The following is a 57,671-nucleotide window of genomic DNA, read 5'->3' as shown; positions in this document are numbered from 1 at the left end:
ACGCGGGGGACGGCCCGCCGTCTTGGGACGACGTCCGCATGTCGTGACGCAGGCGGTCACCGGCGCCCCGGGGCTCAGCGCAGCTTGGCGTCGATGTCTATGACGTAGGCGCGGGCGGGGACGGCCGTGCCGTTGGCGTCGGTTCCGGCGGCCTGAACCATCACCACGCGAGAGCCCACCGGGACCCCGACGAGGCCGGTCAGATTGGGGGCCGCCGACACGGTGATCCGGCTGGGCGCGCCGATGTCCCAGGTGGACTCGAAAACGGAATTGTCCCAGGTGGTCCTGGCGATATTGGCGCCCACGGTGTCCTGGGCCGTGATCGGCTCTCCCGCGCCCCGGGCCAGGACGACGATCTTGTCCTCGGTGGGCTCCGCCGTGCCCGGGTTCACCGAGACCGTGGCGGGGGCGCCCAGTTCGCCGGAGACCGTCACGCCCAGGGCCGCCACATCGGCCTCCCCCTCCATGGTGGCGCCGGCGGTGGTGGGCACGTCCACAATGTCCATGACGAAGACGAGCGGGCCCGCCGGGGCCCCGTTGCTCGGATTGTCCCCGTAGGCGAGCTCGGACGGGATGGCCATGACGAGCCGGTCGCCCACGTGGTGCCCGATCAGGCCGCAGCGCCAGCCGTCGATGAAGTCGGCGGCCGCCAGGGTCAGCGGCTCCCCCCTGGCGTAGGAGGAGTCGAAGACCGTCTGCTCCCCCCACCGCCAGCCCGCGTAGTTGGACACGACATAGCTCGCGGGCGTCACCTCGGCGCCCTGGCCCGCGGTGAGGGTCTTGACGGTCAGGTTCGCGGGCGCCCCCTGGCCGCTCCAGGTCAGCGAGGGGGCCGCGGCGTCGCCGCCGACCTGCGGCAGCGCGGCCGAGTCGGTGTCAATGGTCAGACTCGAGCAGTCGAGGCGCGCCGGGGCAGTCGGCGTCGCCGAGGCCTGAGACTTCGAGTCTCCGGAGCATCCCGTCAGGGCGAGGACGGTGGACAGGACCAGGGCGGTCAGGACGAGATGCGCGCGACGCACGTGGTCTCCTTGCGACAACGGGTGCGGGTTGACGGGGATGCGGGTGGCGGCGGGTGCGGACCTGCGGGCCGGCTCAGTGGAAGGACTCGCCGCAGGCGCAGGTGCCCACCGCGTTCGGGTTGTCGATCGTGAAGCCCTGCTTCTCGATCGTGTCCGCGAAGTCGATGGTGGCGCCCGACAGGTAGGGCACGCTCATGCGGTCGACGACGACCTCGACCTCGGCGAGCTCGCCGTCGCCGGTCGGGAAGGCGCGCACGGCGTCGCCGTCGAGCAGGCGCTCGTCGAAGTAGAGCTGGTAGACCAGGCCGGAGCAGCCGCCGGGCTGCACCGCCACGCGCAGGCGCAGGTCGTCGCGCCCCTCCTGGATCAGGAGGCCGGCGACCTTGGCGGCGGCGGCCTCGGTGAGCAGGACCTCGTGCTCGGGGACCTCGGGGGCGACGTCGGCGGACGCGTCGGTCACAGTGGTCTGTGCCATGTCTTTCTCCTTGAGTCATGTGCGGACCTCGTGGTCCCGGCGAGCCGAACACCCGCGGGGGACGACTTGCTCCCACCCTACGTCGTCGCACGGCGGGCCCAGGCGTGACGGCACTCACCGCCCGCGCGCCTCCCCCGCGGGGAGGGCCCGCCGGGCACTGCCGACGCCTTCGACTGCGAAGCGGGGCGCCTCCCCCGCGGAAGGGGCGCCGCCCCGCCCGACAGGTCGAGCCGGGCGGCCGGCCCGCGAGACGTCAAGCGGGCGGCCGGCCCGCGCCGCCGGGCGGGGCCGTCAGGCCAGGGTGACGAGCTCGAGGTAGTCCTCGCTCCACAGGTCCTCGTCGCCGTCGGGCAGGAGCAGGACCCGGTCGGGGCCCAGGGCCTCGACGGCCCCCTCGTCGTGGGTGACGAGCACGACGGCGCCGGCGAAGGTCCCCAGCGCCCGAAGGATCTCCTCGCGGCTGGCCGGGTCGAGGTTGTTGGTGGGCTCGTCCAGCAGCAGGACGTTGGCGCTGGAGACGACCAGCAGCGCCAGCGCCAGGCGGGTCTTCTCGCCGCCGGACAGGACCCGGGCGGGCTTGTCGGCATCGGCGCCGGAGAACAGGAAGGAGCCGAGCACGCTGCGCACCTGCGTGTCGTCCAGGCCCGGGGCGGCGCCGCGCAGGTTCTCCACGACGGTCCGGGAGGTGTCGATCGTCTCGTGCTCCTGGGCGTAGTAGCCGATCTTGAGGCCGTGGCCCGCGATGACCTCGCCCGAGTCGGGCTCCTCCACCCCGCCCAGCAGGCGCAGCAGGGTCGTCTTGCCAGCGCCGTTGAGGCCCAGGACGACGACGCGGCTGCCGCGGTCGATGGCCAGGTCCACGCCCGCGAAGACCTCCAGGGAGCCGTAGGCCTTGGACAGGCCGCTCGCGCGCAGCGGGGTCCTGCCGCAGGGGGCGGGGTCGGGGAAGCGCAGGTGGGCGACCTTCTCCGCGGCCCGCTCCTCCTCCAGCCCCTCCAGGAGCCGGTCGGCCCGCTTGAGCATCTGCTGGGCGGCGACGGCCTTCGTGGCCTTGGCCCGCATCTTCTCGCCCTGGGCGCGCAGCGCGGCCGCCTTCTTCTCGGCGTTGGCCCGCTCGCGCCGACGGCGGTGCTCGTCGTCGGCCCGCTGCTTGAGATAGGCGTCCCAGCCCAGGTGGTAGACGTCGAGGACGCCGCGGCTGGCGTCGAGGTGCATGACCTGGTTGACGGTGTCGCGCAGCAGCTCGACGTCGTGGGAGATGACGATGAAGCCGCCCGAGTAGGAGCGCAGGTGATCGCGCAGCCACAGGACTGAGTCGTGGTCCAGGTGGTTGGTGGGCTCGTCGAGCAGGAGCGTGTCCGGCCGCTGGAACAGGACCCGGGCCAGTTCGACGCGCCGGCGCTGCCCGCCCGAAAGGGTCCCGATGGGCTGGTCGAGGACGCGGTCGGGCAGGCCCAGGGCGGCGGCGATGCGGGCGGCCTCGGACGCGGCCGCGTAGCCGCCCGCCATGGTGAACTCGTGGTCGAGACGGGCGTAGCGGTCCAGGGCCTTGGCCATGGCGTCGCCCTCGGTGGTGGCGATGCGCTCCTCCGCCTTGCGGATGCGGGCCAGCAGGGAGTCGATGCCGCGGGCGGACAGGATCCGGTCGCGGGCGGACTCGTCGAGGTCCCCGACCTTGGTGTCCTGGGGCAGGTAGCCGACGGAGCCGTTGCAGGTGATGGTGCCCTCGAACTCGACCGCCTCCAGTCCGTGGCGCTCGTCGGCGTCGGCCACGGCCCGGCTCGTGCCCTGGACCACGGACTGGGCGGCGAGCAGCTTGGTGGTCGTGGTCTTGCCGGCGCCGTTGCGCCCCACGAGACCGATCCGCATGCCCTTGTCGACGCGGAAGGTGGCGCCGCCGATGAGCCGGCGGGCGCCAATGCGCACGGAGAGGTCCTGGACGTTGATCACGGCCGTCATGCTACGGGGCCCGCGCCCGTCCACCCGGCGCGGGAGGGTTTGCCGGGCGGCGGGCATCGGTCACACCCGCGCGCCCGCCCGGCGCCGGCTGACGGGGCCCGGTCGTCAGCGGGCTCGCGCCCGTTCGCATGCCCCGACGTCGGGTCGCCGGTGCGGCCGCCCGCCCGCGTTCAGTCCCACCACAGCCAGGTGCCGACCTGGCCGTGCGTCCACTGGCGGCGCATGGGGCGCATCTCGTCCGGCAGGGCCCGGGCGTCGAGCCCGTAGCGCTCGCGCACGGTGTCCCACAGGACGCGGCAGCAGCAGCCCTCGTCGTGCTCGTCGTGGACCTCCATGTCGAGCAGGTCGGGGTCGGCGATCCACAGCGCCTCCACCGTCACTCGCTCGTCGGGGCGGCGCGGGCCGATCGCGTACCCCGACAGGCGCACCCGCCCGTCGGCGCGCGCGCAGGCCCGCAGCAGCGACCCCAGGGTGGGGGCGAGGTTCTGGCGGTCCGCCAGCTGCGCCTCGGGCAGGATCTGGAGCAGCCGGGCCGCCGCCTGCGGGCCCAGGTCGTGGAAGGGCGTGTAATCGTCAAAGGGCGCGTCGTCCCCGGGCTCGTCGAGAACGGGGCCCTCGGCGTCGCCTCCGAGGTCCTCGGCGTCGCCCCCGAGATCCTCGTCATCGCCCCAGAAGCCCGCGTCGAAATCGGGGCCCTCCGGCTCCGGGCCGGGGCGGGCGGGGGCGGGCGGCCCGACGGAGCGCAGATCGTCGCGGCAGGCGGCGAGCAGGGGCCGCACCCCCGCGCGCACGCTCCAGCCCCGCGGCCCGTACAGGCCCTCTCGCCGGGGCGGGGCGACGCCGTCGGGCCCGGACGCCCGACGACCGGGGGTCGTCGCGGCGGGGTCCGCTGCGATGGGGTTCATCGCGACCGGGGCCGCGGCCGGGTCGGCCGTAGCGGGACTCGCGACGGGCTCCGTCGCGGCGAGGCTCATCGGCGCAGGACTCGCAGGACTGCAGGTGGCGGTGGAGCGGGGTGTCATGGGGTCCTCCCGGGTTTGGTCGGCCCGCTGCGGGCCGGGATGATCGGGCGGCGGGACCGCCGCCCGGCACCACTGTCCGCCGTCGGCGGGGCCGCCCGCCGGGCCCCTGTGGAGGGCGCCCCGGGACCATGTCGAGAACGGGGGCTGTGGGGCCCGGCGGGGCCCGCGGGCGCGATCCGGCAAGACGCGGCCCCGTTTCGACACACTGTCGCGTTCTCTCGGCTATCCTGAGACATCGCCCGAACCCCCGGGCGGTACTTCGAGAGCGTCGGGCGCCTCTGCCCCAGGCACCCGACCGGGAGATCCTTGAAAGGTGCTCCATGGCGACAACAACGTCCACACCCGAGGCGATCCTGGAAGCCGTCGGCGGCCCCGGGAACATCGTCAGCTTCACCCACTGCGCGACCAGACTCCGCTTCGAGCTGCACGACGCCTCCGTCATCGACAAGGCGACGGTCGAGAAGATCCCGGGCGTCATGGGCGCGGTCCCCCAGGGCGGGGACCGCTACCAGATCGTCATCGGCGGCGCGGTCGCCAGCGTCTACGAGCAGATCAACAGCCTGCCGGCCATGAAAGCGGCGGGAGGCGGCGCCTCCGGCTCCGGAGGACAGACGGACGCCGACGTCAAGGCTGCGGCCCGGGCCAAGGCGCGCGGCAAGAACGCTCTCATCGACGCCTTCTTCGAATACCTGTCCGACTCCTTCCGCCCGCTGCTGCCGGTCCTGCTGGGCGCCTCCCTCATTATCGCGGGCGAGGCCATCTGCGCAACCTTCCACATCATTGAGGCTCACTATGAGAGCAACATGGATAAGCCGGCGGCACTGCTGTTTGTCGACGCCATGTACCGCAGCGTGTTCTACTTCCTGCCGATCATGGTGGCCTACAACGCCTCCAAGAAGCTCAAGATCGACCCTTGGGTCGGCACGGCCGTCATGACGGCGCTGCTCACGCCAGAGTTCCTCGACCTGAGCAAACATCCGAGCACCATCTGCGTTCACAATGACACCCTCAACTCCGATCTGTGCACCGCTCACATCCTCGGCCTGCCCATGCAACTCAATGCCTACGGCGGCCAGGTCTTCGTCCCTCTACTCATGGTCGCGGTGCTCGCCCTGGTCTACAAGGGACTGGTCAAGATCATTCCGAACAATGTCCAGATGGTCTTCGTGTCCTTCCTGTCCTTCATTATCATGATGCCGGTGACGGCCTTCCTCATCGGCCCCCTGGGCGTGTGGATCGGCACCGGTCTGGGCACGGCCCTGTTCTGGCTCAACTCCCATGCCCCGATCGTTTTCGCGATCATTATCCCCATGGTCTATCCCTTCCTGGTGCCGCTGGGCCTGCACTGGCCGCTCAATGCCCTTATGTTGGCGAACATCGATCCCAACAACTCGGCCACGAAGGGAGTCGACTTCATCCAGGGACCCATGGGCGCTTGGAACTTCGCCTGCTTCGGCGCCACTGCCGCCGTCCTCGTGTGGTCCATCCGCGACAGGGACAAGGAGATGCGTCAGACCGCCACCGGCGCCCTCTTCGCGGGACTCTTCGGCGGTATCTCGGAGCCGAGCCTGTATGGTATCCACCTGCGTTTCAAGCGCATCTACCCGCTCATGCTCGTCGGCTGCGCCGTCGGCGGCATTATCGAGGGCATTGGCGGTGGCGTCCAAATTAGGACCTTCGTCTTCACTTCGCTGCTGACCATTCCGGTCTTCGACCCCATGTTCCTCTACGGAATCGCCGTTGCCGCGGCCTTCGCCACATCCTTCTTCCTCATCGTCACCTTCGGCTACCGCACCAAGGAGGAGCGGGCCGAGGCGCTCGCCGCGGCGGGCGTCGTCGAGGCCGACGCGACTGCGGCCCCCGCTGTTACCGCTCCTGCTACGACCGACGATGACGAGCCCGCTGACAAGCCCGCCGAGGAGCCCAAGCCGGCCCTCGCGCCCGGCGCCGTCACCGAGATCGTCGCCCCCCTGGCGGGCACCGTCATGCCCCTGGACAAGGTCGAGGACCCGGTGTTCTCCACCGGCGTCGTCGGCCAGGGCGCCGGGATCTCGCCCGCCGACGGCAAGACCATTGTCGTGACCGCCCCGGCCGCCGGCACGCTCGCCGTCGCCCCCGCCTCGGGCCACGCCTACGGCATCACCCTGGACAGCGGCGTGGAGGTTCTCATCCACGTCGGCCTGGACACCGTCAACCTCGGGGGCAAGGGATTCGACGTCAAGGTCAAGCAGGGCGACCGGGTCACCGCCGGTCAGGAGCTGGTCCGCGTCGACCGCAAGACCATTGAGGACGCCGGTTACTCGTTGACCACCCCGGTGCTCATCACCAACACGGACAAGTTCGCCTCGGTGGAGGTCATCGCCGAGGGCGAGATCTCCCCCAACGCCCCGCTCATCCGCGTCACCGCCCCCGAGGGCTGATCCCCGCGGGGTTGGGCACGGACGCCGCTCGTGCCCGACCCCGCCTCCCGGTTCCGCCCGACGACGGCGGAACCGCCGTATACGCCGGTTTCCCCGGCCGCCAGTGCTGACAGTGAGCCGGCGGCCGGGGAAACCTTTTATCCGGCTGGGAGAATCCCGGTGAGCGCCCCGGCCCTCAGTCCTCCACCCGTCCCTTTCATCTGCGCTACAGGAAGGTTATTGAGTCGTTCTCGCCGACAGGTTCTCGGGGCGGGGCCAGCCCCCCTTCTCGCCCTCCTCGCCGAGATGTGCATTTTGCACTCGAGAACGACGGTTGGAACTGCACTCTCGAATGCAAAATGCACGTCTCGGCGCCTGGGGCGTGACGGCGTCGGGCGCCGCGGTCCGCGACATCGCCGGGTAATCGCCGAGCACGTCACTTAACCCGCGAGCACGTCTGCTAGAGTGACGTGCTCGCGGGTTAAGTGACGTGCTCGTGGGTTAAGGTACGATCTCGCGGGTTAAGTGACGTGCTCGCGGACCGGCCGCGTCACGATATTCGAGACGCCGTCCCACCATGCGGAACGACCGGCGAGGGTGGGGCAACGGAACCATTCCGGCCCGCCTCATGCGCCTCACGAGGCCCACCGCGCTCCGCTCCCGTGGGGCGCCGCGGCTGGCCGGGAGCGGCTGACCGACTGGGCGCAGAACCAGCGCGGCCAGCCGCAGAGACACCACGACCGGGCCGACCGGAAGCCGGGAGCCGGTGGCCGGGAGCCGGTGGCCGGGAGCCGGGAGCCGGGAGCCGGGAGCAGTCTCAGTCGCTGTCCTCGACGCCCTCGTCCTCGACGTCCACGTAGCGGTCGGGCGCCTTGCCGGCGCTCAGCGTGGCCGCGTAGTCGGGGACCTCGGACTGGAGGGTGCGGTCGGTGCGCCGGTAGCCCGTGGACGAGGGCTTCTTGGGGAACTTCATGGGGGGCCGCTCGACGTGGTGGTAGGGGATGGACTTCAGCAGGTGGTGGATCATATTGATGCGCGCCTTGCGCTTGTCCTCCGACTCCACGACGTGCCAGCGCGCCGAGTCGATGTCGGTGTGCACGAACATCTCGTCCTTGGCGCGCGAGTAGTCCTCCCACCGGGGGATGGACTCCAGGTCCGTGGGCGAGAGCTTCCAGCGCCGCATGGGGTCGGTCTGCCTCGACTTGAACCGCTTGTACTGCTCCTTCTCGGACACGGAGAACCAGTACTTGCGCAGCAGGATGCCGTCGTCGACGAGCATCCGCTCGAAGACCGGGCACTGCTGGAGGAACCGCCGGTGCTCCTCGGGGGTGCAGTAGCCCATGACGTGCTCGACGCCGCCCCGGTTGTACCAGGAGCGGTCGAACAGGCGGATCTCCCCGGCCGCGGGCAGGTGCTCGATGTAGCGCTGGAAGTACCACTGGGTGCTCTCGCGCTCGGTGGGCGCGGGCAGCGCGACCACCCGGGCGATGCGCGGGTTGAGGTACTCGGTGATCCGCTTGATCGCCCCGCCCTTGCCGGCGGCGTCGCGGCCCTCGAAGATCACCACGACCCGGGCGCCGGTCGACTTGACCCACTCCTGCATCTCGACCAACTCGGCCTGCAGCCGCAGTAGCTCCGCCTCGTACAGGGAACGATCCATCTTGGAATGCTTCTTTGCCATACCTGAGTTTTACACAGATCCCGCCCGCGTGCGCGACCTTCGCGCCATCCGCCCGGCCGGGGCCGCGCCCGCTCACTCGCTCACTCGCGCGCCCGCAGCGCCCAGAAGGCGACGGCGGCCGCGGCGGCGACGTTGAGGGAGTCCACTCCCCCGGCCATGGGGATGCGCACGACGGCGTCGGCGGCGGCGATGGTGCGCGCGGCGAGCCCGTCCCCCTCGGTGCCCAGCACGACGGCGACCCGCGAGTCCGGGGCCGTGCAGGCCGGCGAGGCGGCGAAGTCGTCCAGGTCCACCGCGTCCTCGCTCAGGGCCAGGGCCGCCACGGTGAAGCCCGCGCGGCGGAGCTCGCCCGGGTCCGGCCAGGCGTTGATCCGCGTCCAGGGGACCTGGAAGACGGTGCCCATGGACACGCGCACGCTGCGGCGGTAGAGCGGGTCGGCGCACCGGGGCGCAACCAGGACGGCGTCCACCCCCAGGGCCGCGGCGGACCGGAAGGCGGCGCCGACGTTCGTGTGGTCCACCAGGTCCTCCAGCACGGCGATGCGCCTGGCGCCCGCTCCCCCGCGCGCCGAGGCCAGCAGCTCGGCCACGGCCGCGAGCCGGGGCCGGTGCATGGCGGCCAGGGCCCCGCGGTGCAGGTGGAACCCGGTGATGGCGCGCAGGAGGTCCTCCTCGGCCAGGAAGACGGGCACGTCCCCGCCGTCGTCCCTGCCCCCGCAGCCGGCGGCGGCGGCGATGACCGGGCGCATGGACGCGTACCAGCGCCGCGCCATGAGGAAGGACCGGGGGGCGTGGCCCGCCTCGACGGCCCGGGCGATGACCTTGGTCGACTCGGCCATGTACAGGCCGCGCTCGGTCTCCAGGCGCCGCCGCAGGGCGACGTCGGTCAGGCGGGTGTAGTCGGCCAGGCGCTCGTCGGCCGCGTCGTCGAGCTCGATGATCACGACGGGCGCCGGTTGCGCGGATGGCGGGACTTGAGCCCGAGCTCGCCGAGCAGCGGGTCGCGCTCGACGGCGGGCTCCTCGGACACGGGGCCGGCGAACTGGCTCCGGTAGAGCTCGTAGTAGGCGCCCCGGCGGGCGATGAGCTCGTCGTGGCCGCCCTGCTCGACGATGTCGCCGTGCTCCATGACCAGGATGACGTCCGCGTCGCGGATGGTGGACAGGCGGTGGGCGATGACGAAGGACGTGCGGCCCGCGCGCAGTCCGACCATGGCCTGCTGGACCAGCAGCTCGGTGCGGGTGTCCACCGAGCTGGTGGCCTCGTCCAGGACGAGGATCTGGCGGTCGGCGAGGAAGGCGCGGGCGATGGTGATCAGCTGCTTCTCGCCGGCGGACACGCCCGCGCCGGAGTCGTCGATGACCGTGTCGTAGCCCTTGGGCAGGGCGGAGACGATGTGGTCGACGCTGGCGGCCCGGGCGGCGGCCAGGACCTGCTCGTCGGTGGCCCGCGCCGCCCCGAAGGCGATGTTCTCGCGGATCGTCCCCTCGAAGAGCCAGGTGTCCTGGAGCACCATGCCGATCTGCTCGCGCAGCTCGTCGCGGGTCAGCCGGGTGGTGTCGACGCCGTCGAGGCTGATGGTGCCGGCCTGGGGGTCGTAGAAGCGCAGGAGCAGGTTGACCAGGGTGGTCTTGCCCGCGCCCGTCGGGCCGACGATCGCCACCGTCTGGCCGGGTTCGACGACCAGGTTGAGGTCGGTGATGAGGGTGGTGTCCGGGCTGTAGGAGAAGCGGACGTGGTCGAAGACCACGCGGCCGGCCGCCCGCTCGGGCAGGTGCTCGGGCCGGGCGGGCTCGGTCTCCTCGGGGGCGTCCATGATCTCGAAGACGCGCTCGGCGCTGGCCGCCCCCGACTGGAGCAGGTTCGCCATGGAGGCGAGCTGGGTGATGGGCTGGGTGAACTGCTGGGAGTACTGGAGGAAGGCCTGGACGTCGCCCAGGGTCATGGTGCCGCCGGCGACCCTGACGCCGCCGAGCACGGCGATCATGACGAAGTTGAGGTTGGAGACCACGCGCATGGCGGGCTGGATGGCGCCCGAGATCCACTGGGCCCTGTGGGAGCCGTCGTACAGGCGGGCGTTCTCCTTGTCGAAGAGGCGGTTGAACTCCTCCTCGGAGTTGAACAGGACCACCGCCTCGTGGCCGGTGAAGGCCTCCTCGACGATGCCCGACACCTCGCCGGTGGCGTCCCACTGCTCGGCGAAGTGGGGCTGGGCCCGGCGGGCGATGAGGACGGTGACGACGGCGGCCACCGGGATGGCCACCAGCGAGATGAGGGACAGCTGGAGGGAGATGGTGAGCATCATGACGAACACGCCCAGGACCGTCATGAGGGAGTTGAGCGCCTGCGACAGGGTCTGCTGGAGGGTCTGGGTGACGTTGTCGACGTCGTTGGTCACGCGCGAGAGCATGTCGCCGCGCGAGCCGCGGTCGATGTAGGACAGCGGGACGCGGTCGAGCTTGGCCTCGACCTCGGCCCGCAGCCGCCGCCCGGTGCGCTGGACGACGCTGGCCAGGACGCGCCCCTGGATCCACAGCAGGACGGCGGACAGGAGGTACACGCCCAGGGTCTGGAGGAGGACGACCATGAGGGCGCGGCCGTCCAGCCCCCGGCCCACGACGACGTCGTAGGCGGAGACCATGTCCGCGTAGTCGTCCCGGCCGCCGGCGCGCAGCATCCGGGCGAGCCGGTCGCCGGTGGTCCCCTCCGGGACGCCGGCCCGGGCCAGCATGGAGCCCATGACGCCCTCGAACAGGATGTTGGTGGCGCGGGCCAGGATCTTGGGGGCGGCGACGCTCAGGACGACGGCGATGACCGTCAGCGCGACGACCAGGGCGATGCGCCGCATCTCCGGGCGCAGCTCGGAGATCAGTCGCCGCCAGGTGCCGGTGAAGTTCCTGGCCCTCTCGGTGGGCGCGCCGCCGCGCGGCCCGGGTCCTGAGCTCATGCCGCCTCCTGCGCGCTGATCTGGGACAGGACGATCTCGGCGTAGGTCGGGCAGTTCTCCATGAGCTCGCCGTGCGTCCCGATGCCGACGACGCGCCCCTCGTCGAGGACGACGATCTGCTCGGCGCTGCGGATGGAGGCGACGCGCTGGGCGACCACGACGAGCGTGGCGCCGCCGGCGGCCCGCGCGAGCCCGGCGCGCAGGCGCGCGTCGGTGGCGTAGTCCAGCGCGGAGAAGGAGTCGTCGAAGATGTACACGCCCGCCTCGCGCACGAGCGCGCGGGCGATGGCCAGGCGCTGGCGCTGGCCGCCGGAGAAGTTCACGCCGCCCTGGTCGACCTCGTGGTCCAGGCCGTCGTCGAGGTCCTGGACGAAGTCGGCGGCCTGGGCGGCCCGCAGCGCCTCCCACAGCTCGTCGTCGCGGGCGCCGGGCCTGCCGTGCTGGAGCGTGGTGCGGATGGTGCCGGAGAACAGGAAGGCCCTCTGGGGGACGCAGGCCACGTTCTCCCGCAGCTCGCGGGGGTCGACGTCGCGCACGTCCACGCCGTCCACGCTCACCCTCCCCTCGGTGACGTCGAGCAGACGCGGGATGAGGTTGACCAGGGTGGTCTTGCCCGAGCCCGTCGAGCCGATGAAGGCGGTGGTCCGGCCGGGGCGCAGGACGAGGTCGATGTCCTCCAGCACCGGGGCCTCGGCCCCCGGGTAGCGGAAGGTGACGTGCTCGAAGCGGATCTCGCGCCCGCGCCCTCCCCCGGCCGCCCCCGAGGGCTCGGGCAGGCCCAGCGGGCGGGCGGGCGCCTTGATGGCGGGGTCCACCGCCATGACCTCCTGGAAGCGCGCGGCGGCGACCTGGGCGCGCGGCAGGATGGTCACGAGCATGACGGCGATCATGACGGAGAAGAGGATGTGCATCATGTAGTTGAGGAAGGCCGTCAGGTCGCCGATGGCCATGTCCCCGCCGTCGATGCGCCGCCCGCCGAACCAGTACACGCCGATGCCGGCCAGGTTCATGATGACGGTCACCGAGGGCATGAGCACGGCGAAGAGGCGGCCGATCGACAGCGACGTGGCCGTCAGCTCGTCGTTGGCCGCCTCGAACACGCCCCGGCGCTGCCCCTGGCGCACGAAGGCGCGGATGACGCGCACGCCCTGGATCTGCTCGCGCATGACGAGGCCGACGCGGTCGACCCGCTCCTGCATGACCCTGAAGTGGGGCAGGAGGCGGCCCAGGAGGACGCCGACGACGATGAGCAGGAGCGGGATGAGGACCAGGATGAGGCCGGACAGGGGCACGTCCACGCGCAGCGCCATGAAGGTCCCGCCCATGAGCATGATGGGGGCCATGAGCATCATGGCGCAGACCATGAAGACGACCATCTGGATCTGCTGGATGTCGTTGGTCGAGCGGATGACGAGGGAGGGGGCCCCGAACCGGGAGACCTCCTCGGGGTTGAAGCGCTGGACGTGGGTGAAGATGTCCCGGCGCATGCGCCGGCCCAGGCCCATCGCGGCCCTGGCGCTCAGGCGGGTCCCGATGATCGCGACCGCGCCCTGCACGGCGGTGATGGCGAGCATGAGGCCGCCCAGGCTCCAGATCCTGCCGGTGTCGCCGGCGACGACGCCGTCGTTGATGATGTCCGCGTTGAGGGTGGGCAGCGACAGGACCGCGATGGTCTCCACGATCTTGAGCACGAGGACCGCCAGCAGCGAGCCCCGGTAGGGGCCCAGGTAGTGACGCAGGGTCGTGAACAGCACAGCGGGGAGACTATGACCGCCGGGGCGGCCTTGTCACGGCCCGCCCGCCGTGCGCGAACTTCGGGACGCGTCTCACTTCCGGGAGGCGTCCGGGGCCGCTCGCTCAGCCGCGGCGGAAGGGCGGCACCGAGGGCGGGATGCCGCCCTCGTCCGACCGGTAGCCGTAGCGGCCGTAGGTGCTCGTGGTGGGCAGCGACGTCGTATCGGTCGACGAGTCGGCCGGGGAGGCGGCCGGGGCGCGGTGGTCCGCGCGGCGGTCGGGGGCGGCCCGGTGATCCGCGCGGCGGTCGGAGGCGGCCCGGTGGTCGGAGGAGGGCCGGTCGTCGGAGGCCTCCTGGGAGGCGGACTCGACCTCGCCGCGGGCCTGGGCCAGGGCCTCCTCGGGGTTCTGGAGGTTGGTGGCCGCCAGGTCGGAGGCGATGTCGAGGCCGGACTTCATGCCCGACAGGTCGACCCGGACGTCGTCCGAGCCGGAGCCGAAGGGGTTCGAGCCGGGCGACGGGGGCTTGCCGCCCAGCGCGCCGGCGATCCCGTCCAGGGCCGCGGTGAACTCGGTGGGCACGATCCACATCTTCGAGCTGGTGCCGTTGGCGATCTTGGGCAGGGTCTGCAGGTACTGGTAGGCCAGCAGCTTGGGGTCGGCGTTGCCGCGGTGAATGGCGTCGAAGACCTGGAGGATCGCGCGCGACTCGCCCTGGGCCTTGAGGATGGCGGACTGGGCCTGGCCCTCGGCCCGCAGGATCGCCGACTGCTTGTCGCCCTCGGCGGTGAGGATCTGGGACTGCTTGACGCCCTCGGCGGTGAGGATGGCGGCGCGGCGGTCGCGCTCGGCGCGCATCTGCTGCTCCATGGCGCCCTGGATGGAGGCGGGCGGGTCGATGGACTTCAGCTCCACATTGGCCACGCGGATGCCCCAGCGGCCGGTGGCCTGGTCCAGGACGCCGCGCAGCTGGGCGTTGATCTGGTCGCGGCTGGTCAGGGTCTGCTCCAGCTCCATGGCGCCGATGACATTGCGCAGCGTGGTGACGGTCAGCTGCTCGATGGCCTGGAGGTAGTTGGAGATCTCGTAGGTCGCCCGCTTGGGGTCGGTGACCTGGTAGTAGATGACCGAGTCGATGTTCACCTGGACGTTGTCGGAGGTGATGACGGGCTGCGGGGGGAAGGAGACGACCTGCTCGCGCAGGTCGACCGTGGTGCGCACGCGGTCGATGAAGGGCATCAGCAGGTGCAGGCCGGCGAAGTACTCGGCCTGGAACTTGCCCAGCCGCTCGACGATGATCGCGTAGGACTGCGGCACGATCCGCACGGCCCGGAGCATCGCCACGACGACGAACAGGACGACGAGACCGATGACGACGAGGAGTATCGTCTCGACATTGGGCATGGGGCTGCCTCTCCTTGAATTTGAGTGTGCTTGCGGTTCACAGGGGGGCGACGACGGCGATGGCGCCGTCGATGGCGGTCACCCGCACATCCGCCCCCGGCTCGATGCGCGTGGGGCCGGGCAGTGCGGACGCGGCATAGCCCCTGTGGGCGGGCGGGGCGGCGGGGCGCGCCTCGTCGACGAGCCGGGCGCTCCACTCCTCCCCGCCCAGGCGCACGCGCCCGCCCCGCCCGTCGATCACCGTCAGGGCGGTGGCCTCGCGGCCGATGAGGGCCGAGGCGTTGGTGCGCATATCGGGCGTCGTCGACAGCAGCTGCCACTTCGCCCAGGGGCGCACCGCCGCCAGCAGCAGCGTGGACACCACGGCGAAGACGATGGCCTGCGCCAGGAAGGACGCGCCCAGGGCGGCGGCGATCGCGCCGCCCACGGCCCCCCCGGCGAACATGAGGAAGGTCAGGTCCACGGTGAGGGTCTCGATCACGCCCAGGACGAGAGCCGCCCCGATCCACCACAGCCATGCCATGAGAGCCTCCTTCCGCTCGCGGGCCCGGACGGCGTCCGGACGGGTACGAGCCTACCGCCTGCCGCGCGCCACGTGCGCGCCCTTGAAGACCGGGCCCCGGCCCCGGGCGGTGTAGCGGCCCCTGTCCGCGCCGACCTCCAGGGGCAGGCCGAAGGTATCGGACATGACCTCGTCGGTGAGGACCCCGCCCAGGGGACCGGTCCCCCTCACCATCCCCTCGCGCAGCGCCAGGGCGTGGGTGAACCCCACCGGGATCTCCTCCAGGTGGTGGGTGACCAGCAGCATCGAGGGCGCGCCGGGGGCGGCGATGATCTCGCTCAGGGCCGCCAGGAGCAGCTCGCGGCCGGCCACGTCCAGGCCCGCGGCGGGCTCGTCGAGGACGAGCAGCTCGGGGTCGGGCATGAGGGCGCGGGCGATCTCCACGCGCTTGCGCTCGCCCGACGACAGCGACCCCCAGGGCCGCCGGGCCAGGGGCGCGGCGCCCAGGGCGTCCAGCAGCGCGCGGGCGCGCTCGACGTCGAGGTCCTCGTACTCCTCGCGCCACACCCCGACCTTGCCGTAGGAGGCGGACAGGACCACGGACAGCACGCTCTCCCCGCCCATGACGGTGCGCGCCAGCGCCGAGGAGCACAGGCCGATGCGCGGGTGCAGCTCGGAGATGTCGACGCGCCCCAGGCGCTCGCCCAGGACCTCGACGGTGCCCGCGGAGGGGAACAGGCGGGCGGCGGCGATGCGCGCGATGGTGGTCTTGCCCGCGCCGTTGGGCCCCAGCAGGACCCAGTACTGCCCCTCGTCGACGCTCCAGGTGACATGGGTCAGGATCCGGGTGGTCCCGCGGTGGAGCGAGACGTCATCGAGGCGGAGCACGCTGGTCATGGCGCTACCATAGCGCGCCGACGTGACCCGAATCGCACCCGCGCGCGGGGGGCGGGGCCCGCCGGGTTAGGGTTCCGGCGTGGACCCTTCGCGCCCCGCCGTGAGCATCCTCCTGGCCCTGTGGGCGCCCCTGCCCTCCTCCCACGGCCTGGCCGTCGTCCAGGGGCCCGACGCCGTCCACGAGGTGCTCGACGACGCCGGGGCCGGCCCGCCGGACCTGGGGGCGTGGCTGTCCGCGGCCCGGCCCCTGGCCCGCTGCGCCGCGGTCCTGCCCGGCCCGGAGCTGGCCCTGCCCGCCGCGGCCGGGGTGCGCGAGGCGGGCCAGGGGGTCCTCGTCGAGTGCGGCGCGACGGCGGCCATGGCGGGGCGGCGCCTCCTGCTGGCCCCCGAGCCGGCGGGGGCGGGGGTGCGCTGGCGCGTCGAGGAGCTCGCCGTCGCGCCGGAGCCCTTCGACCCCGTCCAGGCGCGCCGTGACGTCCACGCCGCGACCGAGCGCGCCATCGGGGCGCTGACCGAGCTGGACCTGGCCCGCGAGCGCCCCGAACTGGCCGATGCCCTCACCGACCTGGTCGCGGCGGTGCTCGACCCGCGGCTCGTGCCGCCGTCGATGCCGCCGCGGCGGCGCGATCTGCTGGAGCGCTCGCTGCGGCTGGGGGCGATCTGCGAGCTGGCGCTGGCCGACGACGGCGCCGCGGTCACGGCCGGTCAGGCGGCCCAGCGCCGTCGGGCCCTGGAGCCCCTGGCGGGCGCGGCGAGGCGCGGGGTGTGCGCCGCCACGCAGACCTGGGCCCGCTGAGGGGCCGGGTCGGTCCCGGCCAGTGCGGCGGTCCCGGCGGCGCGGCCGGCCGGAGGGCCCGGCGCGGTCGGATCGGAGTGCGCGGCCCGCACCGCGCCGAGCGGCGCGACGGCGCCGTCACCGGGAGGGTGGCGGCGCCGTCGGCGCTGCGGGCGGTGCGAGCGCGTCAGTCCCGCGGGTTGGCCAGGGCCCACTCGTAGACCTTCATGGTCCGCTCGGCGATGGCGGTCCAGGCGAAGTGGTCCTCCACCCGCTTGCGGGCGGCGATGCCCATCTTCTTGGCCGTGTCGGCGTCCATGACCAGGCGGGTCAGGCGCTCGGCGAGGTCGGCGACGAAGCGGTCGGGGTCGATCGGCGTGCCGGTGCCGTCCTGCAGCTGCTCGATGGGCACCAGCAGGCCGGTCTCGCCGTCGACGATGACGTCGGGGATGCCGCCGGTGGCCGAGCCGACCACCGGCAGGCTCATGGCCATGGCCTCCAGGTTGACGATGCCCAGGGGCTCGTAGACCGACGGGCACACGAAGACGTCGGAGGCTCCCAGGACGGCCTGGAGCTCGCGGCGCGGGAGCATCTCCTCGATGAGGATGACGCCGGTGCGCTTGGCCTGGAGGCCGGACACGAGGCCGTCGACCTCGGCCTTGATCTCGGCGGTGTCGGGGGCGCCGGCGCACAGGATGACCTGGACCTCGGCGGGCAGGTGCTCGACGGCCCGCAGCAGGTGGGGCAGGCCCTTCTGGCGGGTGATGCGCCCGACGAAGACCACCGTGGGCCGGGAGGTGTCGATGCCGTAGCGCTTCAGGACCTCGGCGCTGTCGGCCTCCCAGTCGGCGTCGGTCGGGCGGGCCCAGGCGTCCAGGTCGATGCCGTTGTGGACGACCTTGACCCGTTCGGGGTCGACCTGGGGGTAGGCGCGCAGGATGTCCTTGCGCATGCCGTGGGAGACGGCGATGACGGCGGTGGCGCCCTCGTAGGCCTGGCGCTCCGCCCAGGAGGACAGGGCGTAGCCGCCGCCGAGCTGCTCGGCCTTCCACGGGCGCATGGGCTCCAGGGAGTGGGCGGACAGGATGTGGGGGATGCCGTAGAGCATGCCGGACAGGTGCCCGGCCAGGTTGGCGTACCAGGTGTGGGAGTGGACGATGTCGGCGCCCTCGACGCCGGGGACCATCTCCAGGTCCACCCCGAAGGTCTTCAGGGCGGCGTTGGCGCCCTCGAGCTCGGCGACCTCCGGGTAGCCGGTCACGCCCGGGTCGGCGCCCTCGGTGCCGGGTTCGCGCGGTCCGCCGAAGGCGTGCACGCGCACGTCGGCCAGGGGCCGAAGCACCTTGGCCAGTTCGTTGACGTGGACTCCGGCCCCGCCGTAGATGAAGGGCGGGTACTCCTTGGTCAGCAGGTCGACTCTCATGGGTTGCGTCTCCTCGCTCGCGCCCCTGCGCGCGTTGAATGCTGTTGGTATCGGGCGGCTGGTCCGATGGGCGGCTCGGGGCGTGAGCCGCCACACGTCCGACGGTATCGGTTTTGCGGCGGCGGCGGGGCGATTTTCGCCCTCCGCTGGCCGGATCGGGCCGGATCGGCCGCTGCGCCCGGACCCGCGGGGGGCGGACGGCGACCCCCGACCAGCCCTGCCGGGCCCTCGTCGCTCCGCCCCGGCCCCGCGGGGGCGGACGGGGCCGGGCTCGGGGCGGGGCCGGGGCGGACACGCCGCGAACACCCGCGCGAATCGCCCCCCGAGGTGGCTCGGGTCACGTATGGTGGCCCCATGGCTTCTCCCCGTGTTCTCGCAATCATTCTCGCCGGCGGTGAGGGCAAGCGCCTCATGCCCCTGACCGTCGACCGGGCCAAGCCCGCGGTGCCCTTCGGCGGCATCTACCGGCTCATCGATTTCTCGCTGTCCAACATGATCAACTCGGGCTTCCTCAAAGTGGTCGTCCTCACCCAGTACAAGTCCCACTCGCTGGACCGCCACATCTCCAAGACGTGGCGGATGTCGGACATGCTGGGCAACTACATCGCGCCCGTGCCCGCCCAGCAGCGCGTGGGCAAGCACTGGTTCCTGGGGAGCGCGGACGCGATCTACCAGTCCCTCAACCTGCTCGACGACGAGCGGCCCGACTACGTGGTCATCACCGGCGCGGACAACATCTACCGCATGGACTTCTCCCAGATGCTCGACCACCACATCGCCTCGGGCCTGCCGCTGACCGTGGCCGGCATCCGCCAGCCCAAGTCGCTGGCGGACCAGTTCGGCGTCATCGAGACCGACCCTGACGACCGCGGCCACATCAAGGCCTTCGTCGAGAAGCCCAAGGACACCCCCGGGCTGCCCGACTCCCCCGACGAGGTCCTGGCCTCCATGGGCAACTACATCATGAACGCCGACGCCCTGACCCAGGCGGTCACCGTCGACGCCGACGACGAGTCCTCCAAGCACGACATGGGCGGCAACATCGTACCCTGGTTCGTGAACCAGGGCGCCGCCGGCGTCTACGACTTCAAGGACAACGACGTGCCCGGCGCCACCGAGCGCGACCGCGACTACTGGCGCGACGTCGGCACGGTCGACGCCTTCTACGAGGCCCACCAGGATCTGATCTCGGTCTCCCCGGTGTTCAACCTCTACAACGCGCACTGGCCCCTGTTCGCCGGCTACATGAACTCCATGCCCCCGGCCAAGTTCGTCTACGGGCACCACGAGCGCCTGGGCCACGCCGTCGACTCGATCGTGTCCCCCGGCGTCATCGTGTCGGGCGGGGAGGTCATCTCCTCGGTGCTCTCCCCCGAGGTGAGGGTCAACTCCTGGTCCTCGGTGCGCGAGTCCGTCCTCATGGACGGAGTGATCGTGGGTCGCAACACGGTGGTCAACCGGGCCATCCTCGACAAGTACGTCGTCGTCGAGGAGGGCGCCATGGTCGGCATCGACCCCGAGCACGACCGCGAGCGCGGCTTCACCGTCACCGAGTCGGGCATCACCGTGGTCGCCAAGGGGCAGAAGGTCGCGCGCTGACCGGCCCGCTCCCCTCCGCGAGCGCCCCGGGGCCCGTCGCCCCGGGGCGCTCCGGCGCGTGCGGCCCCGCCGGCGCCGCGCGCGGCCGCGCGCCCCGGGCGCCGCGGCGTGCGGCCCGCTAGCATCGGGCTATGAGCGCAACGACTCCCCCGCCGCGCGTGAGCGGCCGGAGGGCCGCCGGGGCCCTGGCGCGGCTGGGCCCCGGGCTGCTGGTCATGGACGCCGACTCCACGCTCATCGAGCAGGAGGTCATCGAGCTCATCGCCGAGCGCGCCGGCACGCGCGAGCGGGTGGCCGCCGTCACCGCCCGGGCGATGCGCGGCGAGCTCGACTTCGCCGACTCGCTGCGCGAGCGGGTCGCCACCCTGCGGGGGGTGCCGGAGTCGGTCTTCGCTCAGGTGCTGGACGAGGTGCGCCCCACCCCCGGCGCCGTCGAGCTCATCGGGGCGCTGCACGCCCGCGGCTGCCGCGTGGGGGTGGTCTCCGGCGGCTTCGAGGAGGTCGTGGTGCCCTTGGCGCGGCGCCTGGGCCTGGATCACGTGGCCGCCAACCGCCTGGAGGTGGAGGGGGGCGTGCTCACCGGCCGGGTGCGGGGGCGGATCGTGGACGGCCAGGAGAAGGTGCGCCGCCTGCGCCAGTGGGCGCGCTCCGACGGCGTGCCGCTGGAGCGGACCGTGGTGGTGGGCGACGGCGCCAACGACCTGGGGATGATCGCCGCGGCGGGCCTGGGCGTGGCCTTCTGCGCCAAGCCCGCCGTCGTGGCGGCCGCGCCGGCGGCCATTCACGTGCGGGACCTGCGGGCCGTGCTCGAGCTGCTCGGGGATGCGCCCGCCGGGGATCGGCCCGGCTGAGGTCCGGCCGCCCCCGGAGCGGGCCGGTGCGCACCGGTCTTGCCGGGCCGGCCCGGCCGTTTCGCCCTGACCGCCATCGCCGCCCGCCGCGCACCGGCCCGGCCCGGCGCGGGTTCAGCGCGGAATGCTGAGCATGTCGCCCAGGTGCGCCGCGCCGGGTCCGAGCCCGTTCCAGGGCCCGGGCACGTCGAGGACGAGGGCGGTCGCCGTGGGCACGCCGACGGAGACCTGGCTGGCGAGGTCGTCGTCGGCGTCGTGCAGGACGTGGGCCATGATGGAGATGGTGGGCTCGTGCCCGACGAGGATCACCGTGCCGGCGGCCTCGGGCAGCCCGGTCAGCAGCCGCAGTATCCGCAGGGCGCCGTTGTGGTAGATCTCGGGCTCGATGCGGACCTCCCCCGGGTTCAGGCGCTGCTGCATGGGGTCGGCGGTCTGGCGGGCGCGGGCGGCGGGCGAGACCAGGAGCAGGTCGACGGCGTCGAGGCGCCCGCTCAGCCTGCGGGCCAGGGCGTCGGCCATCTCCCGGCCCTTGGGGGTCAGCGGGCGCTCGATGTCCGTGGGGGCGTCGTGGGACGCCTTGGAGTGGCGCACGAGGACGAGGGTCCGTTGGAGGACGGAGGCGTGGGTCGTCACGCGGCAACCCTACGTCACCGCCCTTCTCTCCCCCGCCGCGGGGCGGGGCGGCCGCCGGGCGGGTCCGGCCGAAGGCCCGCCGTCTTCCCCCGTCCCTGCCGCGGAGCGCTCCCGGCCCGGCGCGGGCCGATGGCGCTTCCGGCCCGGCGCGGTGCGCACCCGGCCGGGACCGGAGGCGGTGTGCCATCATGTGCCGGTGACCAGGTCCTCAGCGTCCTCAGCCGCGCCCGGGGGCGGCGCTCCCGGCGCGGGCGGGCCCTGTCCGGGAGGCTCCGCCGGCGCGGGCGGGCTCGTGACGGGGGTGGCGCCGCTGCGCATCGGCCCGATCGAGGTGGGCACCCCCGTGGAGCTCGCCCCCATGGCCGGGGTCACCAACGCCTCGTTCCGCCGGTTGTGCCGCCGCTACGGCGAGTCGGCGCTGCCCGGCCCCGCGCCGGCCGCCGACGGGCCGATCACGACCCCGGACGGCGCCCTGGCGGCTCCGGCGGGGCTGTACGTGACCGAGATGGTCACCACCCGCGCCCTGGTCGAGGGCAATGCCAGGACCCTGGCCATGGTGCGCCCCGACCCGGGCGAGAGGGTGCGCTCCGTCCAGCTCTACGGCGTCGACCCCCTCATCGCCGGCAGGGCGGTGCGCATCCTGGTCGAGCGGGACCTGGCCGACCACATCGACCTCAACTTCGGCTGCCCGGCGCCCAAGGTGACCCGCAGGGGCGGCGGGGCGGCGCTGCCCTGGAAGCGGGACCTGCTGGCGGCGATCCTGCGCGAGACGGTGCGGTCGGCCGAGGCGGCGGGGCGCGCCGCCCGCAGGGAGCGCCGGGTGCCGGTGACGGTCAAGATGCGCGTGGGCATCGACGACGAGCACGAGACCTACCTCGATGCGGCCCGCGCCGCCGCCGACGCCGGGATCGCCGCCGTCGCCCTGCACGCGCGCACCGCCCGGCAGCACTACTCCGGGGCGGCCCGCTGGGAGCTCATCGCCCGCCTCAAGGAGGCCGTCCGCATCCCGGTGCTGGGCAACGGGGACGTCTGGAGCGGCGACGACGCCCTGGAGATGATGCGCTCCACCGGCTGCGACGGCGTCGTCGTGGGGCGGGGGTGCCAGGGGCGCCCGTGGCTCTTCGCCGACATCGTGGCGGCCCTGCACGGCTCGCCCGCGCGCACCCGCCCCGACCTCGACGCCGTCATCGCGGTCATCCGCGAGCACGGGCGGCTGCTGGCCGCCGAGATGGGGCAGGACCGCGGGGTGCGCGACCTGCGCAAGCACATCGGCTGGTACCTCAAGGGCTACCCGGTGGGCGGGCCCGCCCGCGCCGCCCTGGCGCGGGTGTCCTCCCTGGCCGGGCTCGACGCCGAGCTGGCCGCCATGCGCGAGCGCCTGCCCGAGTCCGTCCCCTACCCCGGCGGGGCGGTCGAGGGCCCGCGCGGGCGGGCCGGCGCCCCCAGGCGCCCGCACCTGCCCGAGGGCTGGCTCGACTCCCCCCATTTGACGCAGGCGCAGAGGGCGGCGCTGCTGGCCGCCGAGTCCGACGTCTCGGGGGGCTGAGGCCGACGACGTCGCCGCCGGCATCCGGCCTCCGCCCGACGAGCCCGGGGCGGGCCCTCGAGATCGCCGGGTAACCGCCGAGATCGTCGGGTAACCCGCGAGCACGTCACTTGACCCGCGAGCACGTACCTCTAGCAGACGTTCTCGCGGGTCAAGTGACGATCTCGTGAGTCGACCGGCGATCTCGCGGACCCGGCCGGCGTCTGCTACGCCCCCTTCGCTCTACTACGCTTCTTCACCCTCCACTGTACGAGAAAAGGGGGCGCAGCAGAGGGCGAAGAGGCGTAGTAGAGGAGTGGAGGGACGTGGCAGACCGATCGCGCCGACAGCAGAGGAGATCGCCCTGCGCTACGACCGGCCGCGCGGGGAGTCGGCGGGGGCGGTGGAGGCGACGGGGGCGGTGCGGCACAGCAGGGCCGCGATCGCGGTGGTCGCGGGGATGGCCAGGACCAGGCCGATCGAGGAGACCAGGGTGCGCACGATCTCCTCGGCGATCTCGCCGCTGAGCAGCGTGTCCACCACCGCCCGGTCGATGAGCGAGGCCGACAGGATCAGCGGCAGGGCCGTGCCCGCGTAGGCGAAGGCGAGGGTGTAGACGGTCGAGGCGATGTGGTCGCGCCCGATCCTCATGCCCCCGGTGAACAGCCGCGTCCATCCCAGCGCGGGGTTGGCGGCGTGCAGCTCCCACACGGCCGAGGCCTGGGTGATGGTCACGTCGTTGAGCACGCCCAGGCCCGCGATGACCATGCCGCAGGTCAGCAGCGCCCGCAGGCTCAGACCCGGCACGAGGGAGGACAGGGCCAGCACGTCGTCGCCCACGGCCCCGGTCAGGTTCGCCGCCCCCACGCCCCACAGGGACCCCGCCACGGTGATGACCACGCCCGCCACCGTGCCCAGCAGCGCCGTCGTCGTGCGCACGCTGACCCCGTGGGCGACGTAGACGGCCAGCAGCATCATCGCCATGGAGCCCACGAGGGTGACCCACATCGGCGACGCCAGCTCGAGCAGGGCCGGGATCATGAAGAACACCAGGACGGCGGTGGCCAGGACCAGGCCGAGGACGCTCAGCGCCCCCCTCCTGCCGGCCACGGCCACGACGAGGACCAGGTAGACGACGGCCAGGGCCGCCACCGGCGCCCGCCGGACGTAGTCGACGAACACGTAGGGGGTGCCCCCGGCCAGCGCCTGCGGGGTGTACATGACGCGCAACCGGTCGCCGACGTCGGCCGGGGGGCGCGACTCGGCGGGGATGTGCACGGGCAGGGTCAGGCCCCGGCCCTTGCCGGAGGTGATGCGGGCGCACACGGCGTCGGTCAGGAGCGAGCCGTCGGACAGGGCGCCCAGGCTCGCCGCCGCCTGCTTGCAGTCGTCCACGTCCAGGCTGGTGATCTCGGCGGTCTCCAGGGTCGCCCCCTCGGCGGCGAAGGGCCGGGAGCCCACGAGCGAGCTCTCGCCCGGCCACAGCACCACCAGCCCCGCGAGCGTGGCGATGATCAGGGGCACGACGATGGCGGCCAGGACCAGGCGCGCCCGGCGGGCCTCGGCGGCGCTCAGCTCCAGCGGACCGGAGTGTGAGTGGGAGTGGGAGTGTGAGTGCCCGCGGGGGCGGGACTCGGGCGACTGGGCGGGGGGATCGGTGCTGGCCACGGGTCCATCATGCCCGACGGCGCCCCGGCCCCCGACGCGGGCGGGGCGCCGCGCCCGGGGGACGGCGCCGGCCGACCGCGCTCAGCAGCCGGCCAGGCGCTCGGCGAGGTAGGGCACGACGTCGTCCAGTCCGATGCGCTCCTGGGCCATGGTGTCGCGCTCGCGGACCGTGACCCGCCCGTCGGACGGGGAGTCGAAGTCGTAGGTGATGCACCAGGGTGTGCCCACCTCGTCCTGGCGGCGGTAGCGGCGGCCCACCGCGCCGGCGTCGTCGTACTCGACGTTCCACAGGCGGCGCAGGCGGGCGGCCAGCTCCCGGGCCGGGCCGGTGAGCTCCTCCTTGCGGCTCAGCGGCAGGACCGCGGCCTTGACCGGCGCCAGGCGCGGGTCGAGCCTGAGGACGATGCGCGTGTCGACCCCGCCCTTGGTGTTGGGGGCCTCGTCCTCGGTGTAGGCCTCGACGAGGAAGGCCATGAGCGAGCGGGTCAGGCCCGCGCTGGGCTCGATGACGTAGGGCACCCAGCGCTCGTTCCTGGCCTGGTCGAAGTAGGACAGGTCCTTGCCGGAGTGCTCGGCGTGGGTGGTCAGGTCGAAGTCGGTGCGGTTGGCGATGCCCTCGAGCTCGCCCCACTGCGAACCGGCGAAGCCGAAGCGGTACTCCAGGTCCACGGTGCGCTTGGAGTAGTGGGAGAGCTTCTCGGCGGGGTGCTCGTACTCGCGCAGGTTGTCCTCGCTGATGCCCAGGTCCGTGTACCAGGCCCGGCGGTAGTCGATCCAGTACTGGTGCCACTGCTCGTCGGTGCCCGGCTCGCAGAAGAACTCCAGCTCCATCTGCTCGAACTCGCGGGTGCGGAAGATGAAGTTGCCCGGCGTGATCTCGTTGCGGAAGGACTTGCCGACCTGGCCGATGCCGAAGGGCGGCCGCTTGCGGGCCGCGCTCATGACGGCCGCGAAGTCGATGAAGATGCCCTGGGCGGTCTCGGGGCGCAGGTAATGCAGCCCGGCCTCGTCGTCGACCGGGCCCAGGTAGGTCTTGAGCAGGCCGGAGAAGGCCCGCGGCTCGGTGAACCGGCCGCGGGTGCCGCAAGTGGGGCACACGAGCTGCTCCAGGCCGACCGAGTCGGGGTCCTCGATGCCGTGCTTGGCGGCGTGGGCCTCCTGGAGCTCGTCCTGACGCAGGCGCCTGTGGCAGGACTGGCACTCGATGAGCGGGTCGGTGAAGGCGCTCACGTGCCCGGAGGCGACCCACACCTCGCGCGGGAGGATGATGGAGGAGTCCAGGCCGACGACGTCGTCGCGCGAGCGGACCATGTACTGCCACCACTGGCGCTTGATGTTCTCCTTGAGCTCGACGCCCAGCGGCCCGTAGTCCCAGGCGGAGCGGGTGCCGCCGTAGATCTCCCCGCAGGGGAAGACGAAGCCGCGCCGCTTGGCGAGGTTGATGACGCGATCGAGCGTGGAGGGGGTCTGTGCCACCGGATTCTCCTGATATCGTCGTTGTCCGCACCTGGTCGGTGGGAACGAGTGGCGTCAGTCTACGGGCGCGCGGCGACCCGGTCCGCGCGCCCGCCCGAGCGTGACGCAGGCGTCACCCGGCCGGTTTGACGCGACCGCCACCGGCATTGAGAATGATTCCCATGAACATGCTGGTCACCCGCGCGCGCCGCCACCTGGCCGCCGTCGCCGTCCTCGCACTCGCCGGATCCCTGGCCTCCTGCGCCGCCCTGTCCCCCGGATCGGACTCCACCGCGGCCGCCTCCGGGGCGGCCCCGACGGCGGCCCCCTCCGGCGCCCTGACGGTGTCCACGTCCTTCTACCCCATCCAGTACCTGGCCCAGGCCATCGGCGGCGAGCACGTCGCGGTCACCAGCGTCACCCCCACCAACGTCGAGCCCCACGACTTCGAGCTGTCCCCCAAGGACGTCACCGCCCTGTCCGCCTCCTCCCTGGTCCTGTACGTCTCCGGCTTCCAGCCCTCCCTCGACGACGCCCTCGCCCAGGTCTCCGGCCCCACGGTCGTGGACCTGGCCGGGAGCGTCGACCTGGTCCACCACGACGGCGTGGAGGAGGAGCACGAGGAGGGCGCCACCGAGGCCGCCACCGAGGCCGCCACCGGGGCCGCCCACGACCACGGCGCCGCCGCGGCCCTCGACCCGCACTTCTGGCTCGACCCGGTGCGCATGCAGGCGGCCGCCAAGGCGGTCGAGGCCGCCCTGGCCCAGGCCGACCCGGCCCACGCCGACGACTACGCCGCCAACCTGGACACCCTCAACGCGACCCTCACCGATTTGAACACCAGCTACTCCACCGGCCTGGGCCACTGCGAGCGCACCACCTTCGTCACCTCGCACGCCGCCTTCGGCTACCTCGCCGACCGCTACAGCCTGACCCAGGCCTCGATCTCCGGCGTCGACCCCGAGTCCGAGCCGAGCCCAGCCGAACTCGCCGAGGTCAAGAAGGTCGTCGAGTCCACCGGCACCACCACCATCTTCACCGAGGAACTCGTCTCCCCCGAGACCGCCCAGGCCGTCGCCGCCGAGACCGGGGCCCAGACCCGCGTGCTCAGCCCCATCGAGTCCGCCCCCGAGAGCGGCGACTACGCCGGCGTCATGAGGACCAACCTCGAAGAGCTGCGCACCGCGCTGAGCTGCCAGTGACGGGGCCCGCGAGCGCCCCGACCGGGCCCGACCGGGAAGACGCCATGACCCCCGCCCGCCCGCCCGCGGACACCGACGCGCCCGCCGTCGAGGTCCAGGACCTGTCCGTCGTCCTGGGCTCGAGCCTCATCCTGTCGGGCATCGACCTGCGCATCGAGCCGGGCGAGTCGGTCGCCCTCCTGGGCGCCAACGGCTCGGGCAAGTCCACGCTCGTGCGCACCGTCCTGGGCCTGCTGCCCATCCGCACGGGGACCGTGCGCCTCTTCGGACACAACGTCGCCCGCCGCTCCGCCGTGCCCTGGCGGCGCGTGGGCTACGTGCCCCAGCGCGTGGGGGCGGCGGCGGGCGTGCCCGCCACCGCCCTGGAGGTGGTCCGCTCCGGGCTGCTCGACCCCCGCCGCCCCCTGGCGGACCGGGGGCGGCGCGCGCGCGAGCGGGCCCTGAAGGCTCTGGAGGCCGTGGGCCTGGCCGAGCGCGCCGACGACCACGTCCAGGTCTTCTCCGGCGGCCAGTCCCAACGGGTCCTCATCGCCCGCGCCCTCGTGCGCTCCCCCGAGCTGCTCATCCTCGACGAGCCCCTGGCCGGCATCGACCGCGACTCGCGCCGGGCCCTGGCCCGCATCCTGGAGTCGCTGCGCTCGCAGGGGATCACGCTGCTGACGATCCTGCACGAGATGGGCGAACTGGCCGACGTCGTCGAGCGCGCCGTCGTCCTGAGCGAGGGGCGCCTGAGCTGGGACGGGCCGGCGGCGGACCTGGCCCCCGCCCGCCACGACCACGCCCGCCACGACGAGATCGGCCACGACGCGGCGGGCGACTGCGAGCACTCCCACCCCCACGGCGACACGGCCCCCGCCGTCCACCACGCCCCCGCCCTGGCCTCGGGCGGGGCGCCGCTGCCCCGCCGGACCGCGCCGTGACAGGAGCGCCATGATCCAGATCCTCGCCGATATCGGCTCCATGCTCGACAGCCCGCTCATGCAGCGGGCCGTCATCATCGCCGTCCTGGTGGGCCTGTCGGCGCCCGTCATCGGCACCTACCTGGTCCAGCGGGGCCTGGCGCTGCTGGGCGACGGCATCGGGCACATCGCCCTGACGGGGGTGGCCCTGGGCTGGCTGGCCGGGGCGGCCGCGGGCGCCGTCCCCGCCGACGCCTGGGCCGTGCCCGGGGCGATCGCCGCCTCGGTAGCGGGCGCCGTCCTCATCGAGGTGATCCGGGCCCGCGGGCGCACCCGCGGCGACGTCGCCCTGGCGATCCTCTTCTACGGCGGCATCGCCGGCGGCGTCATCCTCATCAAATTCGCCGGCGGCACGACGACGAACCTGACCAGCTACCTGTTCGGGTCCATCGCCACCGTCTCGGTGCGCGACGCCTGGTTCACCATCGTCCTGGCCGCCGTGATCCTGCTCATCGGCCTGGGGCTGCGCGGCCCGCTGTTCGCCCTGTGCCACGACGAGGAGTTCGCCCGCTCCATGGGCCTGCCCACCGGGGCGCTCAACGTCCTGGTCGCCGTCGTGGCCGCCCTGACGGTGTCGGTGTCGATGCGCGTGGTGGGGGCGCTGCTGGTCTCGGCCGTCATGATCGTCCCGGTGGCCATCGCCCAGCTCGTCTCCTACTCCTTCGCGCGCACCATGCGCCTGGCCATGGGCATCGGGGTCGCGGCCTGCGTGAGCGGGCTGACGATCACCTACTTCGTGGCGGCCTCCCCCGGCGCCATGATCGTGGTCCTGCTCGTGGGCCTGTACGCCCTCGTCGCCCTGGTCGGCGGCGCCGTCCGCCTGGCGGGGGCGGGGCTGCGCCGGCGCGCCCGCGCCGGTCGCGCCGCCGGCGAGCGCGCCGGACACGGGCGCGCCGCCCCGTCCGCCCGCCCCTCGTCCGCCCGGGAGTCCTGAAGCCATGCCCCTGCCCCGCTCCACCGCAGGATCCACCTCGCCGCGCCCGCGGGCGACCTGGCAGAGGGCCGCCGTCCACGACATCCTGGAGCGTACGGACGGCTTCCGCTCCGCCCAGCAGATCCACTCCGCCCTGGAGGCGGAGGGCACGAGGGTCGGCCTGGCCACCGTCTACCGCAACCTGACCGCCATGGCCGAGGCCGGGGAGATCGACCAGGTCCGCAACGCCGAGGGCGAGGCCCTCTACCGCAGCTGCGAGCGGCCCGAGCACCACCACCACATCGTGTGCCGCCGGTGCGGCTACGCGGTGGAGATCGCCGGCGGCGAGCTGGAGGCCTGGATCTCCGGGGTCTCGGCGGCGCACGGCTTCACGGGGGTGGAGCACACCGCCGAGCTCTTCGGCCTGTGCGCCTCCTGCTCGGCCGGCGGGGGCGCCGGCTCCTGAGGGCCGACGTCGCCACCGGGCCCCGGCGGGCGGCAAAGGCCCCGCGGCGGCGGGATCGGCGCTTCGGCGCGCCCGTCAGGTCCGCGGCGAGGCGCCGGACCCGGTGCCGTCCACCGCGTCGACGGCCCCGCCGAAGCGCCGATCCCGCCCGGCGTAGGCCTCGACCGCCCGCCACAGCTGGACGCGGTCGAACTCCGGCCAGGGCAGGGCGGAGAAGTACAGCTCGGCGTAGGCCGCCTCCCAGATGAGGAAGTTGGAGGTGCGCTGCTCGCCGCCGGTGCGGATGAGCAGGTCGACGTCGCGCATGGCCGGGGAGTACAGGTGGCGCCGGATGGTGGCCTCGGTGATCGCCGAGGCCTTGAGGCGCCCGGCGGCGACCTCCCCGGCGATGGCGCGGGCGGCGTCGGCGATCTCGGCCCGGCCCCCGTAGTTGAGGCACATGTTGAGCACCATGGTCTCGTTGCCGGCCGTGATCCGCTCGGAGCGGCGCACCTCCGACAGGACCGACTTCCACAGGCGCGGGGTGCGCCCCACCCAGTTGACGCGCACGCCCCACTCCAGCAGGTCGTCGGTCTGGGCCCGCAGGACGGTGCGGGTGAAGCCCATGAGGAAGCGGACCTCCGCCGGGGAGCGGCGCCAGTTCTCCGTGGAGAAGGCGTAGACGCTCAGCTCGCGCACCCCCAGCTCGACGGCGCCGGCGATGACGTCCATCATGGTCGACTCCCCCACCCGGTGCCCCTCGGTGCGCGGCAGGCCGCGGGCGTTGGCCCAGCGGCCGTTGCCGTCCATGACGCAGGCGACGTGGGCGGGCAGGGCGCGCCCGGGCAGGGCGGGCGGGGTCAGGCCCTCGCGGTGGAGGGGGACCCGCCCGGGGGCGGCGTCGGTCATATCAGGCCCTTTCGACGAGGGTGAGGGAGAGCAGGCGGCGCTCCAGGTGCCAGGTCGTGTAGGCGGAGACCAGCCCCGAGGCCCGGGCGCGCTCGCGCCGGGCGGAGGCGTCGGCCGCCTCCCAGTCCCCGCTCAGCAGCGCCCCCAGCAGGGCCATGACGGCGGGCTCGACGTCGACGGCGCCGGCCGGGCGGCAGGCGGCGCACACGGCCCCGCCGGCCTGGATGTGGAAGGCGGTGTGGGGCCCGCCCCTCCCGCAGCGGGCGCAGTCGTAGCACGACGGCGCCCAGCCGGCCAGGGCCAGGGCCCGCAGCAGGTAGGAGTCCAGGACCAGGCCGGGGGCGTGGCGCCGTCGGGCCAGGGCCGCCAGGGCCCCGTAGAGCAGGAGGAACTGCTGGGGCGAGTCGGACGTGCCCAGGTCGGCGCCGTCGCGGGTCAGGCGCTCGGCGGTCTCCACCATGGTGGAGGCGCAGGTGAACACGGAGTAGTCGCGGGCGAGGTCCCGGCCGAAGGGCTCGATGGTCTCCGCCTGGGCGACGACGTCGAGGCTGCGCCCGGCGCGCAGCTGGACGTCGACGAGGGAGAAGGGCTCCAGGCGCGCGCCGAAGCGGGATGTCGTGCGACGCACCCCCCTGGCGACGGCGCGCACCTGCCCGTGAGAGCGGGTGAGGGACACGATGATCCGGTCCGCCTCGCCGAGCCTGTGGGTGCGCAGGACCACGGCCTCGTCGCGGTAGAGCTGTGCGGCCACGCCCGTCGGTCCGCTCAGCGCAGGGCCCGGTTGACGGCGGAGATGACGGCCTTGAAGGAGGAGGTCGTGATGGAGGGGTCGATGCCCACGCCCCACAGGACCTGCCCGGCGATCTCGCACTCGACGTAGGAGGCGGCCAGGGCGTCGCGCCCCTGGCTCAGGGCGTGCTCGACGTAGTCGAGGATGCGCACCTCCACGCCGGTCTGCTCCAGGGCGGTGACGAAGGCGTCCAGGGGGCCGTTGCCGGAGGCGGTCAGCAGCCGGCGCTCACCGCCGTCGCGCAGGGTGACGGTGAGGATGGAGTCCTCGTCGCCGGCGGCGGTCAGGGTGGCGCCCTTGAGCTCGTAGCGGCCCCAGGCGGGCAGGCCGGCCCCGGGGGCGGCCTTGGCGGGCAGGTACTCGTCGGTGAAGATCGTCCACAGGTCCCCGGCGTCGACCTCCCCGCCGCGGGTGTCGGCGTGGCGCTGGACGATGCGGGAGAACTCGATCTGGAGGCGGCGCGGCAGGTCCAGGTTGTGGGTCGTCTTGAGCAGGTAGGACACCCCGCCCTTGCCGGACTGGGAGTTGACCCGCACCACGGCCTCGTAGGAGCGGCCCACGTCGTGGGGGTCGATGGGCAGGTAGGGCATGGACCAGGGCACGGCCATCTCGGCGGTGGCGGCGTCGAGGCCCTCGGCCCGCTTGGCCTCCACGGCCCGGGCGCGGTCGGCGAAGCCCTTCTTGATGGCGTCCTGGTGGGAGCCGGAGAAGGAGGTGTAGACGAGCTCGCCGGCGTAGGGGGTGCGCGGGGGCACCTCCATATTGGTGGAGCGCTCGACGACGCGGCGGATCTCGTCGATGTCGGAGATGTCGAGCATGGGGTCCACGCCCTGGCTGAACAGGTTGAGGGCCAGGGTGACCAGGTCGACGTTGCCGGTGCGCTCGCCGTGGCCGAACAGGCAGCCCTCGACGCGCTCGGCCCCGGCCAGCAGGCCGAGCTCGGCGGCGGCCACGCCCGAGCCGCGGTCGTTGTGGTTGTGCAGGGACAGGCACACGCTCTCGCGGTGGGACAGGTTCCGGCTCATCCACTCGATCTGGTCGGCGTAGACGTTGGGGGTGGCGCGCTCGACGGTGGCGGGCAGGTTGAGGATGATCTCGCGCTCGCCCTCGGGCTGCCACACCCCCATGACGGCCTCGCAGACCTCCAGGGCGTAGTCGCGCTCGGTGTCGACGAAGATCTCCGGGGAGTACTCGAAGCCGAAGACCGTGTCCTCGTCCAGGACCTTCTCGGCCCGGGCCATGACCGCCCTGGTGCCGTCGACGGCAAGCTCGCGGATGTCGGCGCGGTCCATGCGGAAGACGATCCTGCGGAACAGGGGCGACAGGGCGTTGTAGAGGTGGACGGTGGCGCGGGGCAGCCCCACGCAGGCGTCCAGGGTGCGGTCGATGAGGTCGGTGCGCGACTGGGTGAGCACGGAGATGGTGACGTCGTCGGGGACGGCGTCGTCGTCGACCAGGGAGCGCACGAAGTCGTAGTCGGTCTGGGAGGCGGCGGGGAAGCCGACCTCGATCTCCTTGAAGCCCATGCCCACGAGCAGGTCGAACACGGCGCGCTTGGCCGATGGGCCCATGGGCTCGATGAGGCTCTGGTTGCCGTCGCGCAGGTCGGTGCTCAGCCAGCGGGGGGCGGCGGTGATGCGCCGGCTGGGCCAGGTGCGGTCGGGCAGGTCGGTGACGACAGTGTCGAGGAAGGGGGTGTACTTGGTGAAGGGCATGCCGGAGGGCTGCTGGGGGGCGGGACGTGCGGTGCGCATGGGTTCTTCCTGTGGGGGTGTGGTCGCTCGGGTCCGACGGCGCATCGCGGGGGCGCGGCGCCCGGTCCCGGTGGTCGGCAGGACGGATCAGCCGCGGTCGGGGTGCCGGCCCGTCAGGCCCCGCCGCGGCGACTAAGCAGGAGGCTCGTCCGCACTCGCGCAGTCGCTCGCACGAGGGCGAGGTTACCCCATGGGCGCCCCCGCGCGCAGGTCCTCGCCCCCGCCCGTCCCTCCCGCCTCGCCGAAACCGGCGGGAGGGCGCGCGAGACCGGCGGAAAGTGCACATCCTGCGGATGACTCGGCGCGGTCGGCCGGGCGGCGGCCCCGTGCGGCTCTTCTGCGCGCGGCGGCCGCGGCCGGGCCGGCCCTGCCGGTCCTCATCGTCCGCAGCTCCCCATGTGCGTGCGGCGGCCGTCCCGGGTAGCCCGGGGCGGACCGACGTCGACGCAGTCGTTGACGATGACAGGGACGATCGTCCCAGGCGGTCCGGATGCCCGCGGTCGTGCCGACCGCGCCGTCCGCCTGCAAGTCCCCCACCCCCGGGGGGAGTCGTTTCGGCCGACAGACCCGGTGCCGCCACCCGCGAGGCCGCCCCCGCCATGTCCTGGATGGCCGACTCCTTCGCCCAGCCGGTGCCGCCACCCGCGAGGCCTCCCCACCCCCGGGGGAGTCGTTTCGGTGATGTCACCTGGGCTCGCATTGCGCCAGGTGGGCTCGCAAGAATCGAGCGAGGGCGAATTCCGTCGCGCTGAGCTCGCACGGCGCGAGGTGGGGTGGACCGTGTCGCGCTGAGCTCGCATTACGCAAGCCGGGCCCGGCTCCGAGCCCCGCCCGTGAGACCGACGTGAACGAGCGCACCGATGCCGGGGCGAGGACTCGCACCGGACGAACCCAAGAAGGTTATTCAGCAGGCATCTGCGTGCATTTCTGGGGATCGATATGGTGACGGCCTACCCCTATGAAGGTTATTCAGCGGGTTCATGGCGGCGTTCTCCTTGGACCACTTGCGTGCGATTGGACCACGGCGGTCCGACCGTCGTTCCCGGGGGCGAGATGCGCGTCCCGGCGTCCGGGGCGCAGTGGCGCCGGGCGCCGCGGTCCGCGAGATCGCCGGGTAACCGCCGAGCACGTCACTTGACCCGCGAGCACGTCTGCCAGAGTGACGTGCTCGCGGGTTAAGTGACGATCTCGCGGGTTAAGGTACGATCTCGCGGGTTAAGTGACGTGCTCGCGAGCCGGCCGCGTCACGACATGCGAGACGCCGTCCCACCATGCGAGATGCGCTATCGAGGCGAAGCGGGGAGACGCACTCGAACGCCTTCGCAACAACCCTCCGGACGAGGAGGACCCGCCCGAGCAGACCGCCGCCACAACCTTCACGCTCCACGTCTTCAAAACCACCCCCGAATAACCTTCTATGAGTCACAATGAATCTCTCTCACTGGAGATGCTCCGGGACGGGACCGGCGCCGCGGTCCGCGACAACCGCGGCCAGCCCCTTCCTCGTCGAGATGCGCATTTTGCCCTCGAGACGTGCGTTTTGCCTTCGAGAACAACGGTTGGAACTGCACTCTCGAGTGCGAAGTGCACGTCTCGGCGCCGGGGGCTCCCGCCGTGGTCGCCGTCCGACCCGCGGCGCCCCTCCCGGGGATCCGCGGCGGCACCGGTTGTCCGAATCTGTTGCAAAGGCCCGGATCCCGCCGAAGCACCGGAAGAGAATCGTTGATATTCCGCGCTTCTTCTCGCGGCCGATCCCAGCCCGGGGCGCCTTTGCAGCGGATTCGGACACGCCCCCGCCCCCGGACCGCCCCAGGAGCCCCGCCCGCACCATCATGACGACCCCGACCTACGAGCCCGCCGCTCCCGGTGAGAAAAGCCCATTCGAGCAGACAATCACCGCCGCGCTCCCGCTCTACGTCTTCAACCACCCCTGAATAACCTTCAAGGTCCTGCCGTCTTCACGACTCGGAGTCAGATCAGTTGCGAGACGCGCTGGGGCGAGATCCCCATGAATACGGAGATGTCCCTGACGGTCAGTCCCTCACCGCGAAGGACCGTCGCCGTACGACTGGACGCCTCGGCATACGCCTCCCGGGCCTCCTGGGCGGTCCGGGAGGCATCCTGGTACGCGGCGATGGCCTCTTGGGCGGCCGGATCCACGACGGGGGAGATGTGGATGTCATCCACCGGTACGCCGTCCATATTGCAGATGTCGCGGACCATGCTCTCGACCTGGTCGAGGCGGCGGGCCTGGGTGTATCTGATACCGGCCCCGGTGGCGAACTCGATGGCCCACCATCCGCCGCTGCGAATGGCAGTGACTTCAATAGCATTGCTCACACTCTGCCTCCTACTTGTTTGATGATCGCCTTAGCGGTGAACTCGTTGATTTCCGAGTGGCGAGGAACATAGGTGACGGTTCTTCCGATCTGAACCCGGGTATGACTGCCGCCCTCGGTGAGGGTAAGCGCCTCGCGCCGATCCCCGGCGATCCTGGCAGTCGCTTCATAAGCTCCTTGCGCTTCACAATATTAAGTCTATCGTCATGGATGAATCAAGTTAAACAGCCTGGACGGGCCGGAGGGATGAGCGACGGCCTTTCGCCGGACGCGCGGAGCGCCCGTTGAATCGGACCGCTCGAACCGGGAGGGGGCCCACGGCGGGCCTCCCCGACTCCCCGACTCCCCGACGCCGCGACCCGGACCCGGGCTCGCAGCAGGGGGCCCGCGGGGCGCGGCGCCGTCGGCGGCGGGGCTCGTCCGCGAGCGTCCCGGCGAGCGGGCCCGCGGGGGCGTCAGCATCGGCCCGCACGCGGCCGGACCAGCGAACATTGACGAACTACTACGATCTTATGTAGTATACCTGCTACATACGATCGTGCGTCTGCGAGGAGGTTCGTATGCCCCCTGTCATCACCGTCGAGAACCTCGAGTTCTCCTACGGGGCCGCCCCGGTCCTGCGCGGCCTCGACCTGTCGGTCGAGGCGGGCGAGGTCGTCTGCCTGCTCGGGCCCAACGGCGTGGGCAAGACGACCCTGGTGGAGAATCTGCTGGGCTCCCTGACCCCGACCAGCGGCACCGTGCGCGTGCTCGGCACCGACCCGCGCCGCGCCGGCGCCGACTTCTGGGCGCGCATCGGGCTGGTGCAGCAGAACTGGACCGACCACCCCAAGTGGCGGGTGAAGGACCAGCTGGAGTGGATCCGCTCGGTCCAGCTGACGGCGGCGAGCCGGGTGATCGGCGTTGACGAGGTGCTCGACGCCGTCGGCCTGGCCGACAAGGCCGACTCACGGTTGTCCCGGCTCTCGGGCGGGCAGCGGCGCACCGTCGACTTCGCGGCCGCCCTCATGGCCGCGCCCGAGCTCCTCGTCCTGGACGAGCCGACCACCGGCCTGGACCCGGTCTCCAAGGCGCGCCTGCACGATCTCATCCTGGCCCGGGTCGACGAGGACGCCACCATCGTCATGACCACCCACGACCTGGCCGAGGCCGAGCGCCTGGCCTCGCGCGTGCTCATTATGAACGAGGGGCGCATCATCGCCGACGGCACGGTCACCGCGCTGCGCGAGCGCCTCGACCGCGGCGCCGAGATCACCTGGATCGAAGGCGGCGCCCACCACGTCCACACCACCCGCTCCCCCGAGCGCTTCGTCAAGGGGCTCGACCTCGACGCCGTCACAGGGCTGACCATCACCCGCCCAACCCTGGAGGAGACCTACCTCTCCCTCGTCAGCAAGGAGCCCCGTTCATGAGCACTCCCTTCGTCCGCACCGCCCCCGCCGTCCTGCGGGCCGCCGGCCGCCAGGCGGTCACGGACCTGCGAGCGGGCCTCGCCGGAAAGTGCGCCTCGCTGCTGATCACCACCGCCGGCTTCGTCCTGGTCGGCCGGGCCACCCAGGCATCCGCCGAGGCCCATGCGGCCTTCGGCCCCATGTTCCTCGCCAGCAGCATCGGCGTGATCAGCTGCTTCATCACCCTGCAGATCGCCGGCGAGGCCTACACCGACCGCATCGGCGGAGCCCTCCTGCGGGTGCGCATCCTGCCCCACGGGCCCCTGACGTGGACGATCGGCAAGACGATGTCCGCGATCACGCAGACCATCGCCTACCAGGCCGCGATCCTGCTCGGCGGGGCCCTCTTCGTCGAGGCCCTGCCCCTGAGCGCCTCCCGGGTGCTGGCCTGCCTGCCCCTCATCGTGATGTCCGCCGTCGCCACGGCCCCGCTGGGGTTCCTCGCCGGGGCCCTCGCCCGGGGCGTCTACAGCTTCATGGTCTCCTACCTGCCTGTCTTCGCCCTCATCGGCACGAGCGGCTTCTTCATGCCCATGGACCGGCTCCCCTCCTGGGTCCAGGCGGTTCAGCTGGCGCTGCCCACGTACTGGTCGGGGCACCTGACCCGGTGGGCGCTGGTGGGCGACCCCTCGTGGGAGGTGGGCGGGGCCTTCTCCCCGGCGCTCGCTCTCGCGATCCTGGCGGCCTGGACCGTCCTCGGCTTCGCGGGGGCCTCGTTCGTCGTGCGGCGCAGCTTCCGCAAGGAGACGATCGGCAGCCTGACGCGCGTGCAGTCCACCATCCGCTCCCAGACGGGCCTGTGATGTCCGACGACGTCGTGCACAACCGGATCGCGGTGCTGCGCGCCGACCGGCGGGTGAGCCGCCGCGAGCTCGCCGAGGCGCTGGGCGTCCACTACCAGACGGTGGGCTATCTCGAGCGCGGCGAGTACGCGCCCTCCCTCCACCTGGCCCTGCGCATCGCCCGCTACTTCGACGTGCCCGTGGAGTCGGTCTTCTCCCTGGAGGAGTTCCCCCGCCTGACGTGAGCCGTCGCCCCGCCCTCGCGCCGCGCCCCGCCGGCCGGGCTCGCGCCGGAGGGCGAGGCTGCTGCGGGGACATCCGGGATGCATTTTTCGGGCGCTGCTTCCGCGCATTCAGGATCGTTCCCTCCGACTCGGCCGTAACCCTTCCTCCTGCGTTAGGATTTCAATATGAACGACTTGCTCGTCGCCCAGCAGGCCAGGCCGTTCCGCCTGGTGCTCATTCGCCTGACCGTCATGGCCATACTGGCGGCCGCGACATGCCTCACGCTCAGGCTGACCGGTGCCGGCAACGATTTCCCGCCACTGGATGCGCTCTATTTCCCGTTTGTCAACATCGTCTGCGGCGTCGTCATCTGGCGCACTTTTCGGCGGTATCGCGTCTCGGTCCGGGACTATCTCGGTATTGAGGGGCGCCGCCTCGGCGGTGACATCGCCTGGGGATTCCTGTGGGTGGTCGTCGCCTACATCCCGATGATGATCGTCATCATGATATCGATGTACTCCCTGTTCGGCGCCGACATGTTCCAGCACTTCGAGCAGGTCTTCGCAAAATCAAGCCCGTCACTGCCCGCCGGGGTCGTATCGGGCGTGAGCTTCTTCGGCGCAATCGTCTTCCTCATCAACGCGCCGATCGAGGAGATCATGTACCGCGGCTGGCTGCAGAGCGGTCTGACCGGGCGCGGCGGCCCCGTCATCGCCACCCTGGTCACGAACATATTGTTCGGCCTGCAGCACATGATGTTCGCCGGGAATGTTCGCGGCATGATCATCTACTTCTTCATGTTCCTGGCGTGGGGCGCCACCGCCAGCATCATCGTCCATCGGCAGCAACGACTGGCGCAGATCACCATCGCCCACTGGATCGTCAACATCTTCAGTGGCGTCGCGCCGATGATGGCGCTCGGCTTCATGGGACTATGAGCCGGCCGACGGCGCCGACGCCGTCTCGCGCCCCGCCCCACCGTCCGGCCGCCACCCGCCGGGTTCGCACCGGAGAGCGCTGAGTCCTTCCCGCACCGTGGCGGGACACGGGGAGTGAAGGAGGCGGCGTTCCAGGAAGGTTATTCAGCGGGATCATGACGGCATTCTCCCTGGACCACTTATGTGCCGTTGGACCACTTAAATGCGGTTGGACCACTTGCGTTCCGTTGGACCACCGTATTTCGTGAACCAGGTGGTCCAACGGCATTTAAGTTGGTCCAACCGCACGCAAGTGGTCCAAGCGGGCCGGCCGCGTCACGGCATGCGAGACGCCGTCCCACCATGCGGGACGTGCCGTCGGGGCGGAGCGCCGGAACCGCCCCCGCCCCACCCGGTCCGCCCCCGACGACCGGCCCACCGATCCCGTCGCGCCCGACTCCCCCCGGCACGCCCGGAGGCGACTCGGGCGGGTCATCACGACCGGCCCCGCACCCCAGCTCCCTTGACAACCCCTCGTATCACACCCGGGGAACGCACTCAGAACCACTCCCCGAACAGCCCTCATAATATCGCCTCCTGGAAATGCGACCGGACGCCCGCTGAACAACCTTCTAGGTATGAGGGTAAGCGTGAGTTTGAGCCGGGCAGACCTGGAGATCCTCGACCGGTACGTCGAGCGCGAGGGGCTCGCGTCGAGATCGGCCGGGGTCCGGACCGCGATCCGCCGTCTTCACCGGAAGGATCTGCGGGAGGCGTATGCGCTGGCGTGGCGGGAATGGGACGATTCCGGCGCTGCGTCGGACTGGGAGAGCACCGTCGCCGACGGCCTGGACGGGGATGACGAGGGAGACCGTGCTGCGCGGTGAGATCCGCGTGGTGAATCTCGCGCCCGTCGTCGGCAGTGAGGCGGACAAGCGCTGGCCGGCCGTGATCGTAAGTGACGACGACGCCACCGGCAACCTGGTTCCGTTCCGGGACTCTTCTGGTGAGAAGGACCGGTGTCCGCCGGGTCCGGGTCTTGCGCCCATCCCGTCCCGAGGGAGTCGATTTGGCGATGTCACCTCATCTCGCATTGTCGCCGCGGCCGAACTTCGTCGTCGTGCCCGCCTGGATCCTTCGTTGGTGCGCTCGTTCGTGTCGGCCTCGCGGCCCGGGCCGGGTCCGGCTTGCGTAATGCGAGCCCAGCGCGACATGGTCCACCCCGCCTCGCGCCATGCGAGTTCAGCACGACGAAATCCGCCTGCGTTCGATCCGCGCGAGCACGCCTCGCACAATGCGAGCCCAGGTGACATCACCAAAACGACGCCCCCGGGGCGGGGCGCGCCGACGGACAGCGAGGCCGGGTGGGACGATCCCGAGTGGGACGACCCCGGCGAGCCCGTCGGGGAGTAAACCCCGCGGGGGCGGGACGCGCAGGGGCTGACAGCCGCGCTCCTGCGCGGGGGCGCAAACCCCGCGGGGGCGGCGCGGCGGCGCCGCCCGGCTCACAGCAGCCCGGCCGCCAGGTCCAGCGGGGTGCCGAAGCGGTGGGCGGTGACCGTCACGGACTGCTCGCGCACGAAGGGCAGGAGCTCGCTGTGCGGGTTGCCGGTCACGGCCCCGGTGTACAGGGCCACGTCGGGACTGCCGGAGGTGGCCCGGCTCGCCTCCCGCCAGCGCTCGGCGCCGCTCTGGCGGCGCGGGCCGATAATGCGCACCCGCAGCCCCAGCTCGCCCGAGGCGCCCAGGTCCGCCAGACGGGCCTCCCACACGGCCGGGGCCTCGATGTCCAGGTCCACCCCGGCGTCCAGCAGGGCGCCTCGCAGCCCGGCCGGGGGCTGCTCCGCCAGCGACAGGCCGATCGTCCCGCCGGCGAGCACGCCCGCGGCCAGGACTCGCACCAGGTCCGCCGGGCTCGTGCCCGGCTCGGCCCGCACCACCGCCGTCGCGGGCCGGTAGCGCAGCACATTGCGCTCGCAGGCCAGACCGGTCACATCCCGGCCCCGCCCGTAGGTGCTCTCCCAGGCCCGGGCGTCGGCCAGCAGCGCCTCGTGGAGGAAGGCGGCGTCGTCGTGGCCCAGGCCGGAGCGCACGGCGTCGTACAGGGCGCCGACCCCGCTGCTCAGGCGCACGCGCAGGTCCGAGCCGACCGGCGGGCGGCCCCCGCCCCGCCCGGCGGGCACGACATCCCCCAGGCCCAGCAGGTAGGAGGGGCCGCTGGCCTTCGTCGTCGAGCCGATCGCCGAGCGCTTCCAGCCGCCGAAGGGCTGGCGGCGCACAATGGCGCCGGTGATGGAGCGGTTGACGTAGAGGTTGCCGGCCTCCACGCCCTCCAGCCACACGGCCAGCTCGTCGGCGTCCAGGGTCTGCAGGCCCGAGGTCAGCCCGTAGTCGGTGGCGTTGACGGCCTCGATCGCCTCCTGGAGCGTGTCCACCCGCATGACGCCCAGCACCGGGGCGAAGTACTCGGTGAGGTGGAACTCGCTGCCGGGCGTCACGCCCACGCGGATGCCCGGGCGCCACAGGCCACCGCCCAGGTGCTCGGGGGTCAGCACCCAGTGCTCGCCCTCCCCCAGGCGCGTCAGGCCCCGCAGGGCCTTGGGGTCGTCGGGCACGACGACGGGGCCGACCTGGGAGTCCAGGTGGGAGGGCGCCTTGACCCGCAGCGAGCTCGCGGCGTCCACCAGCTGGCGGGGGATGCGCGGCGAGCGGCCCGCCGAGCCCACGAGGATGAGCAGCGAGGCGGCCGAGCACTTCTGGCCGGCGTGGGCGAAGGCCGAGGAGACCACGTCGCGCACCGCCAGGTCCGGGTCCGCCGAGGGGGTGACGATCATGGCGTTCTTGCCGCTGGTCTCCCCCAGCAGGCGCATGTCCGGCCTCCAGGAGCGGAACAGGCGGGCCGTGTCGTAGGAGCCGGTGAGGATGACCCGCCCCACCCCGTCGTGGACGACCAGGTGGCGGGACACCTCCCCGTCCTCGACGGCCGCCAGGGCCAGAACCTCCTCGGGCACGCCCGCGTCGTGGAAGGCGCGCACGAGCTCGGCCGCGCAGCGGCGCGCCGGCGGGGCGGGCTTGAGGACCGCCGTCGAGCCCGAGGCCAGGGCCGCGGCGACCCCGCCGGCGGGAATGGCCAGCGGGAAGTTCCACGGGGAGGCCACCACCGTGACCTCCACGGGCTCGAAGCGGGACGAGCACATGAAGGTCGGGTCCTCCAGCTGCAGGGACAGCTCGGCGTAGTGGCGGCAGAAGTCGATGGCCTCGCTGACCTCCGGGTCGGCCTGGTCGATCGTCTTGCCGGTCTCGGCGGCCGCCACCTCGATGAGCTCGCCGCGCCGGGCGGCCAGCACGTCGCCGACCCGCTGGAGGACGGCGGCGCGCTCGACGGCGCCCCGCCCCCGCCAGGCGGCGCTCGCCCCCGCCAGGGACGCGACGAGGGCGTCGACGTCGTCGGGCCCGGCCAGGGACTCCGCGGATGCGCGCACCGCCTCGGCCCCGCGGGTCGAGCCGGGCACGGAGGCGGCGATGTCGCGCGCCCACCGGCGGTTGGCGGCCAGCGCCGGGTCGGAGTCGGGGGTCGACGCGAAGGGGCGGCGGGCCCGCTCGGAGGCGGTGCCCGCGATCTCGCCGGGCCCGGCGGCCGCCTCGGCGAGCCGGTCCTGGGCGCGGTTGGGCCCGGGCAGGGGGGCGTCGGGGTCGACGTCGGCCAGGGAGGCCAGGAAGCGGTCGCACTCGCGGTCGAAGACGGCCGGGTCGGAGGCGATGTCGAAGACCCCGGACATGAAGTTCTCCGGCGCCGCGTTCTCCTCCAGGCGGCGCACCAGGTAGGAGATGGCGACGTCGAACTCGCCCGGGTCCACCACCGGCACGTAGAGCAGGAGGTGGCCGACCTCGCGGCGCACGACCGTCTGCAGATCGGTGGCCATGCCCGAGAGCATCTCGAACTCCACGGCCCCGCCCTCCTCCAGGCCGCGGGCCGCGCGCAGCTCGACGGCGAAGGCGATGTCGAACAGGTTCTGGCCGGCCACGCCCAGCCGCACGGCGCGGGTGCGCTCGGGGGTCATGGCCCGCTCCAGCATCCGCTTGTAGTTGGTGTCCGTGGCCCGCTTGGTGGGCCAGGTGGTGGGCTCCCAGCCGTGGATCTCGGCGTCGACCCTCTCCATGGACAGGTTCGCGCCCTTGACGAGGCGCACCTTGATGGGCGCCCCGCCGTCGGCCACGCGCCGGGCCGCCCAGGCCTGAAGTCGCTCCATGGCCGTCGGGGAGTCGGGCAGGTAGGCCTGCAGGACGATGCCGGCCCCGTAGTCGGCCAGGTCGGGCTGGGAGAGGACGGCGGTGAAGACCTCGATGGTCAGGTCCAGGTCCTTGTAGTCCTCCATGTCGAGGTTGAGGAAGGTGCCGTGGTCGCGGGCCAGGCGGTACAGGGGGCTGAGGGCCTCCACGCCGTGGGCGACGACCTCCTCGAACCCCCAGGGGTTGTGGGGGCCGGTGACGGCCGAGACCTTGACGGACACGTAGTCGACGTCGTCGCGGGACACCAGGCGGGAGACCTCCTCCAGGCGGCGGGCGGCCTCCGCCTCCCCCAGAACCGCCTCCCCCAGGAGGTTGACGTTGAGGCGGTTGCCGTCGGCGCGCAGGCGGGCCAGGGCAGGGCCGAGCCCCTTGTCGGTGGCGTCGACGACGAGGTCGCCCACGATGCCGCGGAAGACGCGGCGGGCCGCGGAGGCGACGGCGCGCGGGGCCAGGCGCGAGGCCGCCCCGCCCAGGCCCAGGGCGGCGGCCAGGGGCCCGGGCAGGAAGGAGCGGCGCCCGGCCGCCATGCGGGCCAGGGCCGCCCCGGCGACGTCGAGGTCCGCGGGGCGCACGACGTCGTCGACGAAGCGGGTGGTGAACTCCAGCCCGTCCGGGTCGGCCAGGATGCGCGAGAGCAGCTCGGCGCTGCGCGAAGCGGGCTCGTCGGCGGACTCCTCCACCCACCGGCGGGCGCGCTCGACGGCGCGGGCGCCGAGCTCCCACAGCTCGTCGGGGCACGCGCGCTGGGCGTCGCGCTCGGGGGACGTGGCGGGGGGCTGCGGAAGCGGTGTCGGCATGCTCGGCTTCTCCTGTCGGGCGCATGAGTGGGATCCGGCTCATTGTGCCTCGGGCGCGGCCCGGGCCGCAGGCGTACGAGTCGCGCGGATCCGCGGCGCGCCCGACCCGCGCCCGGCGCTCACAGCAGCATGGGGAACAGCCCCCAGTACGCCAGGTCCACCAGCAGCACGACCGCCCCCGCCAGGACGCACAGGAGCACCAGCGCGCTGGGCGCGGTCAGCCAGCGCCCGCCCGCGTGCCGCCCGCGGCGGTGGTGGCCCCGCACGAGCCAGATCCGCCCGACGAGCTTGACCAGGATGACCACGGCGACCAGTGCCATGAACTGGGCGGCGAGCCACCCGCCGTAGGAGATCAGCCAGTTGGAGGAGTAGGACGTGGCCAGGCGGGCCACCAGCAGGATGTAGGCCAGGTACAGCACCCAGGAGGCGATGACGCTCAGGCCCAGGGCGGTCGACCAGCGGCCGACGGGGTCGGGCAGGTGCAGCCCCCGGCGCCCCCGCAGGCGCGGCAGCTGGCCGACCGCCCACCCCAGCCCGGCGGCCGCCAGCAGGGCCGGCCCGCCCACCACGCCGGCGAGCATGAGATCGCCCGAGGCGTACCAGCGGGCCCGCCCGGGCGAGCGCGCCCAGAAGTCCTGGACGGGCGCGGCCCCGGCCACGTGCGGGGCGGCGTCGGCCGTCTGCGGCAGGCCCAGCACCCAGCGGGCCAGGTCCCGCGCCACGCCGGGGGCCAGCGGCCCGTCGGTGGACCGGCCGAACTTGAGCCCGTGGTTGGCCCCCCGGTAGTAGCGCACCGTCAGCCGGTCGTTGCCGCCCGCGCCCAGGGACGCCCGGATCCTGGCGGGCCCCTGGATCAGGGGCATGGAGGAGTCCCCGGTGCCGTAGATCATGAGCACGGGGGCCGCGATGCGCTCCTCGTAGGGGCGGGCGTCGAAGTCGGCGTACCCGAAGGAGTCGCCCGGCAGCTCGCGCGCCCCCAGCACCCGGGCCACGAGGGTCAGCAGCGCGTCGGGCACTCCCACGCGCCGCAGGTAGGACCCGGCGGCGAAGGTCGCCTGCTCGCGCAGGGCGACCACGGGGGCGCTGGCCAGCACCAGGAAGGCGATGTCCGGGTCGGTGCCCGCCAGGACCACCCCCGGGTAGCCGCCCTCCGACTCGGCGTACAGGCCCACTCGCGCCGGGTCCACCCCGTCCAGGGCGCGCAGGTAGGCCACCGACCGGGCGTAGTCGGCGGCCATGGCGGTGTAGTCGCGCTCGGTGAGGCTGTAGTCCTCCATCGGCTTGGAGGGCACCAGGGTCGTCGCGCCCGCGCTGGCCAGGGCGTCGGCCTGCTCGGCGAAGCCCTCGATGGTGTGGGTGCCCGCCCCGTGGAGGAAGACGACCCCGGGGGTGCCCCGCCCCGCGCCCACGGGACGGCGCAGGAGGGCGGGGACGGTCTCGCCGTCGGCCTGGGTCACCCAGACCCGCTCGACAGCGACCCCGTAGGTGCCCACGGCGGCGGTGGTCACGGCCCCGCCTATGGCGGTGTCCGAGGTCTCGGGGACCAGGGCCTCGGTGGCGGGGGCGGGCGACCAGCGCGGGCCGGCGAGCGTGCCCACCAGGGACAGCGTCAGGACCGCGACGACCACGGCGCCGACGGTGCGGTGGTCGGAGGAGACGGCGAGCACGAGCGCGCCCAGGGCCAGGGTGGACAGGATCTGGCGGATCTCGGCGGTGCCCGTCCCCATCAGGGCCAGGACCAGGGCGACGGCGATCACGCCCAGGACCATGACGCCCAGCCGCATGGGCTCCTGGCGCCACAGACGGGCGAGCAGCCTCCAGGCGCGCACCGGGAAGGCCCTCAGCCAGCGCCAGGCGGAGCGGATCTCGGGCCCGCTCGGGTGGGCGGGGTCCGCGCGGCGGCGCCGACTCCGCTCGCGCCGGACCCGCAGGCGCTCGCTCAGCCGGGCGCTCTTCTCCGGGCGCGGCGAGCGGTTCCCGCCGGTGCGCGGCATCGGGCGCGGTCCTCGTCAGAACCCGAGCCGGGCCAGGGCCTTGGGGTCGGACTGCCAGTCCTTGGCCGTGCGCACGTGCAGGTCGAGGTAGACCGGCCTGCCCACCAGCTCCTCAATGCCCTTGCGCGCCGCGGTGCCGATCCGCTTCAGGCGCGACCCGCGCCGCCCGATCATGATGGCCTTCTGGGAGTCGCGCTCGACGACGAGGCTCACCCGCACCTGGAGGCGGCCGCCCTCGCCCTTGATCCGCGAGCCGGTGGTGTCCGTGTCGGGGTCGAGGATCTCGTCGACGACGACGGCCAGCGAGTGCGGCAGCTCCTGGCGCACGTCCTCCAGGGCGGCCTCCCGGACGAGCTCGCCGATCATGACGGCCCGGGGCTCGTCGGTGATCTCGTCGGCGGGGTACAGCGGCGGGGAGGGCGGCAGGTGGGAGACCAGGACGTCGGTGAGGACGTCGATCTGCTCGCCGCGCAGCGCGGAGACGGGCACAATGTCCGCCCAGTCGCCCAGGGCGTCCACCGCCAGCAGCTGGGCGGCCAGATCCTGGCGGGTCACGGCGTCCGCCTTGGTGACCACGGCGACGACGGGCGGGCGGGCCTGGGCCAGGTCGCGGGCGATGAAGCGGTCGCCCGGGCCCACCTTCTCGTCGGCGGGGATGCACAGGGCGATGACGTCGACGTCGGAGAGGGTCTCGCGCACCAGGTCGTTGAGGCGCTTGCCGAGCAGGGTCCTGGGGCGGTGGAGGCCGGGCGTGTCGACCAGGACGAGCTGGGCGTCGTCGCGGTGGACGACGCCGCGCACATTGTGGCGGGTGGTCTGGGGGCGCCCGGAGGTGATGGCGACCTTCACGCCGACCAGGGCGTTGGTCAGCGTGGACTTGCCAGCGTTGGGGCGCCCGACGAAGCAGGCGAAGCCGGCGCGGAAGCCCTCGGGGGCCGCGGGGGCCGCGCTCGCGGCGGACCTGGCGGGCTCGGCGGGGGCGCCCGGGCCGGCGGCGGGCTCGTCGTCGCCGGACGGGCGGGTGGGTGCGTCGTCGGTCATGACCGTCCTCAAGTGGTGTCGTAGTGGCGGTGCGGCGGTATGGCCGCGGTGGTGTCGTAGTGGCGGTGGCGGTGCGGCTCGGCCGGGCGGCGCGGCCCGGGCTCGGCCGGGCGGGGCGCGGGGCGGCTCAGCCGGTCCCCTCGGCGGGGGCTCGGCTCACCAGCAGGCTCGTGACCCGGCGGCGCCTGCCCGTGGCCTCGTCGGCGACGATGCGCAGGCCCTGCACGTCCCCGCTCGCCCCGGGCAGCGGGACCCGGCCGATGGCCTTGGCGAGCAGGCCGCCGGCGGTGTCGACGTCGTCGTCGTCGATCTCCAGGCCGAACAGCTCGCCGAGCTCGTCGAGTCCCAGGCGCGCGGGCACCCGGAGCACTCCCCCGCCCAGGTCCTCGACCTCGGGCTCGGCGGGGTCGTGCTCGTCGGTCAGCTCGCCGACGACCTCCTCCAGCAGGTCCTCCATGGTGACCAGGCCGGCGATGCCGCCGTACTCGTCGACGGCCAGCGCCATGTGGACGTGGTCGGTCTGCATCTCGCGCAGCAGGTCGTCGGCGGCCTTGGTCTCGGGGACGTAGACGGGCTCGCGGGTGAAGGAGTCCACCGGGCGGTCGGCGTGCTCGGGGTGGGCGTCCAGGCGCCGCAGCAGGTCCTTGAGGTAGACGATGCCGCGCACGTCGTCGGCGTCCTCCCCCACCACGGGCACGCGGGAGAAGCCGGAGAGGATGAACAGCCTCATGGCGGCCGAGGCGGGCTTGCGGGCGTCGATGGTCACCATGTCGGTGCGCGGGACCATGACCTCGCGCACGAGGGTCTGGCCCAGCTCGACGACGCTGCGCAGCATCTCGCGGTCCTCGTCCTCGATGGTCTCGGCCTCGCCGATCTCGTCGATCATCTCGCGCAGGTCCTCGGTGACCTCGGCGCGCGCCTCGGCGTCGGTCAGGGCGGAGGCGCGCCCGTAGCGGGACTCGATCCAGCGCCACGGGCGCCCCAGCGTGTTGTCGACCGCCGCCACCGCCCCGGACAGGGCCAGCAGGACGCCGTCGGGGTTGCGCCGGCCCACCGAGCGCGGCGAGATGCCCACGACCAGGCCCAGCAGGACGGCGTTGAGGGCGACGGAGATGAGCCCGGCCGCCCACCAGCGGTCGACGAGCCCGGCCACGGCCAGCGTGAGCAGCACGGCGGCGAGCATGTCCACGGCCACGCGCACGGCGGCCACCGACCCCAGGACCTGGGTGCGGCGCTCGGCCAGATCCAGGACGCGCCGGGCCCCGCGGCGCCCGTCCTGGACCAGGTCCTCGGCGGCGGCCCGGGTCATGCGGGTCAGGGCGGCCTCGCAGGCGGACAGGAGCGCGCCGTAGACCAGGACGAGGACCGCGGCGACGACGAGGGCGAGGACCGGTGCGCCGTTCATGCGCCCCTCTGGGCCAGGAAGGTGAGCAGGAGGGTGCGCTGGAGAGCGAACATCTCCTCCTTCTCCTGCGGCTCGGCGTGGTCGTAGCCCAGGAGGTGGAGGATGCCGTGGGTGGTCAGCAGGAGCATCTCCTCGACGGCGCTGTGACCGGCCTGGAGGGCCTGCTTGGCGGCGACCTGCGGGCAGACCACGATATCGCCCAGGGTCCCGGCTGGGGTCTCGTGGTCGGGGGTGCCCGGGCGCAGCTCGTCCATGGGGAAGCTCATGACGTCGGTGGGGCCGGGCAGGTCGAGCCAGCGCTCGTGGAGCTCGGCCATGGGCTCGGGGTCGATGAAGAGGATGGACAGCTCGGCGCGCGGGTTGACGTGCATGACGCGCAGGACGTGGTCGGCCAGGGCGGCGAACTCGGCGGCGTCGATGGCCACCCCGGTCTCGTTGTTGACCTCGGTGCTCATGCGCGGCTCCTGCCCGTCGGGGCGATGGTGCGGCGGCCGACGGCGCGCCGGCGCGGGCCCCGGCGCCGGGCGCCGTCCGCCCGGTGCTCGGCGCGCGCGGCCGCCTGCTCGGCGTCGTAGCGGGAGTAGGCGTCGATGATGCGCCCCACGAGGTGGTGGCGCACGACGTCGTCGGACCCGAGTTCGCAGAAGCTGATGCCGTCCACGCCGTCCAGGATGCGGCGCGCCACCACCAGGCCGCAGGGGCGCGAGTCGGGCAGGTCCACCTGGGAGACGTCGCCGGTGACGACCATCTTGGAGCCGGCGCCGAGGCGGGTGAGGAACATCTTCATCTGCTCGGGTAACGTGTTCTGCGCCTCGTCGAGGATGACGAAGGCGTTGTTCAGGGTGCGCCCGCGCATGTAGGCCAGGGGGGCGACCTCGATGGTGCCGGCGGCCAGGAGCCGGGGCAGGGCGTCGGGGGCGAGCATGTCGTGCAGGGCGTCGTAGAGGGGGCGCAGGTAGGGGTCGATCTTGTCGGTCAGGCTCCCGGGCAGGAAGCCGAGGCTCTCGCCGGCCTCGACGGCGGGGCGGGTGAGGATGATGCGCGAGACCCGCCCGCGGACCAGGGCGTCGACGGCCTTGGCCATGGCCAGGTAGGTCTTGCCGGTGCCGGCCGGCCCGATGCCGAAGGTGATGGCGGAGGCCTCGATGGCGTCGGTGTAGGCCTTCTGGCCCAGCGACTTGGGGCGGATGGAGGTGCCGCGCACGGTCAGGACGTCGTCGGCCAGGACCTCGGCGGGCCGGGCGGAGGCGGCGAGCAGGCCGATGGCGCGCTCGACGGCGTCGGGCGTCAGGGGCGTGCCCGCGCGGGCGACGTCGATGAGCTCGGAGATGAGGAGGATGACGACGTCGACGCGCGACTGCGCGCCGGCAACGGTCAGGACGGTGCCGCGCAGGTGGATGCGCACCTCGGGAAAGCCCCTCTCGACGGCGCGCAGGACCTCGTCGTGGGCGCCCAGGAGGGCCACGGGGGCGAGGTCGGCGGGCAGGACGAGGCTGCGGGTGGTGTCGGCGGGGGCGGCGGCAGACCCGCGGGTGGCGTCGGCGGGAGCAGGGCCGCGGGTGGCGTCGGCGGCGGGTTCGCCGACACCGTGCAGGCGGGGATCCGCCGACGCATCCCCGATCGGCATGCCGTCTCCCAACGCGCCGTCTCCCCCGTCCGCGCGGTGCGGGCGGGGGTCGGGCGCCGGAGCGGCGGCGCGGGCCGAGCCGGCGGGGGCGATCGCCGCGGGGGCGGCCACTGGTGCGATGGGCGTATTGGGCATCGCCCCGATCCTAGCGGCTCGCCGCCGTCCATCATCCGAGCGTGTCGGGGTTCGGGCGCGCGCCGGCCCAGCGGGCGCCTTAGGGACGGCTCGGCGGAAGAGCGGCCGGGGCCGTGTGAGGAGCCGCACCGGATCGTCTGCTACGCCCCTTTTCCGCTGCTACGCCCCTTCACCCTTCGCTACGCTCGTTTTTCTCGTACAGCAGAGGGTGAAGGAGCGTAGCAGACGCAGGCCGCAGGCCCAGTGGCATACCGCACCGGGACGACCCCCGGGGGATCGTTTTGGTGATGTCATCTGGGCTCGCATTGTGCGAGATGGGCTGGCGCGGATCTAGCGCAGGTGGATTCTGTCGCGCTGAGCTCGCACCGTGCGAGCCGGGGTGGATTCCGTCGCACTGAACTCGCATTACGTAAGTCGGAGGGCTATTCGGAGGGCGTCTGGACGCATTCCCGGGGAGCGGTATAACGGAGTCCGCTCCCGTGAGAAAAATAAGCCCGCCTCATCAGGAGCCGCAGCCCGACGGCCCGGATCGACGCAGTGACGGGGACGGCGGATGCGAGGGTGAGGGCGGCGCGCGGGACCTCGCCGTCTTGTTCCGTTCCAGATCCTCACCACGCCGATCCCGGCCGGCCCCGGGATCCTTCTGGCGGGAAAGGTTCGTCATCCCAGGAGAAGAAGCGCCTTCGCCCCGCCAGGCGTCATGAGTCGGGTCTCGGGGCCGGGCGGCGGGGCGTCTCACGCCGGGGCGTCTCACTTTGAGGTGGGTCGCCTCCCCGGCCACCGGTAGCGTCTGGGCATCCGGTCCACGCAGCTGGGTCTGCCGCTCAGTCGCAGGCCGCCGTCGGGCCAGAGGCCCAGGGGCCGGACGCGGACCCGCTCGCCGATCCCGGGCCAGCGCTCCTCGGGAGAGGGATCGGCGCTCTCCTCCATGAGCCGGGCCCGCAATTGCCCGACCCTCCCGGAGTCCAGGCGCACCTCCACGCCCCAGTCGCGGTGGGCGACGACCGTCCCCTCCTCGACCGGCCCGAACCCCTCCGGGAGCGGGTACTGGCGCGGCGGGTCGTACCCGTTCACCAGGCCCTCCATGGCGCTGTCCCGGCTGGTCAGGCGCAATTCCTTATTATTGTAGATGTACCTGCGCACCCGGATGCGCTCGCCGATCTCGGGCCAGTACTCCCCGTTGCAGCGCAGGAAGTCGTCGTGAATGGAGTCCAGGACGATGACCCCATCATCACCGGACTCCTCCAGACGCACACCCATGCCCCAGAGGTGGTGAGCCGTCACGACGCCCCACTCGATCGGCCCCAGCCGTATCTCCTCCATATTCGTCCTCCTCAGAACCATTCACCATCGAGAGTGAAAACACCGGCGTCCCCTTCACGGGTAAGCGGGATCCACTCGCTGCTGACTATCATCTTACCGAGCCTTTCTCACCGGAACCGGCGACCCGGAGGATGGGATCGGCGCGGCGGGGCGGCCTCCTGCGGAGTTCGGGCGGGGCCGGGTTCTCGGTAGGGGCCTGGCGGAGGATCGCTCCCGGGCGATGCGGCTCCTCTCGGGCCGGGCGGGGTGCTGTACATTGGACAGGGGCGCTCCTGCGGGTGGGTTCGGGGTTTTCCGCATGATTCCGAGATTTTTCTGGAATGTCGATTTCCAGTGGACGGACTCTCGAAGGTTATTCGGGGGTGGCTTTGAAGACATGGAGCATGAAGGTTGTGGCGGCGATCTGCTCGGAGGGGTCCTCCTCGTCCGAAGGGTTGTTGCGAAGGCGTCCGAGTGCGTCTCCCCGCTTCGCCTCGACGGCGCATCCCGCATGGTGGGACGGCGTCTCGCATGTCGTGACGCGGCCGACTCGCGAGATCGTCACTCAACCCGCGAGATCGTCACTTAACCCGCGAGCACGTACCTCTAGCAGACGTGCTCGCGGGTTAAGTGACGATCTCGGCGGTCACCCGACGATCTCGCGGACCGCGGCGCCCGGCGCCGCTGCGCCCCGGGCGTCGAGATGCGCATTTCACCCTCGAGAACGACGGTTGGACGGTGGTCAAACGGCATTCAAGTGCTCCAAGGAGAACGCCGCCATGAACCCGCTGAATAACCTTCCGACTACCGCCGCCCCCTGCACATATTCGAACAGACCATCACCGCAGCACTCTCACTCTACGTCTTCAAAACCGCCTTCTGAATAAGCTTCACCGTCAACCGGTCCCGATCGGATGTGCAGAATCGCCCGGGTCGGACCGATGCCGCGCATCCGGGCCCGGCAGTAAGTACATCCGGGCCCGGCAGTGCCCGCCCCGACATCGCGGGCGCGACCCCCGGCACCGCCTTGGCGACCCGCAGCGGTCCCGGCTTCGCGCCGCTCCCCCGAAACCCACCCCGGCGGGCTCGAAGGCGCCGCGGACCCCCACCCGCCCAGCGTCCCTCCGGCGAGATGAGGTTCGTCGGGGTTCTCGCGGCGGAAAAAGGTGGCTCCCGCATACTTTTAGTACCCCGTCCCCGCCTCGCCCGCTCGGGGAATGGCGGAATGACGCCGTTCATCGAATGGCCGGACCCGCCGGACGCCCTTAAAGGTACGCGCCGGCCACCTTTTTCCGCCGCCAATGGGGTGCGTTCCGGGTGAACCCCCTGGCGCGGCGGCGGTTCCCCGCAGGTGATGGCGCCCGCCAGCGGGATGGCGGCGAGTCCCCCGACGCGGCGGCGGCTCAGGTGCAGCGGGATCGGGCCCGAGCAGCTGAAGCCAGCGAGCCCCCGGGTGCGGCGGCGTCTCGCATCGCTAAACAGCCAGGGCCACGGTCCCCGCCACGAGGACGGCCAGGCCGACCAGCGCCCGAGCGCCCACGCGCTCGCGCAGGACGAGGACCGAGAAGGCGACGGAGACCAGAATGCTGAGCTTGTCGACGGGCACGACGACGCTGGCGGGCCCGTCCTGGAGGGCCCGGAAGTAGCACAGCCAGGAGGCGCAGGTGGCGACGCCGGAGGCGAGTATCCAGGCCATCTCGCCGCGCGGCACGCCACAGGCGCCCTCGCGGCGCTCGGTGCCGGCACCCCCGTGGCGCCCGGTCACGCCGACCATGACCCAGGCCATGACCAGGACGACGCCGGTGCGGATGGCGGTGCCCAGGTCGGAGGGCACCGCGGTGACGCCGACCTTGCCCAGGATCGCGGTGAGGGCGGCGAACACGGCGGAGCCGATCGCGTAGACCAGCCAGCCGCCGCCCCCGGCCGGTGAGCGAGCCAGGGCGCGCAGGTCTTCACCGCGCAGCATGAGGAGCGTGCCGGCAGTGACCAGGACCAGTCCGAGGGCGCCCAGGGCGCCGAGGTCCTCCCCCAGGAGCGCCACCGCCATAATGACGGTCAGGACCGTGCTCATCTTGTCGACGGGGGTGACCCGGCTGACGTCCCCGAGCTGAAGCGCTTTGAAGTAGCACAGCCAGGAGGCGCCGGTGGCCAGGCCCGAGGCGATGAGGCAGGCGAGGCTGCGGGCGTCGACGGCGCCGAGCTCGCGGATCGAGCCGCTGAGCACGGTCATGGCCCACGCCCCGACGAGGACGACCGGGGTGCGCAGGGCTGTGGCGAGGGTGGAGTCGGTGGTGCGCACACCCTGCTTGGCCAGGATGGCGGTCAGTCCCGCGAACAGGGCGGAGCCGCAGGCGAACAGGAGCCACACGGGAGTCACGGTAGTCGGGCGGCGACCCCGCGGCCAGGGCGTCTGCTGGCGCCTCATGGCCGGGGCGCCGCTCCGACCGCCGGGGTCAACGACGGCGGGACCGGTCGGTGCTGACGAGGACCGTCGACGACCGGGCAGCGCTGCGCTGGCCGGGGTCAACGACGGAGTCGACTGACGGTGGGGCAAACGGCGGCAGGTTCCACGCCAGCGGCGACGGCGGGGACCGGCGGCGGAGCGCCCGACCCGGCGGAGCGCCCGGTCCGGCGGCGGGGTCAACGGGTCCGGCGCGGCACGGTGAGGGCGGCCACGGTGAGGACGACGAGTCCGCCGGCCGCCAGGAGGACCATGTCGAGCGCGAAGTCGGCGGTGGGGGTCGCGTTCGCGGTGAGCTCGCCGACGGCGTCGACGGCCCAGCTCATGGGCAGGACGTTGCTGCACAGCTCCAGGGCGCGGGGCATCTGGTCGCGGGCGACGAGCAGGCCGCACAGGAAGATCTGCGGGCCGACGACCACGGGCATGAACTGGACGGCCTGGAACTCGGTACGGGCGAAGGCCGAGACGAACAGCCCCAGGGCCACGCCCAGGAAGGCGTCGACGAGGGCGGTCAGGACCACCCAGGCCCAGGAGGCGGCGATCTCCACGTCGAGGAACCGCGCGGCCACGACGCACAGGATGAGCGACTGGCCCACGGCGACGACGGTGAAGGCCGTGGCGTAGCCGAGCAGGAGGTCGGCGCGGTGCAGGGGCGTGGTCCACAGGCGCTCCAGGGTGCCCGAGCCGCGTTCGCGCAGCATGGTCACGCTCGTGACGAGGAACATGACGATCATCGGCAGGATCGCCATCATGGACACGGCGATGCGGTTGAACAGGACCGTCGCGCCGGGGTAGTCGCGGTAGACGAAGTACAGCAGGGTGAGCAGGGCCGCGGGAACGGCCAGGATGAGGCCGAGGGTGCGCCGGTCGGCGACGAGCTGGGCCAGCACGCGGCGGACGGTGGCGGCGTAGGTGCGGATGTTCATCGGGCGGCCTCCGCATCCTGGAGGGCCCCATCCCGGCCGGCGGTGCCGCGGGCCCCGCCGCCGCGAGCGCCGCTCTGGCCATCCTCGCCGCGAGCGCCGTCGTCGTCCTCCCGACCGGCTCCGTCCCGGCCGGCGTCGCCGCCGCGGCGGATGACGGCGAGGAAGGCCTCGTCGAGGGTGGCGGCCCCGGTGCGCTCGAGCAGCTCGGGGGCGGTGGTGGCGGCCAGCAGGCGCCCGTCGCGCATGAGCAGGACCGAGCCGCAGCGGAAGGCCTCGTCCATGACGTGGCTGGAGACCAGGAGCGTGGCGCCCTGCGCGGCCAGGTCCTGGAAGGCGTCCCACAGGTCCTCGCGGGTGAGGGGGTCCAGTCCGACGGTGGGTTCGTCGAGGACGAGGAGCTCGGGGCCGGCGACCAGGGCGCAGGCCAGCGACGCCCGGTTGGCCTCGCCCCCGGAGTAGGTGCTCACGCGCCGGTCGGCCAGATCGGTCAGGCCGACGACGGCCAGGACCTCGTCGACGTCGCGGGCGCGGGGGCCGGCCAGCGAGGCGAAGTAGCGCAGGTTCTGTCGGGCGGTGAGGTCCTTGTAGACGGCGGTCCCCTGGGTGACGTAGCCGACCCGGCCGCGGATGGCGGGGGCTGCGGGCTCGTGGCCCAGGACGCGGGCCTCGCCGTCGTAGCGCTGGACGCCGACGAGGGTGCGCATGAGGGTGGTCTTGCCGCAGCCGGAGGGGCCGAGCAGGCCGGTGACGGAGCCCGCGGGGAGGGTGAAGGACAGGCCGTGGAGGGTCTCGCGCCCGCCGCGCGCCACCCGCAGGCCCCGGACGGCGACCGCGGGGGCGGGCGGGGCGCCCGCACCGTTTTTCATCATGTGATGAATCTACGTCCGCGGCACCCCCTCCGGCAAGGGCCCGTCGTCGGACCCGATCCCCAGGTCGCCGGTGAGGTAGCGCTGGATGGTGGGGCCGACGGCGGCCGCCAGCACCCGCGCGTCGGCCGCGCGCACGGCCCCCAGCCGCGCCACCCACCGCGCCATCCCCAGGCCGATCAGCTGACTGGCGACCAGCTGGGAGCGCAGCTCCACCCGGTCGGGCGCCACGCGCTTCACCATGGGGGTCACCACGCCGCCCACGACCATGCTGCGGATGCGCGCCACCACCGCCTGGTTGCCGAGCGCGGCGCGCACCACCGCGGCGAAGCGCTCCTCCCCCATGCGGTCCCACTGGGTGACGAAGGTCCGGACGATGGCCTCGCCCTGCTCGGAGTCGGGCAGCCGCTGGACCTCCTCGAACTGGGCGGGATCCATCGGGGGCCCGTCCGGGGCGCCCAGGACGGACTCGACGAAGAGCCCGGAGCGCTCGGGGAAGTAGTGGTGGACCAGGGCCGGGTCGACGCGCGCCTGACGGGCCACGCCCCGCAGGGACGTGTTGTAGCCGTCGCGGGCGAAGGCCGCGCGGGCGGCGGCGAGGATCGCCTCGCGCGCGTCCGGGCTGCCGGCCGGACGGCGGCCGCGCCGGTTCATGCGCCGCCGCCTGCAGCGGGGCGCGGGCGGCGCCGCGAGGTCGTCTCGATGAGCAGCCGGTGGGCGGCGAGCAGGGCCGCCCCCTTGGAGACGGCGAACTGGGAGACGGCGGCCTGGCTGACGCCCTCGGCCGCGGCGATGCGCGCCTGCGTGCGCCCCCCGGTGAGGCCCGCGAGCATGCGGCGCTGCCTGGGACTCAATCCGGCCAGGGCGTGGTCGCGCAGGAGCAGGAAGGCGTTGACGAGGGCCTCGTCGCCGTCGTCGGCCCGGTACCGGGTGCGCACATACGCGCCGCCGCCGTCCTGGAGGGCGCGGGCGCGGTCGATCGCCTCGCGGGCGAGCCGCCAGGCGCTGCCGTCCTGGAGGGCGCGGGGTCCGGAGCCGCCTGCGAGGTCGGTCCGGCCGCGCCCGACGCCGAAGCGCAGGTCGAGGTCCTCGGGCAGGAGGAGCCGTATGCGCAGGATGAGGGCGAGGGCCTCCGGGAGGGCGGGGGCGAGGGCCTGGAACTCGTCGCCGACTGCGGCGCAGGGGGCCGCGATCAGCCCCAGGCCCTCGGCCGCCTCGGCCAGGACGGTCTCGAAGCGGCGCTGGGCGTCGGCGCGGTCGGCCAGGTCGCGGGAGCGGACGATGTCCATGAGGATCGCGCACACATCAGCCATACTTAAGTCTATAACTTATATTGCGGCGAGTACAAGCGGGATCATCGTCCTGCGCCCGCCCCGGGGCTGGTGCGGGGGCCGGGTCCGGGCTACTCTGACATCAATCGACCCCCGACCGGCCTCCGCTCCTGTTCCGAGCGCGCTCAAATGGGGGTTATAGGCGTGGGTGTGTTGTTTTAGGAGGCGTGTCGGGGTCAGTGGGTGCGTCCGGCCCAGCCCTTGCGCGTCCACAGGCCCTCCTCGGGGGTGGGGGTGGTGCCCCATCCGGCGGGGTGGGGGCGTGCGCTCGTCCTGGTCTTCCTGGTGGGGAGGCGTGCGGCCGGTCTTCTGCCGTCCTGGTTCCAGGCCTTGAGCGCCTGGGTCGGTGTGGGCGGCTGCTCGGTGAGCCGGGCGAGGGTCCAGTCGATGATCGCGGCCTGGTGGTCGGGGCCGGCTCCGCGGTGGTGGCGCAGGGTGGCGCGGACCTGGGCGTTGATGGCTTCGACGGGGTTGGTGGTGCGCTCCAGGGGCGTGTGGCGGGGCTCGCCCGCGGGGCCGGTCAGGTAGGCGAACAGAGTTCCCTGCTTGGCCAGACGCTCCAGGCGTCTGTGGGCGCGGCGGGTGCGGGGGTGGGTGTACCACCACTTCCTGCCGGTGGCGGCCGCGGTGGCGGGGTCGTCCTGGGCGGTGGTGCGCTGGTTGAGCCAGGTGCGGTACTCGGTGGCGTAGTCGTTGAGCGCGGTCAGCCAGTGGGCGGCCTGGTCGGTGGTGGTGATGGTCAGGAGCTTGCGCGACAGTCCCAGCAGGGCGCGGCCCTGGGTGGTACGGGGGTGGAGGGTCAGGTCGCGCACGGTGTCGCGGTGGACGTGGATCAGGCAGCG

At 72.9% G+C, this 57,671-nt stretch carries 45 protein-coding genes and 1 pseudogene; 14 read left to right on the top strand and 32 right to left on the bottom strand.

Annotation, left to right across the window (positions count from 1 at the left end; all coding sequences use genetic code 11):
• Window positions 1–74 precede the first annotated feature (74 nt).
• From G446_RS0106350 to G446_RS20905, 4 genes are all read right to left on the bottom strand, one after another.
• Window positions 75–1,019 carry an FKBP-type peptidyl-prolyl cis-trans isomerase gene (locus tag G446_RS0106350; protein ID WP_026409527.1) on the bottom strand — a complete coding sequence of 315 codons (945 nt, stop codon included), beginning with the start codon at window positions 1,017–1,019 and terminating at the stop codon, window positions 75–77.
• 73 nt (window positions 1,020–1,092) lie between these two features.
• Entirely contained in the window at window positions 1,093–1,494 is a 402-nt protein-coding gene (locus G446_RS0106345; RefSeq protein WP_026409526.1) for a HesB/IscA family protein, read from the bottom strand.
• A 291-nt stretch (window positions 1,495–1,785) separates the two neighbouring features.
• The gene (locus tag G446_RS0106340; RefSeq protein ID WP_026409525.1) at window positions 1,786–3,444 is read right to left on the bottom strand and encodes an ABC-F family ATP-binding cassette domain-containing protein; all 1,659 of its coding nucleotides are present in this window, start codon (window positions 3,442–3,444) and stop codon (window positions 1,786–1,788) included.
• Between the two features lie 179 nt (window positions 3,445–3,623).
• Window positions 3,624–4,475 (bottom strand): hypothetical protein, encoded by an 852-nt coding sequence (locus tag G446_RS20905; RefSeq protein ID WP_245574608.1) that lies wholly within the window; start codon window positions 4,473–4,475, stop codon window positions 3,624–3,626.
• Window positions 4,476–4,795: 320 nt separating this feature from the next.
• Here G446_RS20905 and G446_RS0106330 point away from each other — a divergent pair, with 320 nt between their 5' ends.
• On the top strand, window positions 4,796–6,895 hold the full coding sequence (locus tag G446_RS0106330; RefSeq protein WP_026409523.1) for a glucose PTS transporter subunit IIA: 2,100 nt from the start codon (window positions 4,796–4,798) through the stop codon (window positions 6,893–6,895).
• Between the two features lie 796 nt (window positions 6,896–7,691).
• Here the strand turns inward: G446_RS0106330 and ppk2 are convergent.
• The 7 genes from ppk2 to G446_RS0106295 form a co-directional block, all read right to left on the bottom strand.
• The gene (gene ppk2, locus G446_RS0106325) at window positions 7,692–8,534 is read right to left on the bottom strand and encodes a polyphosphate kinase 2 (RefSeq protein WP_026409522.1); all 843 of its coding nucleotides are present in this window, start codon (window positions 8,532–8,534) and stop codon (window positions 7,692–7,694) included.
• A 101-nt stretch (window positions 8,535–8,635) separates the two neighbouring features.
• Entirely contained in the window at window positions 8,636–9,499 is an 864-nt protein-coding gene (locus G446_RS0106320; RefSeq protein ID WP_026409521.1) for a TrmH family RNA methyltransferase, read from the bottom strand.
• Window positions 9,496–11,502, bottom strand: coding sequence for an ABC transporter ATP-binding protein (locus tag G446_RS16345; protein WP_051285713.1), 2,007 nt, complete (start codon window positions 11,500–11,502; stop codon window positions 9,496–9,498). Before G446_RS16345 ends, G446_RS0106320 begins: the two co-directional genes overlap by 4 nt.
• Window positions 11,499–13,256, bottom strand: a complete 1,758-nt coding sequence (locus tag G446_RS0106310) for an ABC transporter ATP-binding protein (RefSeq protein WP_026409520.1) — start codon at window positions 13,254–13,256, stop codon at window positions 11,499–11,501. The genes G446_RS16345 and G446_RS0106310 overlap by 4 nt, the downstream gene beginning before the upstream one ends.
• A gap of 103 nt (window positions 13,257–13,359) precedes the next feature.
• Window positions 13,360–14,640 carry an SPFH domain-containing protein gene (locus G446_RS16340; protein WP_084779041.1) on the bottom strand — a complete coding sequence of 427 codons (1,281 nt, stop codon included), beginning with the start codon at window positions 14,638–14,640 and terminating at the stop codon, window positions 13,360–13,362.
• Between the two features lie 37 nt (window positions 14,641–14,677).
• The gene (locus G446_RS0106300; RefSeq protein ID WP_026409519.1) at window positions 14,678–15,163 is read right to left on the bottom strand and encodes an NfeD family protein; all 486 of its coding nucleotides are present in this window, start codon (window positions 15,161–15,163) and stop codon (window positions 14,678–14,680) included.
• A 51-nt stretch (window positions 15,164–15,214) separates the two neighbouring features.
• Window positions 15,215–16,039 carry an ABC transporter ATP-binding protein gene (locus tag G446_RS0106295; protein WP_026409518.1) on the bottom strand — a complete coding sequence of 275 codons (825 nt, stop codon included), beginning with the start codon at window positions 16,037–16,039 and terminating at the stop codon, window positions 15,215–15,217.
• Window positions 16,040–16,118: 79 nt separating this feature from the next.
• On the opposite strand from G446_RS0106295, the gene G446_RS0106290 reads away from it, so the two are divergent.
• On the top strand, window positions 16,119–16,835 hold the full coding sequence (locus G446_RS0106290; protein ID WP_026409517.1) for an Rv1486c family protein: 717 nt from the start codon (window positions 16,119–16,121) through the stop codon (window positions 16,833–16,835).
• Window positions 16,836–17,001: 166 nt separating this feature from the next.
• Here the strand turns inward: G446_RS0106290 and glgA are convergent, their stop codons facing one another.
• On the bottom strand, window positions 17,002–18,237 hold the full coding sequence (gene glgA / locus G446_RS0106285; protein ID WP_026409516.1) for a glycogen synthase: 1,236 nt from the start codon (window positions 18,235–18,237) through the stop codon (window positions 17,002–17,004).
• A 354-nt stretch (window positions 18,238–18,591) separates the two neighbouring features.
• Between glgA and glgC the strand changes: the two genes are divergently transcribed.
• Complete coding sequence (gene glgC / locus G446_RS0106280; RefSeq protein ID WP_026409515.1) at window positions 18,592–19,836, top strand: glucose-1-phosphate adenylyltransferase; 1,245 nt, start codon at window positions 18,592–18,594, stop codon at window positions 19,834–19,836.
• Between the two features lie 131 nt (window positions 19,837–19,967).
• Window positions 19,968–20,687: a phosphoserine phosphatase SerB gene (gene serB / locus G446_RS0106275; protein ID WP_026409514.1), complete on the top strand. Its 720-nt coding sequence runs from the start codon at window positions 19,968–19,970 to the stop codon at window positions 20,685–20,687.
• A 114-nt stretch (window positions 20,688–20,801) separates the two neighbouring features.
• Here the strand turns inward: serB and G446_RS0106270 are convergent, their stop codons facing one another.
• On the bottom strand, window positions 20,802–21,320 hold the full coding sequence (locus tag G446_RS0106270) for a SixA phosphatase family protein (RefSeq protein WP_026409513.1): 519 nt from the start codon (window positions 21,318–21,320) through the stop codon (window positions 20,802–20,804).
• Between the two features lie 292 nt (window positions 21,321–21,612).
• Here G446_RS0106270 and dusB point away from each other — a divergent pair, with 292 nt between their 5' ends.
• A complete protein-coding gene (dusB, locus tag G446_RS0106265) occupies window positions 21,613–22,866 on the top strand; it encodes a tRNA dihydrouridine synthase DusB (protein ID WP_026409512.1) in 1,254 nt (417 codons plus the stop codon).
• Between the two features lie 348 nt (window positions 22,867–23,214).
• On the opposite strand, the gene G446_RS16335 is transcribed toward dusB, so the two are convergent.
• Window positions 23,215–24,513 carry a YibE/F family protein gene (locus G446_RS16335; protein ID WP_084779039.1) on the bottom strand — a complete coding sequence of 433 codons (1,299 nt, stop codon included), beginning with the start codon at window positions 24,511–24,513 and terminating at the stop codon, window positions 23,215–23,217.
• A gap of 81 nt (window positions 24,514–24,594) precedes the next feature.
• The gene (locus G446_RS0106255; RefSeq protein WP_026409511.1) at window positions 24,595–25,989 is read right to left on the bottom strand and encodes a glycine--tRNA ligase; all 1,395 of its coding nucleotides are present in this window, start codon (window positions 25,987–25,989) and stop codon (window positions 24,595–24,597) included.
• Between the two features lie 152 nt (window positions 25,990–26,141).
• Between G446_RS0106255 and G446_RS0106250 the strand changes: the two genes are divergently transcribed.
• The 4 genes from G446_RS0106250 to G446_RS0106235 are packed head-to-tail and all read left to right on the top strand — an operon-like array spanning window position 26,142 to window position 29,508.
• Window positions 26,142–27,170 (top strand): metal ABC transporter substrate-binding protein, encoded by a 1,029-nt coding sequence (locus G446_RS0106250; RefSeq protein ID WP_034469413.1) that lies wholly within the window; start codon window positions 26,142–26,144, stop codon window positions 27,168–27,170.
• Window positions 27,171–27,214: 44 nt separating this feature from the next.
• Window positions 27,215–28,090 carry a metal ABC transporter ATP-binding protein gene (locus tag G446_RS16330; RefSeq protein ID WP_051285716.1) on the top strand — a complete coding sequence of 292 codons (876 nt, stop codon included), beginning with the start codon at window positions 27,215–27,217 and terminating at the stop codon, window positions 28,088–28,090.
• 10 nt (window positions 28,091–28,100) lie between these two features.
• Complete coding sequence (locus G446_RS16325; protein WP_084779038.1) at window positions 28,101–29,063, top strand: metal ABC transporter permease; 963 nt, start codon at window positions 28,101–28,103, stop codon at window positions 29,061–29,063.
• Window positions 29,064–29,067: 4 nt separating this feature from the next.
• Window positions 29,068–29,508: a Fur family transcriptional regulator gene (locus G446_RS0106235; protein ID WP_026409509.1), complete on the top strand. Its 441-nt coding sequence runs from the start codon at window positions 29,068–29,070 to the stop codon at window positions 29,506–29,508.
• A 75-nt stretch (window positions 29,509–29,583) separates the two neighbouring features.
• On the opposite strand, the gene uppS is transcribed toward G446_RS0106235, so the two are convergent.
• From uppS to G446_RS0106215, 4 genes are all read right to left on the bottom strand, one after another.
• Window positions 29,584–30,396 carry a polyprenyl diphosphate synthase gene (uppS, locus tag G446_RS0106230; protein ID WP_026409508.1) on the bottom strand — a complete coding sequence of 271 codons (813 nt, stop codon included), beginning with the start codon at window positions 30,394–30,396 and terminating at the stop codon, window positions 29,584–29,586.
• 1 nt (window position 30,397) lies between these two features.
• Window positions 30,398–31,147 (bottom strand): DNA repair protein RecO, encoded by a 750-nt coding sequence (recO, locus tag G446_RS0106225; RefSeq protein WP_026409507.1) that lies wholly within the window; start codon window positions 31,145–31,147, stop codon window positions 30,398–30,400.
• 14 nt (window positions 31,148–31,161) lie between these two features.
• The gene (leuA, locus tag G446_RS0106220) at window positions 31,162–32,940 is read right to left on the bottom strand and encodes a 2-isopropylmalate synthase (RefSeq protein WP_026409506.1); all 1,779 of its coding nucleotides are present in this window, start codon (window positions 32,938–32,940) and stop codon (window positions 31,162–31,164) included.
• A gap of 1,971 nt (window positions 32,941–34,911) precedes the next feature.
• A complete protein-coding gene (locus tag G446_RS0106215) occupies window positions 34,912–35,280 on the bottom strand; it encodes a sigma-70 family RNA polymerase sigma factor (protein ID WP_051285712.1) in 369 nt (122 codons plus the stop codon).
• 559 nt (window positions 35,281–35,839) lie between these two features.
• Between G446_RS0106215 and G446_RS0106210 the strand changes: the two genes are divergently transcribed.
• From G446_RS0106210 to G446_RS0106190, 5 genes are all read left to right on the top strand, one after another.
• Window positions 35,840–36,691 carry an ABC transporter ATP-binding protein gene (locus tag G446_RS0106210; protein ID WP_026409504.1) on the top strand — a complete coding sequence of 284 codons (852 nt, stop codon included), beginning with the start codon at window positions 35,840–35,842 and terminating at the stop codon, window positions 36,689–36,691.
• Window positions 36,688–37,533 carry an ABC transporter permease gene (locus tag G446_RS0106205; protein WP_026409503.1) on the top strand — a complete coding sequence of 282 codons (846 nt, stop codon included), beginning with the start codon at window positions 36,688–36,690 and terminating at the stop codon, window positions 37,531–37,533. Before G446_RS0106210 ends, G446_RS0106205 begins: the two co-directional genes overlap by 4 nt.
• Window positions 37,533–37,757: a helix-turn-helix transcriptional regulator gene (locus tag G446_RS0106200; protein WP_020991564.1), complete on the top strand. Its 225-nt coding sequence runs from the start codon at window positions 37,533–37,535 to the stop codon at window positions 37,755–37,757. The genes G446_RS0106205 and G446_RS0106200 overlap by 1 nt, the downstream gene beginning before the upstream one ends.
• 165 nt (window positions 37,758–37,922) lie before the next feature.
• Window positions 37,923–38,675, top strand: a complete 753-nt coding sequence (locus G446_RS16320) for a CPBP family intramembrane glutamic endopeptidase (protein ID WP_051285711.1) — start codon at window positions 37,923–37,925, stop codon at window positions 38,673–38,675.
• 629 nt (window positions 38,676–39,304) lie between these two features.
• Window positions 39,305–39,541, top strand: coding sequence for a ribbon-helix-helix domain-containing protein (locus tag G446_RS0106190; protein WP_245574607.1), 237 nt, complete (start codon window positions 39,305–39,307; stop codon window positions 39,539–39,541).
• A 618-nt stretch (window positions 39,542–40,159) separates the two neighbouring features.
• On the opposite strand, the gene G446_RS0106185 is transcribed toward G446_RS0106190, so the two are convergent.
• The 13 genes and pseudogenes from G446_RS0106185 to G446_RS20295 form a co-directional block, all read right to left on the bottom strand.
• Window positions 40,160–43,741: a proline dehydrogenase family protein gene (locus G446_RS0106185; protein WP_026409501.1), complete on the bottom strand. Its 3,582-nt coding sequence runs from the start codon at window positions 43,739–43,741 to the stop codon at window positions 40,160–40,162.
• Between the two features lie 119 nt (window positions 43,742–43,860).
• Complete coding sequence (locus tag G446_RS0106180) at window positions 43,861–45,735, bottom strand: S9 family peptidase (protein ID WP_156916545.1); 1,875 nt, start codon at window positions 45,733–45,735, stop codon at window positions 43,861–43,863.
• A 15-nt stretch (window positions 45,736–45,750) separates the two neighbouring features.
• Window positions 45,751–46,776, bottom strand: coding sequence for a GTPase Era (era, locus tag G446_RS0106175; protein WP_026409499.1), 1,026 nt, complete (start codon window positions 46,774–46,776; stop codon window positions 45,751–45,753).
• 127 nt (window positions 46,777–46,903) lie between these two features.
• Window positions 46,904–48,181, bottom strand: a complete 1,278-nt coding sequence (locus G446_RS0106170) for a hemolysin family protein (RefSeq protein WP_026409498.1) — start codon at window positions 48,179–48,181, stop codon at window positions 46,904–46,906.
• Entirely contained in the window at window positions 48,178–48,636 is a 459-nt protein-coding gene (ybeY, locus tag G446_RS0106165; RefSeq protein ID WP_026409497.1) for an rRNA maturation RNase YbeY, read from the bottom strand. Before ybeY ends, G446_RS0106170 begins: the two co-directional genes overlap by 4 nt.
• Window positions 48,633–49,808, bottom strand: a complete 1,176-nt coding sequence (locus tag G446_RS16315; RefSeq protein ID WP_084779043.1) for a PhoH family protein — start codon at window positions 49,806–49,808, stop codon at window positions 48,633–48,635. The genes ybeY and G446_RS16315 overlap by 4 nt, the downstream gene beginning before the upstream one ends.
• 885 nt (window positions 49,809–50,693) lie before the next feature.
• On the bottom strand, window positions 50,694–51,266 hold the full coding sequence (locus tag G446_RS19855; protein ID WP_026409495.1) for a hypothetical protein: 573 nt from the start codon (window positions 51,264–51,266) through the stop codon (window positions 50,694–50,696).
• A 1,453-nt stretch (window positions 51,267–52,719) separates the two neighbouring features.
• Window positions 52,720–53,613 carry an EamA family transporter gene (locus G446_RS0106150; protein WP_026409494.1) on the bottom strand — a complete coding sequence of 298 codons (894 nt, stop codon included), beginning with the start codon at window positions 53,611–53,613 and terminating at the stop codon, window positions 52,720–52,722.
• 272 nt (window positions 53,614–53,885) lie between these two features.
• Entirely contained in the window at window positions 53,886–54,632 is a 747-nt protein-coding gene (locus G446_RS0106145; RefSeq protein ID WP_026409493.1) for an ABC transporter permease, read from the bottom strand.
• A complete protein-coding gene (locus G446_RS16310) occupies window positions 54,629–55,498 on the bottom strand; it encodes an ABC transporter ATP-binding protein (RefSeq protein ID WP_084779042.1) in 870 nt (289 codons plus the stop codon). Before G446_RS16310 ends, G446_RS0106145 begins: the two co-directional genes overlap by 4 nt.
• Before the next feature lie 12 nt (window positions 55,499–55,510).
• Window positions 55,511–56,152, bottom strand: a complete 642-nt coding sequence (locus tag G446_RS16305) for a TetR/AcrR family transcriptional regulator (RefSeq protein ID WP_051285710.1) — start codon at window positions 56,150–56,152, stop codon at window positions 55,511–55,513.
• Entirely contained in the window at window positions 56,149–56,811 is a 663-nt protein-coding gene (locus tag G446_RS16300; RefSeq protein ID WP_084779037.1) for a SatD family protein, read from the bottom strand. Before G446_RS16300 ends, G446_RS16305 begins: the two co-directional genes overlap by 4 nt.
• Window positions 56,812–57,005: 194 nt before the next feature.
• Window positions 57,006–57,671: pseudogene (locus tag G446_RS20295) on the bottom strand (hypothetical protein); the annotation flags it as partial.

It is taken from the genome of Actinomyces dentalis DSM 19115 (genome assembly GCF_000429225.1).
Taxonomy (GTDB): Bacteria; Actinomycetota; Actinomycetes; order Actinomycetales; family Actinomycetaceae; genus Actinomyces; species Actinomyces dentalis.
The sequence above is the reverse complement of the archived record's forward strand: the minus strand, read 5'-3'. Positions and strand labels throughout refer to the sequence as shown.

Excerpts from the sequence above, each read along its gene's own strand:
- G446_RS0106345 (WP_026409526.1), bottom strand. The coding sequence starts at position 1,494 with ATGGCACAGACCACTGTGACCGACGCGTCCGCCGACGTCGCCCCCGAG.
- G446_RS20905 (WP_245574608.1), bottom strand. The coding sequence starts at position 4,475 with ATGACACCCCGCTCCACCGCCACCTGCAGTCCTGCGAGTCCTGCGCCG.
- G446_RS0106330 (WP_026409523.1), top strand. The coding sequence starts at position 4,796 with ATGGCGACAACAACGTCCACACCCGAGGCGATCCTGGAAGCCGTCGGC.
- ppk2 (WP_026409522.1), bottom strand. The coding sequence starts at position 8,534 with ATGGATCGTTCCCTGTACGAGGCGGAGCTACTGCGGCTGCAGGCCGAG.
- G446_RS16345 (WP_051285713.1), bottom strand. The coding sequence starts at position 11,502 with ATGAGCTCAGGACCCGGGCCGCGCGGCGGCGCGCCCACCGAGAGGGCC.
- G446_RS16340 (WP_084779041.1), bottom strand. The coding sequence starts at position 14,640 with ATGCCCAATGTCGAGACGATACTCCTCGTCGTCATCGGTCTCGTCGTC.
- G446_RS0106300 (WP_026409519.1), bottom strand. The coding sequence starts at position 15,163 with ATGGCATGGCTGTGGTGGATCGGGGCGGCTCTCGTCCTGGGCGTGATC.
- G446_RS0106295 (WP_026409518.1), bottom strand. The coding sequence starts at position 16,039 with ATGACCAGCGTGCTCCGCCTCGATGACGTCTCGCTCCACCGCGGGACC.
- glgA (WP_026409516.1), bottom strand. The coding sequence starts at position 18,237 with ATGAGAGTCGACCTGCTGACCAAGGAGTACCCGCCCTTCATCTACGGC.
- glgC (WP_026409515.1), top strand. The coding sequence starts at position 18,592 with ATGGCTTCTCCCCGTGTTCTCGCAATCATTCTCGCCGGCGGTGAGGGC.
- serB (WP_026409514.1), top strand. The coding sequence starts at position 19,968 with ATGAGCGCAACGACTCCCCCGCCGCGCGTGAGCGGCCGGAGGGCCGCC.
- G446_RS0106250 (WP_034469413.1), top strand. The coding sequence starts at position 26,142 with ATGATTCCCATGAACATGCTGGTCACCCGCGCGCGCCGCCACCTGGCC.
- G446_RS16330 (WP_051285716.1), top strand. The coding sequence starts at position 27,215 with ATGACCCCCGCCCGCCCGCCCGCGGACACCGACGCGCCCGCCGTCGAG.
- G446_RS16325 (WP_084779038.1), top strand. The coding sequence starts at position 28,101 with ATGATCCAGATCCTCGCCGATATCGGCTCCATGCTCGACAGCCCGCTC.
- G446_RS0106235 (WP_026409509.1), top strand. The coding sequence starts at position 29,068 with ATGCCCCTGCCCCGCTCCACCGCAGGATCCACCTCGCCGCGCCCGCGG.
- uppS (WP_026409508.1), bottom strand. The coding sequence starts at position 30,396 with ATGACCGACGCCGCCCCCGGGCGGGTCCCCCTCCACCGCGAGGGCCTG.
- leuA (WP_026409506.1), bottom strand. The coding sequence starts at position 32,940 with ATGCGCACCGCACGTCCCGCCCCCCAGCAGCCCTCCGGCATGCCCTTC.
- G446_RS0106210 (WP_026409504.1), top strand. The coding sequence starts at position 35,840 with ATGCCCCCTGTCATCACCGTCGAGAACCTCGAGTTCTCCTACGGGGCC.
- G446_RS0106205 (WP_026409503.1), top strand. The coding sequence starts at position 36,688 with ATGAGCACTCCCTTCGTCCGCACCGCCCCCGCCGTCCTGCGGGCCGCC.
- G446_RS0106200 (WP_020991564.1), top strand. The coding sequence starts at position 37,533 with ATGTCCGACGACGTCGTGCACAACCGGATCGCGGTGCTGCGCGCCGAC.
- G446_RS16320 (WP_051285711.1), top strand. The coding sequence starts at position 37,923 with ATGAACGACTTGCTCGTCGCCCAGCAGGCCAGGCCGTTCCGCCTGGTG.
- G446_RS0106185 (WP_026409501.1), bottom strand. The coding sequence starts at position 43,741 with ATGCCGACACCGCTTCCGCAGCCCCCCGCCACGTCCCCCGAGCGCGAC.
- G446_RS0106180 (WP_156916545.1), bottom strand. The coding sequence starts at position 45,735 with ATGCCGCGCACCGGCGGGAACCGCTCGCCGCGCCCGGAGAAGAGCGCC.
- era (WP_026409499.1), bottom strand. The coding sequence starts at position 46,776 with ATGACCGACGACGCACCCACCCGCCCGTCCGGCGACGACGAGCCCGCC.
- G446_RS0106170 (WP_026409498.1), bottom strand. The coding sequence starts at position 48,181 with ATGAACGGCGCACCGGTCCTCGCCCTCGTCGTCGCCGCGGTCCTCGTC.
- ybeY (WP_026409497.1), bottom strand. The coding sequence starts at position 48,636 with ATGAGCACCGAGGTCAACAACGAGACCGGGGTGGCCATCGACGCCGCC.
- G446_RS16315 (WP_084779043.1), bottom strand. The coding sequence starts at position 49,808 with ATGCCGATCGGGGATGCGTCGGCGGATCCCCGCCTGCACGGTGTCGGC.
- G446_RS19855 (WP_026409495.1), bottom strand. The coding sequence starts at position 51,266 with ATGGAGGAGATACGGCTGGGGCCGATCGAGTGGGGCGTCGTGACGGCT.
- G446_RS0106145 (WP_026409493.1), bottom strand. The coding sequence starts at position 54,632 with ATGAACATCCGCACCTACGCCGCCACCGTCCGCCGCGTGCTGGCCCAG.
- G446_RS16310 (WP_084779042.1), bottom strand. The coding sequence starts at position 55,498 with ATGAAAAACGGTGCGGGCGCCCCGCCCGCCCCCGCGGTCGCCGTCCGG.
- G446_RS16305 (WP_051285710.1), bottom strand. The coding sequence starts at position 56,152 with ATGAACCGGCGCGGCCGCCGTCCGGCCGGCAGCCCGGACGCGCGCGAG.
- G446_RS16300 (WP_084779037.1), bottom strand. The coding sequence starts at position 56,811 with ATGGCTGATGTGTGCGCGATCCTCATGGACATCGTCCGCTCCCGCGAC.